Annotated in this window: 51 protein-coding genes, 1 tRNA gene and 1 pseudogene (2 of these 53 running past the window's edge); 25 read left to right on the forward strand and 28 right to left on the reverse strand. The window is 74.0% G+C overall.

Features of this window, described 5'->3' with window-relative positions; translation table 11 throughout:
• The 3 genes from ACFVS6_RS03295 to ACFVS6_RS03305 all read left to right on the forward strand — a co-directional run.
• A protein-coding gene (locus ACFVS6_RS03295) for a MarR family winged helix-turn-helix transcriptional regulator (protein WP_389700237.1) crosses the window boundary here: on the forward strand, positions 1–24 show its 3' end. Its footprint begins 456 nt before the window's first position; the window shows 24 of its 480 coding nt (coding positions 457–480); its start codon lies beyond the left edge, outside the window; the stop codon is at positions 22–24.
• 78 nt (positions 25–102) lie between these two features.
• Positions 103–702: a hydrolase gene (locus ACFVS6_RS03300; protein ID WP_389700238.1), complete on the forward strand. Its 600-nt coding sequence runs from the start codon at positions 103–105 to the stop codon at positions 700–702.
• Between the two features lie 148 nt (positions 703–850).
• Entirely contained in the window at positions 851–2,359 is a 1,509-nt protein-coding gene (locus tag ACFVS6_RS03305; protein ID WP_389700239.1) for a glutamate synthase subunit beta, read from the forward strand.
• Positions 2,360–2,434: 75 nt separating this feature from the next.
• Here ACFVS6_RS03305 and ACFVS6_RS03310 read toward each other — a convergent pair whose 3' ends face one another.
• A complete protein-coding gene (locus ACFVS6_RS03310; RefSeq protein ID WP_389700240.1) occupies positions 2,435–3,379 on the reverse strand; it encodes a nucleoside hydrolase in 945 nt (314 codons plus the stop codon).
• Between the two features lie 262 nt (positions 3,380–3,641).
• Between ACFVS6_RS03310 and ACFVS6_RS03315 the strand changes: the two genes are divergently transcribed.
• The 3 genes from ACFVS6_RS03315 (at position 3,642) to ACFVS6_RS03325 (ending at position 7,245) form a co-directional block, all read left to right on the forward strand.
• Positions 3,642–5,036 carry an MFS transporter gene (locus ACFVS6_RS03315; protein ID WP_389700241.1) on the forward strand — a complete coding sequence of 465 codons (1,395 nt, stop codon included), beginning with the start codon at positions 3,642–3,644 and terminating at the stop codon, positions 5,034–5,036.
• A 74-nt stretch (positions 5,037–5,110) separates the two neighbouring features.
• Positions 5,111–5,875, forward strand: a complete 765-nt coding sequence (locus ACFVS6_RS03320; RefSeq protein ID WP_389700242.1) for a response regulator transcription factor — start codon at positions 5,111–5,113, stop codon at positions 5,873–5,875.
• Positions 5,872–7,245: a sensor histidine kinase gene (locus ACFVS6_RS03325; protein WP_389700243.1), complete on the forward strand. Its 1,374-nt coding sequence runs from the start codon at positions 5,872–5,874 to the stop codon at positions 7,243–7,245. The genes ACFVS6_RS03320 and ACFVS6_RS03325 overlap by 4 nt, the downstream gene beginning before the upstream one ends.
• 25 nt (positions 7,246–7,270) lie before the next feature.
• On the opposite strand, the gene ACFVS6_RS03330 is transcribed toward ACFVS6_RS03325, so the two are convergent.
• A complete protein-coding gene (locus tag ACFVS6_RS03330) occupies positions 7,271–8,239 on the reverse strand; it encodes a TAXI family TRAP transporter solute-binding subunit (protein ID WP_389700244.1) in 969 nt (322 codons plus the stop codon).
• Positions 8,240–8,560: 321 nt separating this feature from the next.
• Here ACFVS6_RS03330 and ACFVS6_RS03335 point away from each other — a divergent pair, with 321 nt between their 5' ends.
• The gene (locus ACFVS6_RS03335) at positions 8,561–9,199 is read left to right on the forward strand and encodes a thiol:disulfide interchange protein DsbA/DsbL (RefSeq protein WP_389700245.1); all 639 of its coding nucleotides are present in this window, start codon (positions 8,561–8,563) and stop codon (positions 9,197–9,199) included.
• A gap of 83 nt (positions 9,200–9,282) precedes the next feature.
• On the opposite strand, the gene ACFVS6_RS03340 is transcribed toward ACFVS6_RS03335, so the two are convergent.
• Entirely contained in the window at positions 9,283–9,840 is a 558-nt protein-coding gene (locus ACFVS6_RS03340) for a hypothetical protein (RefSeq protein ID WP_389700246.1), read from the reverse strand.
• A 341-nt stretch (positions 9,841–10,181) separates the two neighbouring features.
• Here ACFVS6_RS03340 and ACFVS6_RS03345 point away from each other — a divergent pair, with 341 nt between their 5' ends.
• The 4 genes from ACFVS6_RS03345 to ACFVS6_RS03360 all read left to right on the forward strand — a co-directional run bounded on the left by ACFVS6_RS03345 (position 10,182) and on the right by ACFVS6_RS03360 (position 15,491).
• Entirely contained in the window at positions 10,182–11,537 is a 1,356-nt protein-coding gene (locus ACFVS6_RS03345) for a cytochrome P450 (RefSeq protein WP_389700247.1), read from the forward strand.
• 29 nt (positions 11,538–11,566) lie between these two features.
• Positions 11,567–12,631 (forward strand): amidohydrolase family protein, encoded by a 1,065-nt coding sequence (locus ACFVS6_RS03350; protein WP_389700248.1) that lies wholly within the window; start codon positions 11,567–11,569, stop codon positions 12,629–12,631.
• 40 nt (positions 12,632–12,671) lie between these two features.
• Positions 12,672–13,229, forward strand: a complete 558-nt coding sequence (locus ACFVS6_RS03355; protein ID WP_389700249.1) for a YceI family protein — start codon at positions 12,672–12,674, stop codon at positions 13,227–13,229.
• A gap of 177 nt (positions 13,230–13,406) precedes the next feature.
• Positions 13,407–15,491 carry a SpoIIE family protein phosphatase gene (locus ACFVS6_RS03360; RefSeq protein WP_389700250.1) on the forward strand — a complete coding sequence of 695 codons (2,085 nt, stop codon included), beginning with the start codon at positions 13,407–13,409 and terminating at the stop codon, positions 15,489–15,491.
• Positions 15,492–15,511: 20 nt separating this feature from the next.
• Here the strand turns inward: ACFVS6_RS03360 and ACFVS6_RS03365 are convergent, their stop codons facing one another.
• Positions 15,512–16,468: a class I SAM-dependent methyltransferase gene (locus tag ACFVS6_RS03365; protein ID WP_389700251.1), complete on the reverse strand. Its 957-nt coding sequence runs from the start codon at positions 16,466–16,468 to the stop codon at positions 15,512–15,514.
• 78 nt (positions 16,469–16,546) lie between these two features.
• Between ACFVS6_RS03365 and ACFVS6_RS03370 the strand changes: the two genes are divergently transcribed.
• Positions 16,547–17,131 (forward strand): helix-turn-helix domain-containing protein, encoded by a 585-nt coding sequence (locus ACFVS6_RS03370; RefSeq protein ID WP_389700252.1) that lies wholly within the window; start codon positions 16,547–16,549, stop codon positions 17,129–17,131.
• Positions 17,132–17,209: 78 nt separating this feature from the next.
• On the opposite strand, the gene ACFVS6_RS03375 is transcribed toward ACFVS6_RS03370, so the two are convergent.
• The 3 genes from ACFVS6_RS03375 to ACFVS6_RS03385 form a co-directional block, all read right to left on the reverse strand.
• Positions 17,210–18,418 (reverse strand): cytochrome P450, encoded by a 1,209-nt coding sequence (locus ACFVS6_RS03375; RefSeq protein ID WP_389700253.1) that lies wholly within the window; start codon positions 18,416–18,418, stop codon positions 17,210–17,212.
• Positions 18,419–18,564: 146 nt separating this feature from the next.
• The gene (locus ACFVS6_RS03380; protein WP_389700254.1) at positions 18,565–19,794 is read right to left on the reverse strand and encodes a hypothetical protein; all 1,230 of its coding nucleotides are present in this window, start codon (positions 19,792–19,794) and stop codon (positions 18,565–18,567) included.
• A gap of 62 nt (positions 19,795–19,856) precedes the next feature.
• On the reverse strand, positions 19,857–20,624 hold the full coding sequence (locus ACFVS6_RS03385) for a TetR/AcrR family transcriptional regulator (RefSeq protein WP_389700255.1): 768 nt from the start codon (positions 20,622–20,624) through the stop codon (positions 19,857–19,859).
• A 51-nt stretch (positions 20,625–20,675) separates the two neighbouring features.
• Here ACFVS6_RS03385 and ACFVS6_RS03390 point away from each other — a divergent pair, with 51 nt between their 5' ends.
• Together ACFVS6_RS03390 and ACFVS6_RS03395 are read left to right on the forward strand one after the other, a co-directional pair.
• Positions 20,676–22,427: a CocE/NonD family hydrolase gene (locus ACFVS6_RS03390; protein WP_389700256.1), complete on the forward strand. Its 1,752-nt coding sequence runs from the start codon at positions 20,676–20,678 to the stop codon at positions 22,425–22,427.
• A tRNA-Met gene (locus ACFVS6_RS03395) sits at positions 22,405–22,478 on the forward strand. The genes ACFVS6_RS03390 and ACFVS6_RS03395 overlap by 23 nt, the downstream gene beginning before the upstream one ends.
• Here the strand turns inward: ACFVS6_RS03395 and ACFVS6_RS03400 are convergent.
• The 10 genes and pseudogenes from ACFVS6_RS03400 to ACFVS6_RS03445 all read right to left on the reverse strand — a co-directional run bounded on the left by ACFVS6_RS03400 (position 22,460) and on the right by ACFVS6_RS03445 (position 32,656).
• Positions 22,460–23,104 (reverse strand): hypothetical protein, encoded by a 645-nt coding sequence (locus ACFVS6_RS03400; protein ID WP_389700257.1) that lies wholly within the window; start codon positions 23,102–23,104, stop codon positions 22,460–22,462. The two genes, ACFVS6_RS03395 and ACFVS6_RS03400, sit on opposite strands and share 19 nt — an antisense overlap.
• Positions 23,105–23,197: 93 nt before the next feature.
• Positions 23,198–24,229, reverse strand: coding sequence for a hypothetical protein (locus ACFVS6_RS03405; RefSeq protein ID WP_389700258.1), 1,032 nt, complete (start codon positions 24,227–24,229; stop codon positions 23,198–23,200).
• A 127-nt stretch (positions 24,230–24,356) separates the two neighbouring features.
• The gene (locus tag ACFVS6_RS03410; RefSeq protein WP_389700259.1) at positions 24,357–25,859 is read right to left on the reverse strand and encodes an alpha/beta hydrolase; all 1,503 of its coding nucleotides are present in this window, start codon (positions 25,857–25,859) and stop codon (positions 24,357–24,359) included.
• 259 nt (positions 25,860–26,118) lie between these two features.
• Positions 26,119–26,847 (reverse strand): annotated as a pseudogene (locus tag ACFVS6_RS03415) (IclR family transcriptional regulator); the annotation flags it as partial.
• A gap of 941 nt (positions 26,848–27,788) precedes the next feature.
• On the reverse strand, positions 27,789–28,367 hold the full coding sequence (locus ACFVS6_RS03420; protein ID WP_389700260.1) for a sigma-70 family RNA polymerase sigma factor: 579 nt from the start codon (positions 28,365–28,367) through the stop codon (positions 27,789–27,791).
• Positions 28,368–28,712: 345 nt separating this feature from the next.
• Entirely contained in the window at positions 28,713–29,117 is a 405-nt protein-coding gene (locus tag ACFVS6_RS03425) for a VOC family protein (protein ID WP_389700261.1), read from the reverse strand.
• Between the two features lie 80 nt (positions 29,118–29,197).
• Positions 29,198–29,599, reverse strand: coding sequence for a MerR family transcriptional regulator (locus tag ACFVS6_RS03430; protein ID WP_389700262.1), 402 nt, complete (start codon positions 29,597–29,599; stop codon positions 29,198–29,200).
• Positions 29,600–29,676: 77 nt separating this feature from the next.
• Entirely contained in the window at positions 29,677–30,705 is a 1,029-nt protein-coding gene (locus tag ACFVS6_RS03435; RefSeq protein ID WP_389700263.1) for an MDR family NADP-dependent oxidoreductase, read from the reverse strand.
• 134 nt (positions 30,706–30,839) lie between these two features.
• The gene (locus ACFVS6_RS03440; RefSeq protein ID WP_389700264.1) at positions 30,840–31,271 is read right to left on the reverse strand and encodes a VOC family protein; all 432 of its coding nucleotides are present in this window, start codon (positions 31,269–31,271) and stop codon (positions 30,840–30,842) included.
• 197 nt (positions 31,272–31,468) lie between these two features.
• Positions 31,469–32,656: an MFS transporter gene (locus ACFVS6_RS03445; RefSeq protein ID WP_389700265.1), complete on the reverse strand. Its 1,188-nt coding sequence runs from the start codon at positions 32,654–32,656 to the stop codon at positions 31,469–31,471.
• 617 nt (positions 32,657–33,273) lie between these two features.
• Between ACFVS6_RS03445 and fusA the strand changes: the two genes are divergently transcribed.
• Complete coding sequence (gene fusA, locus ACFVS6_RS03450; protein ID WP_389700266.1) at positions 33,274–35,352, forward strand: elongation factor G; 2,079 nt, start codon at positions 33,274–33,276, stop codon at positions 35,350–35,352.
• A gap of 96 nt (positions 35,353–35,448) precedes the next feature.
• Here the strand turns inward: fusA and ACFVS6_RS03455 are convergent, their stop codons facing one another.
• A complete protein-coding gene (locus tag ACFVS6_RS03455; protein ID WP_389700267.1) occupies positions 35,449–36,597 on the reverse strand; it encodes an alpha/beta hydrolase family protein in 1,149 nt (382 codons plus the stop codon).
• 329 nt (positions 36,598–36,926) lie between these two features.
• Here ACFVS6_RS03455 and ACFVS6_RS03460 point away from each other — a divergent pair, with 329 nt between their 5' ends.
• From ACFVS6_RS03460 to ACFVS6_RS03490, 7 genes are all read left to right on the forward strand, one after another.
• Positions 36,927–38,810, forward strand: a complete 1,884-nt coding sequence (locus ACFVS6_RS03460; protein ID WP_389700268.1) for a hypothetical protein — start codon at positions 36,927–36,929, stop codon at positions 38,808–38,810.
• A gap of 189 nt (positions 38,811–38,999) precedes the next feature.
• Entirely contained in the window at positions 39,000–39,947 is a 948-nt protein-coding gene (locus ACFVS6_RS03465) for an ABC transporter ATP-binding protein (protein WP_389700269.1), read from the forward strand.
• Positions 39,944–40,930, forward strand: coding sequence for an ABC transporter permease (locus tag ACFVS6_RS03470; RefSeq protein WP_389700270.1), 987 nt, complete (start codon positions 39,944–39,946; stop codon positions 40,928–40,930). The genes ACFVS6_RS03465 and ACFVS6_RS03470 overlap by 4 nt, the downstream gene beginning before the upstream one ends.
• A gap of 54 nt (positions 40,931–40,984) precedes the next feature.
• Positions 40,985–41,443, forward strand: a complete 459-nt coding sequence (locus ACFVS6_RS03475) for a GntR family transcriptional regulator (protein WP_389700271.1) — start codon at positions 40,985–40,987, stop codon at positions 41,441–41,443.
• Positions 41,444–41,556: 113 nt separating this feature from the next.
• Complete coding sequence (locus tag ACFVS6_RS03480) at positions 41,557–42,438, forward strand: MetQ/NlpA family ABC transporter substrate-binding protein (RefSeq protein WP_389700272.1); 882 nt, start codon at positions 41,557–41,559, stop codon at positions 42,436–42,438.
• Positions 42,435–43,472 (forward strand): methionine ABC transporter ATP-binding protein, encoded by a 1,038-nt coding sequence (locus ACFVS6_RS03485; RefSeq protein WP_389700273.1) that lies wholly within the window; start codon positions 42,435–42,437, stop codon positions 43,470–43,472. The genes ACFVS6_RS03480 and ACFVS6_RS03485 overlap by 4 nt, the downstream gene beginning before the upstream one ends.
• On the forward strand, positions 43,469–44,131 hold the full coding sequence (locus ACFVS6_RS03490) for a methionine ABC transporter permease (RefSeq protein ID WP_389700274.1): 663 nt from the start codon (positions 43,469–43,471) through the stop codon (positions 44,129–44,131). Before ACFVS6_RS03485 ends, ACFVS6_RS03490 begins: the two co-directional genes overlap by 4 nt.
• A gap of 66 nt (positions 44,132–44,197) precedes the next feature.
• On the opposite strand, the gene ACFVS6_RS03495 is transcribed toward ACFVS6_RS03490, so the two are convergent.
• The gene (locus tag ACFVS6_RS03495; RefSeq protein WP_389700275.1) at positions 44,198–44,734 is read right to left on the reverse strand and encodes a hypothetical protein; all 537 of its coding nucleotides are present in this window, start codon (positions 44,732–44,734) and stop codon (positions 44,198–44,200) included.
• A gap of 151 nt (positions 44,735–44,885) precedes the next feature.
• Here ACFVS6_RS03495 and ACFVS6_RS03500 point away from each other — a divergent pair, with 151 nt between their 5' ends.
• A complete protein-coding gene (locus ACFVS6_RS03500) occupies positions 44,886–45,671 on the forward strand; it encodes a 3-hydroxybutyrate dehydrogenase (RefSeq protein ID WP_389700276.1) in 786 nt (261 codons plus the stop codon).
• Between the two features lie 90 nt (positions 45,672–45,761).
• On the forward strand, positions 45,762–46,451 hold the full coding sequence (locus ACFVS6_RS03505) for a hypothetical protein (RefSeq protein ID WP_389700277.1): 690 nt from the start codon (positions 45,762–45,764) through the stop codon (positions 46,449–46,451).
• A 5-nt stretch (positions 46,452–46,456) separates the two neighbouring features.
• Here ACFVS6_RS03505 and ACFVS6_RS03510 read toward each other — a convergent pair whose 3' ends face one another.
• From ACFVS6_RS03510 to ACFVS6_RS03520, 3 genes are read right to left on the reverse strand one after another with little or no spacing between them, the layout of a single operon-like run.
• Positions 46,457–47,062 (reverse strand): GNAT family N-acetyltransferase, encoded by a 606-nt coding sequence (locus ACFVS6_RS03510; protein ID WP_389700278.1) that lies wholly within the window; start codon positions 47,060–47,062, stop codon positions 46,457–46,459.
• A complete protein-coding gene (locus ACFVS6_RS03515; protein WP_389700279.1) occupies positions 47,055–47,672 on the reverse strand; it encodes a hypothetical protein in 618 nt (205 codons plus the stop codon). Before ACFVS6_RS03515 ends, ACFVS6_RS03510 begins: the two co-directional genes overlap by 8 nt.
• The gene (locus tag ACFVS6_RS03520) at positions 47,662–48,273 is read right to left on the reverse strand and encodes a TetR/AcrR family transcriptional regulator (RefSeq protein WP_389700280.1); all 612 of its coding nucleotides are present in this window, start codon (positions 48,271–48,273) and stop codon (positions 47,662–47,664) included. The genes ACFVS6_RS03515 and ACFVS6_RS03520 overlap by 11 nt, the downstream gene beginning before the upstream one ends.
• Before the next feature lie 191 nt (positions 48,274–48,464).
• Here ACFVS6_RS03520 and ACFVS6_RS03525 point away from each other — a divergent pair, with 191 nt between their 5' ends.
• Complete coding sequence (locus ACFVS6_RS03525) at positions 48,465–49,631, forward strand: alpha/beta hydrolase (RefSeq protein WP_389700281.1); 1,167 nt, start codon at positions 48,465–48,467, stop codon at positions 49,629–49,631.
• A 6-nt stretch (positions 49,632–49,637) separates the two neighbouring features.
• Here ACFVS6_RS03525 and ACFVS6_RS03530 read toward each other — a convergent pair whose 3' ends face one another.
• The 6 genes from ACFVS6_RS03530 to ACFVS6_RS03555 form a co-directional block, all read right to left on the reverse strand.
• Positions 49,638–50,537 (reverse strand): ABC transporter permease, encoded by a 900-nt coding sequence (locus ACFVS6_RS03530; RefSeq protein ID WP_389700282.1) that lies wholly within the window; start codon positions 50,535–50,537, stop codon positions 49,638–49,640.
• Entirely contained in the window at positions 50,534–51,346 is an 813-nt protein-coding gene (locus ACFVS6_RS03535; protein WP_389700283.1) for an ABC transporter ATP-binding protein, read from the reverse strand. The genes ACFVS6_RS03530 and ACFVS6_RS03535 overlap by 4 nt, the downstream gene beginning before the upstream one ends.
• Entirely contained in the window at positions 51,340–52,092 is a 753-nt protein-coding gene (locus ACFVS6_RS03540; RefSeq protein ID WP_389700284.1) for a PIG-L deacetylase family protein, read from the reverse strand. Before ACFVS6_RS03540 ends, ACFVS6_RS03535 begins: the two co-directional genes overlap by 7 nt.
• A 13-nt stretch (positions 52,093–52,105) precedes the next feature.
• The gene (locus ACFVS6_RS03545; protein ID WP_389700285.1) at positions 52,106–52,774 is read right to left on the reverse strand and encodes a papain-like cysteine peptidase; all 669 of its coding nucleotides are present in this window, start codon (positions 52,772–52,774) and stop codon (positions 52,106–52,108) included.
• Between the two features lie 85 nt (positions 52,775–52,859).
• Entirely contained in the window at positions 52,860–54,368 is a 1,509-nt protein-coding gene (locus tag ACFVS6_RS03550) for a glycoside hydrolase family 3 protein (RefSeq protein WP_389700286.1), read from the reverse strand.
• A gap of 397 nt (positions 54,369–54,765) precedes the next feature.
• Positions 54,766–55,634, reverse strand: the 3' portion of a protein-coding gene (locus tag ACFVS6_RS03555; RefSeq protein ID WP_389700287.1) for a hypothetical protein. 286 nt of this gene lie beyond the right edge of the window; 869 of the gene's 1,155 nt are visible here — the last part of the coding sequence; the start codon falls outside the window, past its right edge — the gene reads right to left on this strand; its stop codon occupies positions 54,766–54,768.

Genomic DNA, 55,634 nt, shown 5'->3' on the forward strand with positions numbered 1-55,634 from the left:
CTGCGGCGGCTCGCCGAAGCCTGAGCCCGGGCCGGACCGGCCCACGCCCCCACCCGCACGCGTTCCCCGCCCGGACCCACGTCGGAAGGACACCCCGCAGCCATGAGCGATGCCCTGGCACTCAAGGACGACACCGCGCTGGTCCTCATCGACCTGCAGAACGGCATCCTGGCCCTGCCCACCACCAGGCCCTCGGAGGAAATCCTGCGCAAGGGCGTCCGGCTCGCCGAGGCCTTCCGGGCCCGCAGGCTTCCGGTGGTCCTGGTCAAGGTGGCGTGGTCGCCCGACGGCGGCGACCTGCCCACCCTCGAAGTGGACCGCCCCGGCCCCGCCGCCGCGCCGCCCGCGGCGTTCTCCGAGATCCCCGCCGAACTCGCCGCCCTGGCGGACGTCGTCGTCACCAAGCGGCACTGGGGCGCCTTCACCGGGACCGAGCTCGACCTGCAGCTGCGCCGCCGCGGCATCCACCGCATCGTGCTGGGCGGCATCTCGACCAGTATCGGCGTCGAATCCACCGCCCGCACGGCCTGGGAACACAGCTACCGCCTCGTCTTCGCCGAGGACGCCACCACCGACACCGACGCCGAGGCGCACGCCCACAGCTTCGGCCGGATCTTCCCCCGCATCGGCAAAGTCAGCACCACGGACGAGATCGTCGCCGCCCTGGGAAGCCAGGGCCTGTCGGAGCCCCGCCGTCGGTAGGGCCGCGCGCACCGAGCGGAAGCCTCGCGAGGTGCGGCGTACGCTGAATGGGACGCCGCACACCTCACGCCTCCGGGACCGGCCCGCCACGAGCACCTGGTACTCCGTGCGGTGCGCGCACGCCGCGCACGACCCAGGGAGGCGGCGCGTGACCGATCCGTTCGGCTTCCTCAGGATCCCCCGCGAGCCCGTCCAGGCGCGCCCCGTCGAGGAGCGGCTGCGCGATTGGCGCGAGGTCCACGCGGGACAGGCGCTGCTGCCGCTCGTCTCCCGCCAGGCCGATCGCTGCATGGACTGCGGGATCCCCTTCTGCCACGTCGGCTGCCCGCTGGGGAACCTCGTACCGGAGTGGAACGCCTTCGCCGCACACGGCGACTGGGCCGCCGCGTACGAGAGGTTGCACGCCACCAACAACTTCCCGGAGTTCACCGGCCGGCTCTGCCCGGCCCCCTGCGAGGACGCCTGCGTCCTGACCATCAACTCCGATCCGGTGACGATCAAGAACGTCGAGCAGGCGATAGCCGACGAGGGGCTGCGCCGCGGCCGGATGGCGCCCCGCCCGCCGGAGCGGCACAGCGGCCGGACGGTGGCCGTCGTGGGGTCCGGGCCGGCCGGACTGGCCGCCGCGCAGCAACTGACGCGGGCCGGTCACTCCGTCGTCGTCCACGAGCGGGCCGACCGGATCGGCGGGCTGCTGCGCTACGGCATCCCCGAGTTCAAGATGGAGAAGCGGCACCTGGACCGGCGGATCGAGCAGATGCGGGGCGAGGGCACGGCCTTCGTCACGGGATCGGACGTCGGCGGGGCGGTGTGCGCCGCCGACCTGCGGAGCGGGTACGAGGCGCTGGTCGTCGCCGTCGGGGCGGGCGAGCGCAGGGAGCTGCCGGTTCCGGGGCGGGAGCTGGACGGGATCCACCAGGCGATGGACTACCTGACCCTCGCCAACCGGGTCCGGGAGGGCGACCTGGCGGCATCGCGGGTCACCGCGGAGGGTCGGCACGTGGTGGTCGTCGGTGGTGGAGACACGGCCTCGGACTGCCTGGGCACGGCGCTGCGGCAGGGCGCACTCTCCGTGGTCCAGTTGGACATCAATCCGGAACCCGGGCCCGCCCGTGCGGACGGCGAGCCCTGGCCGATGTACCCGAGGGTGTACCGGATCTCCCACGCGCACGCCGAGGCGCGCGGGCTGGCCGGGTACGATCCCCGGCTCTTCGCCAGCGCCACCCTGTGCTTCGAGGGGGACGCCTCGGGTCGGGTACGGTCCCTGCACCTGAGCTCCGTGGAACCGGAGGGCCGCACGCCCGTGACCGGCACGGAGCGGGTGCTGCCCGCCGGGCTGGTCCTGCTGGCGCTGGGCTTCTCCGGTCCGGAGCGGGCGGGCGCCCTGCGGGAGCAGTTGGGGCTGGAGTGGGACGCGAGCGGCAACTTCGCCCGCGACGCCGGTTTCGCGGCCGCCGGCGGGCGGGCCCCCGGAGTGTTCGTCGCGGGCGACGCGGGCCGGGGGCAGTCCCTGGTGGTGTGGGCCATCGCGGAGGGCCGGGCGGCGGCCGCGGCGGTCGACCGTTACCTGACCGGCTCCACCTGTCTTCCGGCGCCGGTCGCCGCCCACGACCGACCGATGACCGCCCTGGGGCGGATGCGCTACGGGACCGAATAGGCCGATGGGCGGGGCGGTTGCCGGGAGCACCCGCCGGGGGCCCGGACAACCGTCGGGCTCCCCCGGCGCGCCCGGTCAGGTCCGGCGGGAGCCGAGGGTCTCGACGGCGCCGACCATCCGGTCCCAGAAGCGTTCGGTGTCCAGGGCCACCGCGACCCGGGCGTTGACGGGACGGCCCAGGTAGTGGTGGAGGTCCACGACCGTGGCCCCGCGGGTGTGACGGCCGTGCAGTTCGACGGCGACGTTCGCCTCGACGCACTCCACGATCGACGGATCGATGACGCGGGCCACCGCGACGGGGTCGTGGAGCGGCGGGTGCGGCATGCCCCACAGGCGGTTGTAGGCCGACGCGAAGTAGGTGAGCAGCTCGGCGCAGGTGCGTCCCAACTCGGTGCCGAGCGCCTCGAAGCGGGCCAGCACCTCGGGGGTGGCCAGGGCCTGGTGGGTGACGTTCAGGCCGCACATCGTGACGGGCACCCCGCTGCCGAGGACGACGGCCGCGGCCTCCGGGTCGGTGTGGATGTTGAACTCGGCGGCCGGGGTGCGGTTGCCGCGCTCGGTGGAGCCGCCCATCAGCACGATCTCCCGGATCCGGGAGGCGCTGTCGGGGTGGCGGGTCAGCAGCAGGGCGATGTTCGTCAGCGGGGCGGTCGGCACGAGCGTGACGGGCTCGGGATGTTCCAGCAGGATGCGGTGGATGAGGTCCACGGCGTGCTCGGGGACCGCGTCGACCGTGGGCGGCGGGAACCGCGGTCCGTCCAGGCCCGATTCGCCGTGCACGTCGGCGGCGACGGCCAGCGGCTGGACGAGCGGCCGGGCGCAGCCCGCGGCCACGGGAACGTCGGTGATCCCGGCGAGGGTGCACACGCGACGGGCGTTGAGGGTCGTCTTGTCCAGGGTCTGGTTGCCGGCCACGGTGGTGATGGCGAGGAGGTCGACCGCGGGGTCGGCGGCCGCCAGCATGATGGCGAGGGCGTCGTCGTGGCCGGGGTCGCAGTCGATGATCATCGGTACGGGCACGGGCGGGTCCTCCTCTTCGGGGGCAGCTGACGCGCCCAGTCTGCCGCGCACCGGGCTCCACGGCCCGCGCGACGCCGGGGACCTGGCCGAATGTGGCCGCCGTCGGACGGCGGGGGGCCCGTTCGCGTGCGCCTTCCTTAGCGGAACGTTAGATCTGCGCGGCGGACCTTGTCCGTGGGCGACGGCAACCGCATGCTCTGGGCACTCCCCCACCGCCGGGGCGTTCCCCCTCCCCCTCAGGGACTTCCCCCTTGGAGCCGCCATGTCCGCGTCCGCCGTCGTGCCCGAACCGCCCTCGTCCGCGGACGAGCGCAAGAAGCGCCGTCTCGCCCTGATCGGCGGGTCCCTGGGCAACCTCGTCGAGTGGTACGACTGGTTCGTCTACGCGAGTTTCGCGATCTACTTCGCCGACTCCTTCTTCCCCAACGACAATCCGACCACGCAGTTGATGAACACGGCCGGGATCTTCGCCGTCGGATTCCTGATGCGTCCCGTCGGCGGGTGGGTCCTCGGCCGCGCGGCCGACCGGCACGGCCGCAAGAGCGCCCTCACCCTCACGGTCACGATGATGTCGGTGGCCGCCCTGCTGATCGCCGTGGCCCCGACCTACGGCCAGGCGGGCTACTTCGGCGCCCTGGTGCTGCTGCTCGCCCGGCTGCTCCAGGGGATGAGCATCGGCGGCGAGTACGCGGCCAGCGCCACCTACCTGACGGAGGCGTCGGCCCGGAACCGGCGCGGGCTGGGTTCGTCGTTCCAGTACGTGTCGATGACGTGCGGCCAGCTCCTCGGCCTGGGCATCCTGATCACGATGCAGCACACCCTCACCACGGCCCAGTTGGAGAGCTGGGGCTGGCGGATCCCGTTCCTGCTCGGGGCCCTGTTCGCCGTGGTCGTCTTCTGGTTGCGGCGGCGGCTCCAGGAGACCGACGCGTTCAAGGAGGAGTCGTCGGGCGACGCCGACCACGACGACAGCACCCGCGGGACGCTGAAGGTCCTGTGGCAGCACCGGCGGCAGGCGGGCCTCGTCATGGCGCTCACCCTCGGCGGGACCGTCGCCTACTACACGTACACCACGTACCTCACCAAGTACCTCGTGGGCAGCGCCGGCATGCCGAAGACCACCGCGACCCTGGTCAGCTTCACCGCCCTCGCCCTCTTCGCGGTGCTGCAACCCTTCGCCGGCATGCTGTCGGACCGGATCGGCCGCCGGCCGCTGCTGATCACCTTCGCGGTGGGCTGCACCGTGGGCACCTACCCGATCATGACCGCCCTGGGGTCGGCGTCCTCGTACTGGTCCGCGCTGGGGCTGTCCCTGCTGGCCCTGGTGATCGTCACCGGCTACACCTCGATCAACGCGGCGGTCAAGGCGGAGCTGTTCCCCACCCGGGTGCGCGCCCTGGGCGTGGCGCTGCCGTACGCGATCGCCAACGCGCTGTTCGGCGGCACCGCGGAGTACGTGGCCCTGTGGTTCAAGAGCAGTGGCCACGAGAGCATGTTCTTCTGGTACGTCTCCGGGTGCGCGCTGGTCTCCCTCGTCACCTACGTGCTGATGCCGGACACCCGCAACACCGCGCTCAGCCGCGCCGAGGCCGAGGCGGACGCGGCCGCCGAGGGCGCGGCCCGACCGGCGGCGGACCCGGCCGCGGCCGCGCGCTGAACCGGCCCCGGTGACCGGGGGCGGCCGCTCCCGTAGGCTGCTGCCCCCGGTCACGCGTCACGAGGGAACTGTCCATGCACGCTCTGCTCGTCGAGGACGACGACCGCATGGCCCACGCCCTCGGCACCGCCCTCGCCCAGCGCGGACACAGCGTCCGCCGGGTGGGTCGGGCCCTGGACGCCCTGCGGCACGTGCACGAGGCCGAGTTCGTCCTCCTCGACCTGGGGCTGCCCGACCTCGACGGGCTGGAACTCCTGCGCCGGCTGCGGACGGTCTGCGACGCCCCGCTGATCGTGGTCACAGCGCGCTGCGAGGAGCGGGACATCGTGCAGGGGCTCCGGGCGGGCGCCGACGACTACGTCGTCAAGCCGTTCCGGATGGCCGAGCTGATGGCCCGCGTCGACAGCGTCCGCCGCCGTTCGGCCGCCCGTTCCGGCTTCTCCGGTCCCGCCGGTGGGGCCGCCGTCGCGGGCGGCGACCGGATCGTCCACAGCGGGGACGTGGCGGTCGACCTGGCGCGACGCACGGTCACCGTGGCGGGCGCCGAGGTCCGACTGACGCGCAGGGAGTTCGACGTCCTCGCCTTCCTGGCCGAGCGCCCCGACGAGGTCCATCCCCGCGAGGAGATCCTGGACCGGATCTGGGGCGACGCCTTCCTCGGGGTCTCCCGTTCCCTCGACGTCCACGTGGCGGGGATCCGGGCCAAGACCGGCCGCTCCCGACTGGTCCGCACCGTGCGCGGCTTCGGCTACCAGCTCGGCACCCCGCCCGCCGGGGGCGGACCCCGGATCGATGCCCCCCTGCCCGACGTCGCCGGTCCGGGCGGCGGCGCCCGATGAGGCGGCGGCTCCTCGCGGTGCTGATGGTCCTCATGGGCGCCGCGGCGCTGCTGCTGTGCGTGCCACTGGCCGACGCCTACGCCCGGGGCCGGACCGAGCACCTGCTCCTTCAGCGGCGCTCCGAGGCGGTGCGGTTCGCCGATCTCGCCGAGCGGATGCGGACGGACGCCGACCGGGCGGAGCTGTCGGCCGAGATCGGCCGGTACGCCCAGCTGTACGGTGCCGGGGTCGTCGTGGTCGACACGACGGGGACGCCGGTCGCCCGGGCCGGGGCCCGGGCCGACGCCGCCGCCGGGGCGGTGGAAGACCGTGACCGTGCGCTCACCGGCCGGTCCACCGACCGGCTCCCCACGCTGCGTCCCTGGGGACCGGGCGGGGTCGTGCTGGCCGAGCCGGTGGGTAGGGACGAGCGGGTCAGCGGCGCCGTCCTGATGGCGTTGCCCACGGACACGGCCAGGCGGGACGTCGCCGTCCGCTGGGCGCTGATCGGCGCCGGGGCACTGGCCGCCTTCACCGCCGCGGCCCTCGTCGCGGCCGGGATCACGCGGTGGTTGCTGCGGCCGGTCCTCGACCTGGACCGGGCCGTGGAGGGGCTCGCGGCGGGAAGCCTGCGCGCCCGGGCGGTGTCCGCGGCGGGGCCGCCGGAACTCCGCCGGCTGCGGCTGCACTTCAACGCGATGGCGGAGGCGATGGCCGACTCGATCGGCCGGCAGCGCGACTTCGTGGCCGACGCCTCGCACCAACTGCGCAATCCGTTGGCCACCCTGGTGCTCCAGTTGGAGAACGTGGAACCGTACGTCGCGCCGGGCCCCGGTCTGGCCGAACACGCGCGGGCCCTGGACGAGGCGGAGCGCCTGGAGGAACTCCTCGACGGGCTGCTGGCCCTCGCCCGGGTGGAGTCCGGCACGGCGGAGCTGCGCGAGCAGGACGTGGCCGCGGCGGTGCGCGACCGGGTGCGGGCCTGGGCGCCGGTGTTCACGGGGGCCGGGCTGGAACTGGGGTGCGCCTGCCCTCCGGAGGGGCTGCGGGCCCGCGCGCTGCCCGATGCCGCCGGCCGGGTCCTGGACGCGCTCCTCGACAACGCCGTGAAGTTCGTACCGGCCGGCGGCCGCGTCGAGGTGGACGTCACGCGGGAGGACGACGACACGGTCCTCGTCCGGGTCCGCGACGACGGCCCGGGGGTGCCGCCCGAGCAACAGGACGTGCTGCTGCGGCGTTTCGGCCGGTCCCCCGACCACCAGAACGTCCGGGGCAGCGGGCTGGGGCTGGCCATCGCCGAGGAGATCGCCCGTATCAGCGGAGGCCGGCTCGACGTGGCCGGCAACCAGCCGCGCGGGCTGCTGACCGAGCTCCGACTACCGCCCGCGTGAACCGCCCGGACGGGCCCGGGCCGGCTCAGCCGTACACCGAGCGGTAGTAGGACGCCGCGCCGGGATGGAGGGGAACCGCTCCGGTCGAAATCGCGAACCGGGGTTCCAACCGCGCCCCGGCCGTCACCTCCCGCAGCAGGTCCCGCCACCGGTCGAACACCACCCGCAGCACGTCCCGCACCGCGCCGGCCGGCAGGTCGGCGCGGGCCAGGAGGTAGTTGCCGACGCCGATGGTCCCGACCGGCCCCGTCAGTCCGTACGCCCCGGACGGAAGGGTGACCGCCGTGTACACGGGGCCGTGGCGCTCCCGCAAAGCGTCGACGTGGCCGTCCAGCGGCAGGAAGCGGACGGGGCGTTCCCGGGTCAGTTCCGACAGGGCCGGGGTGGGCACGCCACCGGACCAGAACAGCGCGTCGACCGTGCCCTCGCGCAGCGCCGCCACCGATTCGCCGAGGCCCAGTTCCCGTTCCCGCGCCCCGGGGACGTCCGTGCCCACCCCGGCCGCCCGGAGCACCCGGCCCGCGACCACCCGCACCCCCGACCCGGCGGCGCCGGCCGCGACCGGGCGTCCCGCGAGCTGCTCCACCGAGCGGACCGGCCCGTCGCCGGGGACGAGGAGGTGCGTGTAGTTCACGTAGACCCGGGCGAGCGCGGTCACCGGGACGGGCCGGGCGAACGGCTCCCGCCCCAGGACCGCGTCCTCGGAGGCATCGGCCATGGCCAGCGCCAGATCGACGGTGCCGTCCTCCAGCTTCCGCAGGTTGTCGACGCTGGCGGCGGTGCTCACGGGCGCGATCCGCGTCCCTGCTCCGCTCGCGGCGACGGCCCGGGCCAGTGCCTCGCCGAAGGCGTTGTACGGGCCGCCCGGCGGGCCCGTCGCGAGCCGCAGCCGCTGCTCCGGTCCGGAGCCGGCCGTGCATCCGGCCAGCGCGGCGGCGACCGCCCCGACGCCCGCGCCCAGTACCTGCCGGCGGCCGGGCTGTGCTCTGTTCACGGCGCCAGCGTAGGCGCTGCCGGCGGGCCCGCGGCGGCCCCCGGGGAGGGGGCGGCGGGCCCCGCGCGAGGAGACGTACCGGAAGTAACGCGCGGGATCCGAACGAACCGCCCCCGCCCGTGGGCGGTTTCCGGCCCCGGGGTGGCCTGGATCGGCGTTTCGCGACCGCTGGGCGGACACATACGTTCCGTTCTGGGCGCTCCCGGCGGGGGACGTCACGGGACCGTCCCGCCACGGCGTGCGCTCCCGAGGACACCCTGCCGTGCGACCGCGGCGTCGGATCGGTGGGGGTCCGGCACGAACGAGACGGAGGAGCCTCCCATGGCTGTCGAAGGCCAGGACCACACCCGCGTGAGCGGCCCCGCGCCGGCGGGTGCGGGTACGGGCCCGGTCACCGTCGAGGCCTTCTTCTGGTACGCGGACTCGCATTCGTTCGAGCTCCAGCCGGCCCTCGACGCCTGGCGGCGCGCGAACGCCGACCGCATCGCGTTCCGGTGGATCCCCGCGGACTTCGACCGCACGGCGGGCAGCCGCCAGAACTTCAAGCCGCAGCAGCGCCTGTACTTCGCCCTGGAGGCCCTGGGCGCCCCCGGCTGGCACGAACGCGCCTTCACCGCCATCCATCGGGAGCGCGAGTACCTCAACACCGACGAGGCGATCCTCGTCTGGGCGTCGGAACAGGGCGTGGACCCGGCCGCCTTCGCCGCCGCGTTCGCCTCGGCCGAGGTGGACTCGCGGACCCGGCAGGCCGACGAGGCGCTCCGGGCGTACGGCATCCAGGGCGTGCCGGCGCTGGTGGTCGACGGCCGTTTCCTGACCGGGCCGGGGATGCTCCGGGAGACCTCGGCGGGGTTCCCGGAGACGCTGGCCGTCCTCGACCGGCTGGTGGCGCGGGCGCGGACCGGGCGCGGCGGGGCCGCCGGGCGGGCCCATCCGGTCGGACCTCGTTCAGGGGCCTGAAGCGGGCGGGCGGCGCCGCGGCCCCGGTCGGCCGCGCCCCCGTCCCCGCCCCCGTGCGTCGCGCCCGGGGCCGCCCGCCCGGTTCAGGCGGCGGGCTTGGGGCGGGTGGTGCCGGGAAGGCAGGTGACCGCCCGGTTGAAGGTCTCGAAAGTGCCGGCGGGGTTCTTCTTCCACAGCCACAGGTGCAGCGCGTAGTGGACCGGCTGGCCGGGGAAGTTCCCGCGCTGGGGGCCCTTGAAGGGGGTGCCGAACAGCGTCGGGCGGTCGTCGTCCGTCGTCACGTCCTGATCCCGGTCGAAGACCGTCCACTGGACCCCGATGAGGCGCTTGCCTCCGCGCCCGTCGTCCTCGTAGAACAGCGCGGCGGGCTTCGCCGGGTCGATGGAGTTGTCGTGGCCGTGGTTGAAGTGCGGGTAGCCGAGGGCTCCGGCTCCGGCGCGTTCCACGCAGTACTTGTCCGGTACGTAGCCGGCCTTCACCGCGCTCGCGTGCCGCTGGAACGGTGCGGTGGCCCGGTAGGTGGTGGCCCGGTCGGCCGCCGCCCTGGCGGTGTCCACGCCGGTGGCGGCGGGTGCGGCGAAGGCGGCCAGGGTGGCGAACGAGGCGGCCGAGGCGAGGGCGAGGGTGAGGGTTCGGGGCATGTGGGAACTCCTGGGGGCGTCGTCCGAGGAGCGCCGTCCGGTCGGGGCCGTGACGGCGCGCCCCTGCGGCGGGCGGCTGCACGAGCAGCCTTTCCCCGGTCCGGGCGTCCGCCACAGGTTCCGATCGGACGGCTGACGGCCGGTCGGCCGACGCCGGCCGCGGCGGCGCGCCCCGGCAGGCCGGGCCCCCTGCCGCGTCCGCGCGGGGCGGGCCCGGTCCCCGACGGCCCCGTGTGCGGGCGCGGCGGGCTCACTCGAACGAGCCACGGCCCGTTTCGCGGCGGGGCGCCGCAGGGAACCCGTGAGTCGCCGAACGCGAGCAGCACGGAGGGTGATCGGAAATGGCGCAGGAGAATGCGGCACCGAACGGCGGCGAATCGCTGCGCGACATCGTGGCGTCCGTGTCCAGGGGCGCGCCGGAGTACCGGACGTGCCCGCACGCCGTCTACGCGGCCCTGCGCGAGCAGGCCCCGGTGTGCCGTCTGACGCCGCCCCACGGCGTCGACACGTATCTGATCACCCGGTACGACGACGCCCGCGACGCGCTGTCCGACCCCCGCTTCAGCAAGGACCTGCGCGGGGCCCTCGACACCTACCACGCGGTGTACGGCAGCTTCTTCGACGACCTCGACGACAACGTCCTCAACTCGGACCCGCCGCGCCACACGCGGCTGCGCCGCGCCCTGAGGACCGCCTTCAGTCCGCGGCGGGTGGAGGGGATGCGGCCGAGGATCACCGAGATCGCGGAGGGGCTGCTCCGCGCGTGCCCGAAAACGGATCCGGTCGACCTGATCCCCGCGTTCGCGTTCCCGTTCCCCATCACGGTGCTGTGCGAACTGATGGGCATCGCGGAGGAGGACCGTCCGGAGATCCTCGGGCAGTTCGCGGTGGTGACCCGGGCCCGCTTCGATCCCCGGATGGAAGCGGAACTGAGGGCTGCCGAGCAGTGGCTCCAGGCGCGGCTCAACCGACTCATCGCGCACACCCGGGCCCACCCCTCGGACTCCTTCCTCAGCGACCTCATCCGGGCGGAGGACGGGCTGGACGACGCGGAGCTGGTCTCCTCCCTGTGGGTGCTGTTCTTCGCGGGGCACAAGACCACCGCCTTCCAGATCGGGAACTCCGTCCTCGACCTGCTGCTGCGTCCCGACCAGTTGGAGAGGCTGCGGCTGAACCCCGCGCTGATTCCCGGCGCGGTGGAGGAACTCGTCCGCTTCGAGGGTTCCGTGGAGACGTCCACCTTCCGGTACGCGACCGAGGACGCGGAGATCCGGGGCACCGTCATCCCCAAGGGATCCCTCGTGCAGATCGCCATCTCCTCGGCGAACCGGGACCCGGAGCAGTTCGGCGCCCCCGACGTCCTGGACGTGACCCGCGAGGGGATCCAGGGCATGCACCTGGGCTTCGGACACGGCACGCACTACTGCCTGGGCGCGCCCCTGGCGCGGCTCGAACTCGACATCGCGTTGTCCTGCCTCCTGCGGGAGTTCCCGGAGATGGAGCTGGCCGAGTCCGAGGAGGAGGCGCGGGCGGCCCGGTTGAAGGGTCCGGTGGCGGCGTTCCGCGGGCTGGAGAGGCTGCGGCTCGTCCTGGAGCCCGCACCGTCCCCGGCGGACCGTGCGGCCGGGACGCCACCGCGGGTGGCCGGCACGCCGATCGCGCCGGTCGCGCCGGCCGTCGTCGTACCCGGCAACTGACCAGACCCCTCAACGGATGGTGAATCGGCATGCCTGAAACCGCGAGCACCACCGGGCCGGTCCTGCTGGGAGCAGCCCCGGACCTGCGCCCCGGCCCCGGTGGCGAAGTCGCCGCGCCGGGTACGGGAACGCCCCACGCGAACCGGTCGAAGATCGACATGCACCACCACTTCTGCGCGCCGGAGTGGCTCGACTGGGCGGTGCGCCACGAGCTGGTCGACCCGAAGCGGCTCCCGCCGTGGACGCGGCTCGACACCGACGCCGCCGTCGCCTTCATGGACCGCGCGGGGATCGTGACGGCCGTCCTCAAGCCCATGCTGCCCGCCCGCTACCACTCGTCGGCACAGCTGCGCGAGGCCATCAACATCACGCTCCGGTCGATGATCGAGGTGGCGACCTCCCACCCGGGACGGTTCTCCTTCTACGTCCCGCTCTTCCTCGACGACCAGGACGCGTCCTCGTGGGCGATCCGGCGCGGACTCGGGCAGCTCGGCGCCGTCGGCGTGAACGTGACGGCGAACTACGGGGGCGTCTACCTCGGGGACCCGTCCTACGACCGGGTGTTCTCCGAGCTGAACGAGTTCGGGGCGGTGGTCGACACCCACCCGCACAACCTGCCGGACGGCCCGCCCGGGCCGTCGACCGTTCCGGGGATCCCCAACTTCATGTGCGACTTCCTGCTGGACACCACCCGGGCGGCAGTGAACATGATCAGCAAGCGGACCCTGGACCGGTTCCCGGACATCTCGGTGATCCTGCCCCACGCGGGCGGCTTCCTGCCGTACATCGCGACGCGGCTCCAGGCGCTCGGACGGTTCTGCGACCCGCCCGTCGACCCGGGTGCCGTGCGCGACTACCTGGGCCGCTTCCACTACGACACCGCGGGGCCCATGGCGAGTGCGGCGACCCTCCTCGCGCACGTGCCCCCCGAGCGGATCCTGTTCGGCACCGACTGGCCGGCCGCGCCCGCGGACACCGTCACGGACCTGGCGTTGCCCGCCCTCGACGCCGATCCGGCGTTCACCCCGGAGCAGCTCCGGGGGATCTACCACGACAACGCGCTGCGCCTGATCCCGCAGCTCGCCACGGTCTGACGTCCGCCCACCCTTCGCCCCCCACCTCCGGAGCCGGTTCATGAGCACCGCCACCTCCCTCACGTCCCTGACGGGCGACTACGCGTTGGACCCGGTCCACAGCCGGATCGGGTTCGTCGCCCGGCACGCCATGGTCACCAAGGTCCGCGGCTCGTTCGACGAGTTCGAGGGCAAGGCCCACCTCGACGGCGGGGACCCCTCCAGGTCCTCGGTGTCCGTGACCATCAGTACGGCGAGCGTCGACACCCGCAACGAGCAGCGCGACGGCCACCTGCGCACCAACGACTTCCTCGACGCGCCGACCTTCCCGCACATCACCTTCGTGTCGACCGCGGTGGAACAGCTCGACGACACCACCTTCCGCGTCACCGGCGACCTCACCATCAAGGACGTCACCCGGTCGATCGACATCGACTTCGAGTTCCAGGGCAGTGCGACCGACCCGCAGGGCAACCTGCGCGTCGGTCTGGAGGGTTCCGTACCGATCAGCCGCAAGGACTACGGGATCACCTGGAACGCGGCGCTCGAAGGCGGCGGCGTCCTCGTCGGCGACAAGGTCGTGCTGGAGTTCGACGTATCGGCCGTCCGGCAGGCCTGACCGCCGCGCCGACGGCCGAGGGGCGTTCCCCGGCCGTCGGCGCGACCATGGGGGGTGTGGAGGAAGACGCGGCCTGCGGACCGGACCCGGCGACCGGCCGGGCGGTCGGGTGCGGCACGCCGTTGAAGGGGGTCGGTGCGACACGGGGCTGAGGCTGCCCGAGAGGGCGGGTACGGAATGCACGAGGAGCCACTGGCGGATCTGATCAGCCACGCCGCCCAGGACGCGGGCGGATGGCTCGGCGCCCTGCAGGTGGCCCTGCTGGCGACCAGCGGCGACGGGACGATCGTGCGCTGGAACCAGGGGGCGCAGCACTTGCTGGGCTACTTGCCGCCCCAGGTGCTGGGCCGGCACATCGCCGATCTGCTGCATCCGGGGGCCGACCGCAGCCTGGGCCGTTCCCTGTGGGAGACGGCGGCCGGCGGGCACGGGGTGATGGGGACCGTCACCGCGTGGCACCGTGACGGTCATCCGTTGGAGCTGGAGATCTGGGCCTGTCCCGTGCCCGACCGGCGGGACGGCGCCTCGGCGGTCCTCGTGTTCGCGGCCGACGCGCACGCCGCGCGCCGCATCAGGGGGTCGTCGGCCGTCTGGGACGGGCTCTTCGCGCGCTCGCCCGTCGGCATCGCCGTCCTCGACACCCAGCTGCGGTTCCTCCAGGTCAACCCGGCCCTGGAGGCGATGAACGGGTTGGCCGAGTCCGCACACGTGGGCCGGCGCCTCGCCGAGGTGCTGCCCGAGGTGAACGCGGGCGACATGGAGGACGCGATGCGCCGGGTCCTGGCGACGGGCGAACCCGTGCTGGACCGTCGCCGCACGGGCCGTACGCCGGCCGACCCGGAGCACGACCACGTGTGGTCGTGCTCGTACGTGCGCGTGGAGGATCCCGGTGGTCGGCCGATCGGCGTCATCGCGTCCCTCCTCGACATCACCGAGCAGCAGCGCGACCACACCGAGGCGGAGGCCGGGCGGCGCAGGCTCGCCCTGCTCAGTGAGGCCAGCGCCCGGATCGGCGCCAGCCTGGACCTGGAGCGCACGACCCAGGAGCTGGCCGATCTGGCCGTCCCGCACCTGGCCGACGCGGTCACCGTCGACGTGCTGGACGTACTGGCGAGGGGCCACGAGCCGGGCATGGGGCTGACCGGGGGCGTCGGCCTGCGGCGCCTGGGCAAGGCGCCGCTGACCGGGTCCGCGATCACCAACATCCTGGCCCCGCTCGGCAGGACCCTCACCTTCCCGGCGGCCGCCCCGTACACGCAGGCCCTCGGGGCCCGGCAGCCGTTCCTGGTGGCCCGGTTCGACGAGCGGTCCATCGCCCCCGCCGCGCGGCACTCCCCCAAGCCCGAGCAGCTGCTCAAGGCGGGCGTGCACTCCTTCATGATGGTGCCGCTGACGGCCCGGGACGTGGTCCTCGGGCTCGCCACCTTCTACCGCACCCGGCCGGTGGGGCCCTTCGGGTCGGACGACGTCACCCTCGCGGGTGAGCTCGCCGCCCGGACCGCCATCAGCATCGACAACGCGCGGCTGTACCGGCACGAGCACGAGACGGCGGTGGTCCTGCAACGCAGCATGCTGCCGCAGCACGTCTCCCCGCCCCTGGGCATCGAGACGGCCCACCGCTACCTCGCGGCCAGCGACGTCAACGAGGTGGGCGGGGACTGGTACGACGTCCTGCCGCTGAGCGGCGGGAGGGCCGCGCTCCTCATCGGTGACGTCATGGGCCACGGCATCGCCGCCGCGGCCGTCATGGGGCGGCTGTCGGCCACGGTCCGTGCGCTGGCGCGGCTCGACATGCAGCCGACGGCCCTGCTGCACCAGCTGGAGGCGACGCTCGCGGACCTCGCGGAGCCGATGCTGGCCACGTTCCTGTACCTGGTGTGCGATCCGGCCACCGGTCGTTGCAGCGTCACCCGGGCCGGGCACCCGCCACCGGCGGTGGCGGAGCCCGACGGCACCGTGTACCTGGTCGAGACCCCGCCCGGGGTGCCCCTGGGCGTGGGTGGCGTCGGCTTCACGACGACCGACTTCACCGTGCCGCTGGGCAGCCTCCTCGTCCTGTACACGGACGGCCTGGTCGAGGCCCGCAACCACGACATCGACGAGCGGCTGGGCGAGCTGACGCGGCTGCTCACCGAACCGGAGCAGCCGCTGGACCACCTGTGCGACACGCTGATCACCCATCTGGTGCCGGCCTCCGCCGACGACGACATCGCCCTCCTCGCCGCCCGCATCGGCACGGTCCCGCGGTCCACTCCGGGCTGACCGGCGGCCGGGCGGCGCGGTCAGCGGGTCGGGCGCACGCCGGTGAAGACGGTGCCGGCGGACAGCAGGAAGGCGTCGGGACGGCGCAGGATGCCGGCCTCCGACCCGGGGTCGGTCAGGACGCCGAGGGTCTTGCCGTCCTCGGGGTCCAGGGAGTCCGCCATCTTCTCCCGCAGTCGGCTCAGGTGGTCCTGCAGGAAGGCGCGGGCCGGCTCCGCCAGCGGGGCCGGGAGGTCGAGGAGCGTGGTGAAGGCGCCCACCGGGCCGAGGCCGGCGCGGCGGAGCATCGCCGGCCAGTCCTCGATCAGGGAGGCGCTGCCGGGCAGTTCGGCCCGCATGACGGAGAACCAGTACTCCAGGGCGGCGTCGAGGCGGGCCTGGAGACCCGGTGTGCCGAGGCCGATGTCGCGGGGCAGGAAGCGCATCGGCAGCCCGGCCTCCGCGACGGCGAGCACGCCGCCGGGCCGCAGCAGGGCCGCGAGCCCGTCGAGTGCCGCCTGCTGGTCACCGAGGTGGTGGACGGCCTTGCTGCTCCAGATGAGGTCGGCGGCGCCGAGGCCGTCGAGGCCTTCGGGCAGTTCCGCGTGGCGGACGGTGACCCGCCCGCCGAGCCCGAGCCGCTCGGCGCGGACCAGCGTGTGGTCGAGCAGTGCGGGGGTGGCGTCCACGGCGACGACCTCGGCCTCCGGGAAGGCCTCCGCGAGGACGCAGGTCATCACTCCGGGGCCGCTGCCGACGTCCAGGACGCGCCGGACCCGGGTCCCCGAGTCGGCGAGCAGCTCCCCGAGGCGGGCCGCCGTGCCGCGCAGGACCGGGAGCTGGATCTCCCCGTTGGTCTCCAGTTGGGCGGCCATGGCCGCCCAGTCGATGTCGGTGCCGTGGTCGTGACCGTGGGCATGGCCGTGGCCCCGGTCGGGGGCGTGGCCGGCGCCGTGGCCGTGCTGGTGGGTGGGTCCGGAAGCGCTGTGGGTGCTCATGTGCCGGAGCCTGCACCCAACTGGATCCCGACGGCAAATGTTGTTGCCGTTTCCGGGACGGAGGAGTGAAATGCCCTCATGGACACCCCAGCCCCCTACCGTGCGGTCCTCGACGAGGTCGCCCCCAGGCTCCGCCGGCTGCGCACCCAGCGCGGCCTCACCCTGGCCGCCCTCTCCGAGGAGACGGGCATCTCCAAGAGCACGCTGTCCCGGCTGGAGTCCGGGCAGCGCCGGCCGAGTCTGGAGCTGCTGCTCCCGCTCGCCTCCGCCTATCACGTACCGCTGGACGATCTGGTCGGCGCCCCGGAGGTCGGTGACCCGCGGGTGCGGTTGACGCCCCGCCCGCTGGCCAACGGCGGGACGGTCGTTCCGCTGACCCGCACCCCGGGCCCGCTCCAGGCCTACAAGATGCTCATCCCCGACCGGGGAAGCGAACCGGATCTGCGTACGCACGAGGGCTACGAGTGGCTGTACGTGCTCGACGGTCGGCTGCGGCTCGTCCTCGCCGAGCACGACCTGATCCTCGGGCCCGGCGAGGCCGCCGAATTCGACACCCGGCTCCCCCACTGGTTCAGCAGCGCGGACGGGAGGCCCGTGGAGGTCCTCAGCCTGTTCGGCCGGCAGGGGGAACGCATGCACGTGCGCGCGAAGCCGAGCGGCTGACGCCGGCGCCGGCGCCGGCCGGTCACGGGCCGACAGGCGGACCCGCCCGGGCCGACCGGCCGCCGCGGGACGCGCGGTTCACCAGCGCACGGGCAGCTCCCGCACTCCCCTGAGCAGCATGCCGGGCAGCCAGTCCGGCTCGGTCGCCGCGGTGTCTCGGGTGAGTCCGGGGAAGCGTGCCAGCAGGGAGCGCAGCGCGATGCGGCCCTCCATCCGGGCCAGCGGGGCGCCCAGACAGTGGTGCAGTCCGTGCCCGAAGGCGATGTGGCCGCGGGCGTCGCGGCGGATGTCGAACCGGTCCGGCTCGCGGAAGCGCGCGGGGTCGCGGTCGGCGTCGGCCATGGCGATGAGGACGGCCGAGCCGGCGGGGATCACCACCCCGCCCATCTCCACGTCCTCCAGGGCGAGTCGTTCGGTGCACGTCTCGACCGGGCCGTCGTAGCGGAGCATCTCCTCGATCGCCCCGTCCAACAGGCCCGGGTCGGCCCGGAGGTCGGCGAGCTGGTCGGGGTGCGCGAACAGGGCCCGCATGCCGTTGCCGATCATGTGGACCGTGGTCTCGTGGCCGGCGATCAGCAGGAGCAGGCTCATCCCGATGAGCTCGTCCGGCGAGAGCCTGTCCCCGCCCTCGTCGACGGTGTGGATGAGCCCGCTGAGCAGGTCGTCCCCGGGTGCGGCGCGTTTGGCTTCGATGAGGGAGACCAGGTAGCGGGGCATCTCCTCGTAGGCGGCGGCCTCGGCCTCGGGGCTGGTGCGGGCGACCATTTCGTTGGACCACGCGCCGAACGCGCCGCGGTCCAGTTCGGGGACGCCGAGCAGCTCGCACATGACGGTCATCGGCAGCGGGAAGGCGAAGGACGCCACCAGGTCGGCGCCGCGGCGCTCGTTCGCCTCCATGGCGTCGAGCAGTTCGTCGGCGATCTGCTGGATGCGCGGCGCGAGGGCCTCGATGCGGCGCGTCGTGAACTCCCGCGCCACCAGGCGGCGCAGCCGGGTGTGGTCCGGCGGGTCGGACATCAGCATGTGGGCGAGGCCCGGCTGGTCCTGGCCGGTGTTGATGATCTGGCTGATGTTCCCGGACCTGCGCCAGTCGCGGCTCAACCGCGGGTCGGTGAAGGCGGTGCGACAGGCATCGTGTCCGACGACCAGCCACATGTCCCTGCGGTCGGGCGTGTTGACGTGGTGGACCGGCCCGCGTCGGCGCAGGCGCGCGTAGACCGGGTAGGGGTCGCGGACGAAGTCCGGACTGAGATCCAGCAGGTCGACGACCGTGGGCTGGGATGACATTCCATTCCCCCTGAATCGAATGCGTGCCGATACCTGCGCGACTGCGCGGCATTCCCACAGTAGCCACGGCGTCGTTGCGCCTGTCGATCACCCCGTTGGCGTCGTCGCCCCCTCCCCGACGGGTGCGGGCTTCGTTCCCGTCGGGGTCAACCGCCCGCCCCGGTACGGCTCGGCGCCCGGTTGAGGAGCTCCATGCGCTGCTCCGCGAGGAGCAGGTGGTCGGGGTTCGGGTGGGGCAGGGAGCGCAGGAGGTCGAGGAGTTCGAGTCCGGCTCCGGTGGCCGTGTCCGGATCCTTGAGGCGGGTCCAGCAGTGGAGCGCCCCGGTGGCGGCGGCCCGGACCTCGGGTGCGTCGGCGGGCTGTCGGGCCAGGCGGGTGCGGCCCGCGGTGATCCACAGTCGGGTGGCGAGCGGGAAGTCGTCCGCCATCCGGGCGAGGTCGGCGCGGATCTCCAGCCATTCGAGTGCCTCGTCGGAGGTCGATCCGCGGGTCCGCAGGACGTGTTGTTCCCACTCCCGGGCGAGGTCGGCCGCCTCGGGGTGCCGGCCGGAGGTGGCCAGGGCGTGGATGCGGGCGCGCGGATCCCGCTCGGGGACGGGGAGGTCGGCCGCCGGTGACGGTTGCCTGCCCGGTACGGGGATGGCCGCCACCGGGCCGGTGGCGCGCGCCTCCGCCGCGGGCGGTCCGGCCGGCCGGGGGTGCGCGCCCAACGCGCGGGCGGTCGGCAGGACGAGGGAACCCGGCGGGAGGGCGGCGGCGCCCACCGCGAGGGCGTGCAGGCGGAGGTGGTCCGGCCGGGTGGGGTTGTTGTGGAGCTGGTCGATCCAGTTCCGTGTGTAGCCGCTCACCGTGTTGCCGCCGCCGACGGTTCCGGGCGGGCGGACCACGCCGTACACGTCGGCGGTGGGCGTCCCGGGCGGGCCGCCGTGCTCCTGGAGCAGCGGCCAGGCCACCTTGTCCGCCACGAGGTCGAGCAGCAGGGTCGTCGACCCGGGCGGCCGGTCGCGCAGTTCGCCACCGAGCCATTCCCAGGGCAGGGCGGTCCAGCGGACGGAGGCGTTGGTCGTGCCCGCCAGCGCGAGGTGGAGCCGGTGGGCGCGACGATCGACGGTCAACCGGCCGGACAGGTAGACGAACAGCGGGCCGGGGGTGGCCGCGGCCGTGCGCAGTCGCATCAGGACGGTGTTCGGATCCCGTACCCCGTCGAGGTAGGTGGTGTCCGCGGGGGCGTCGCTGTTCAGCAGGCCGGCGACGGGGACCACTCCCAGCGCCGCCAGGTTGGCGCTCGGCGCGACCTGGACGGCCCGTCGGCGCACGGCGGCGTCGCCCGCCACGAGAAGCACGTGTCCCCGCTGCCGCGGACCCTCGATCTGCATGCACGAAAGGTACTCGCGCCGCGGGCCGCACGGCGCCGCCGGGATGTCCCCCGGGTGGCGGATCAGTCGGTGTCGAGGCCGTCGACCAGTCGGTTCAGGAACCGTTCGAACGTGGCTCCGGGGGTGACGGGCCGGGCGGGCGCGTTCAGGACCTCGGCCAGTTCCGGGTGGTGGCCGTCGGCCGCGACGGCGGCCAGATAGCGGGCCTCCGCCGCCATCCGGTCGGGTGAGCCCGCCGCGGCCTCCTGCGCGAGTTCGTGCGCGACGTGCCCGGACACGAAACCGGTGAGCTGGGCGAAGACTTCCAGTCGCGCCGCCGCGTCGAGCCCGGTGGGGCGCAGCGCGGCGAGTGCGTGTTCCAGGAAGGCGAGGGCGTGGGGGCCGAGCGAGCGGCGGCCGTGCAGGGCCGCGGGCAGCCAGGGATGACGGAGCATCAGTGCGCGCTGGAGGTGGGCGATGGCCTTCAGGTCGGCGCGCCAGTCGCCGCTGGGCGGCCCCGGGGCGGGTAGTTCCGCGTTGACCCGGTCGGCCATCAGGTCGAGCAGGGTCTCCTTGTCCGGGGCGTAGCTGTACAGCGACATGACGCCGGCGCCGACCTCGGCCGCGACGCGGCGCATGGTGACGGCGTCGATGCCCTCGGCGTCCGCCAGGGTGACGGCCGCCTCTGTGATCGCCTCGCGGGTGAAGGCGGGCCTGCGTCCCCTGCGGGGCTTCTCGGGGCTCAGCCAGAGCTGTCCGGGGTCGACTCGGTCGGCGCCGCCGGGTGCGTCCTTCGCGGTCACGGTGCTGGTGTTCCTTCCTTCCGCGCCGGGGCTCCTGTCGCTTCCCATCCAAGCATCCTCTATTCTCGTACCACGTACGAGAATGATGGAGGGGAACTGATGACACCTGCCCACGACACCCCGCCCAGGACGACCTGGACGCCGCCCGCCGGCAAGCCGCCGCTGTCCGCACGCCTGATGAGGGCCGGCTGGCGCCGGCTCCCGGACCCCCTCCACGAGGTCGGCCTGGAGCGGGGGCTCGCCGTCCCGGCCGCCGACGGCAGCCCGCTCGTCACGGACCACTACTTCCCGCGCACCCAGGGCGACTTCCCGACCCTCCTCGTCCGTTCGCCCTACGGCAGGGGTCTGCCGTGGGGCCCCCAGTACGGCATGCTCTTCGCCGAACAGGGCTTCCACGTGGTCCTGCAGAGCTGTCGGGGGACGGGCGGCTCGGGCGGCTCGTTCGACCTCTGGCGCAACGAGGCCGCCGACGGCCGGGCTGCCGTCGCGTGGCTGCGGGAGCAACCCTGGTTCGACGGGACCCTCGGCACCATCGGCCCCAGCTACCTCGGCTACACGCAGTGGGCACTGGCCGTGGAACCGCCGCCGGAGCTGAAGGCGATGGTCGTACAGCTCGGCCTGCACGACCCCCGGGCCCTGTTCCACGCGGGCGGCGTCCTCCACCTGGAGCACGCCCTCCTCGTCGGCACCGCCATCACCCACCAGCACCGGGGCACGATGCCGTTCCTGAGGGCGACGCTGCGCCTACGGCGCCTCCTGCGCGGCCTCACCCCCACCGCCCCGCCGCCGGACTCGTACGCGGTCGCGCTCGGCGACGCACCCGCCTGGCTGGACGAGGCCATCGCGCACCCGGACCCGGACGACGCCTACTGGAGCGGCGCGTCCACCGCGGCCGCCGCCGCGCCGGCGGGCGTGCCCACCGCGCTGATCACCGGCTGGTACGACACCCTCGCCGACCAGACCTTCGAGCAGTACGCCCGGCTACGACGCGCGGGCGGCCCCGACAGCTCGCTCCTCGTCGGACCCTGGACCCACGCCTCCGCCCTCGGGAAGGGCTGGCCCGAGGTGTTCGCGGAGAGCCTCGCCTGGCTGCGCGCCCACCTGTGCTCCGACCCCTCCGGCCTGCGGCCCACAGCGGTACGGGTCCACGTGGGGGGCCGGGACACCTGGCGCGACCTCGCCGACTGGCCGCCGCCCCGCACCGCCCGCCCCTGGTTCCCCGCGCCGGACGGTCACCTGATCCGGCAGGCCCCCGACGGCGGCGCGCCGCTCGCCTCCTTCACGTACGACCCCGCGGATCCGACCCCGTCCGTCGGCGGCCCGCTGCTGTCCCTCGGCGCCGGGCCGCGCGACAACACCGCCCTGGAGGCCCGCGGCGACGTCCTGACGTTCACCGGGCCGCCGCTCGCGGAGCCCCTCGACGTACTGGGCCCGGTCCTCGCCCGGCTGAGCCTCTCCGTCGACGGCGGACGCGCGGAGGTCTTCACGCGCCTGTGCGACGTGGACCCCCGGGGTCGCTCCACGAACGTCTGCGACGGACCCGCCGCGCCGAGGAGCGACGGGGCGGCGCCCGCACGGGTCACCGCCGCGATGGGCCACACCGCGTACCGCTTCGCCGCCGGTCACCGCATCCGCTGGCAGATCAGCGCCGCCCCCCACCCCCGCTTCGCCCCCGCCCCGGACCCGGCGGACGGGCCCGCCGGCGGCGTCGCGGCCGGGCCGGTGCGGATCACCGTCCACGCCGACTCGGCGCTGGTGCTCCCCGACGGCCCTCCCGGCGACGTGGTCACCGACACCCCCCGGGGTGCCGTAGGGTTGGGTTCACCGACGCGGGGTGGAGCAGCTCGGTAGCTCGCTGGGCTCATAACCCAGAGGTCGCAGGTTCAAATCCTGTCCCCGCTACTGCCCGGGAGGGGCTCGGATCCGTTCGGATCCGGGCCCCTCCCGTTTTTCGTGGCCGGTGCGGTGCTCCTGGCGGCGATCAGGCCGGCCGCCCCCAGCATGAGGACGGCCCACACCGCGGGCGTCCACGGCGACGTACTGCCCGCGAGTTCCGGGGACACCCGGCGCCGGGGGTCGTGGGCGACCTCGATCTCCGCGCCCCGTGCCGGTGGGGTCCCGTCACCCTTCAGTTCGTCGGGGTAGCCCCCGGGGCAGTCCAGGTCGAGGCGATGGACGGTCTTGGCGGGCGGCGCGCCCTCTCCGTACGCCCCCTGCACCCGACTGTGGACCTCCCGCACGACGCAGACGGCGATCTCCGCCCGGGCGGCGGCCCGGTCGGCCGTCGTCACGGTCAGCAGCAGGCCCACCGCCAGGAACAGCGCCCCGAAGAGCGCCCCGCCGCCCCGGACCCGTACGAAGTAGCACGCGCAGGCCGCTCCGCACAGCACCGCCCCGACGGCGACGGCCACCGCGGGCGACGGCGAGCCGGGTCCCGCGAAGCACCAATGCGCCCAGCCGTACAGCGCCGCCGCGGCGACGACCGGCAGCGCCGCCGTCGGCCGCCACCACCCGTTCCCCTCCCCCACCCGCACCACCCCCGGCAGTGGGGACGCCGTCCGGCCCCCGGTGGTTGCCGTACTCCCGTGCGTCCCCGGCGCCGACCCGACGGCTGTGACGGGCTACTGGATGCCCCAGCGGTGCGGGTGGTCGGGATCGGCGGGGCAGGCGAAGACGTTGAGTTCGCCCGTGCGGCCCACGGTGACCTCGGTCGGCAGGGCGAAGGGGTGCGGGGGCAGGCCCTCCTCCTCCAGGGGTCTCCAACTGCCGCTTCCGCCGTCCCACTCCGTGCTGTCGACCGTCAGTAGCAGGCGCATCGGCGTGGCGCAGGTCGGGCAGTCCATCGGGTACGGGTCGGTGGCGTGCCAGGAGGCGAAGCCGCCGACCCGCCAGCCCGGTGGGATCGACAGGTCGTACTGGTAACCCACCGGCGCCGCGGCGTCCTCGTCCGCCGATTCCTGGGCCTCGTCCTCCCGGGCCTCCTCCCAGGCGTCGATCCGGTCGGACAGGCCCTCGGGAAGGAGACCGATGTACTGGTACGTGGCCACCTGCTCCGGATGGAGTACGCACGGCTCCGGCACGTACCCGTCATGGCCGACGACCTGCGGCCGCGGCGGCGCCGTCAGCACGTCGGTGACCTCCCACGACCGGCGCCGGCGAAGGTCGAGCAGCATGCCGGAACCGGTCGGGCCGTGTGTGTCGAACGGGCACCAGAACACCTGGAGCAGATCGCTGTCGTCCGGCCAGGCCGGCAGGTCCGGGACGTCCCTCCGGTACAGCTGGGCGAGGGCGATCAGCGGCAACGGACCGGCTTCCGCGTCCTTCTCGACGCGATGCCGTCGGCCGAGTTCCGCGAGCAGCGGCCGTTCCTCGTCCGTGGGGCCGGGGTTCGGTTCCCGGCTCCACGCGGCGGCCAGTAGGTGCCGTCGCCGGTGGATGTCCGCCGGGCGCCAACCGGACGCATGGCGGTGGGGCTCGGTGCAGACCGGCCAGGGTTCGTCCGCGGGCCACAGCAGCGGACCGCCCACGGAACTCTCCGTCACGTCCGGTCGCCCCTGGCGTGGGTGGAGCCGGGTGGTGGTGCCCCGGTGGGCCTTCAGCTCGGGGAAGAGCGCCTCGACATCGAGCGGGCGCGGCGGTGTGGTCCTGGACATGCCCGTCACTGTAGGCAGCCCCACGGGCGCACTCGCCGTCGGCCCTCGATCCGGTCGTGGACCGGAGCTCCGGTCCGGTTCGGCGTCACGTTCGAGCTGCGTTCACGGAAGCCGGGGCGCGGTCCGCCTACTTGCCGTTCGCGTCCACCTCCTCGGCGGGGCAGACGGTGTTCCCGCCCTTGCCCGCGTTCCCCGCGGGCAGTTGCCCCGTCAGCATGAACCGGTCGACGTGCTGCCTCACGCAGGCGGAGTGGGGGTAGCCGGTGTGGCCGTGGCCCCGGTAGTCGACGATGACGGCCGAGCCGAGCCGGCGGGCCATCTCCTCGGTCCAGGAGTACGGGGTCGCGGGGTCGTTGCGGACTCCGACGAGGAGCATCGGCGGGGCTCCGGGGTGGTCGATGTCCGCGACGAACCGGTCCGCCGGGGGTTGGCCGTGGCAGAGTTCGGTCTCCCGGAGCTCGCCGCGTCCGAAGATCGGGGAGGCCTTCCGGAACACGGGCAGCAGGGTGTCGAACTTGTGCTGGACCGCTTCGGCGTCGCCGGCTCCGCGGTCGGTGTAGTCGGCGCAGTTCACCACCGTCAGTGCGGCGCCCTCGTTGTCCGGCTCGGGCTCGGCGAATTCCGCCGGGACCGTGAGGTCCCCGGTCCGCTCCAGCATGCCCAGGCCGCGCGCCAGGTCGGGCCAGTCACCGGTCCCGTACAGCCCGTTCTCGATGGCCAGGGCCAGCGACTGCCCGGTGAACTCCTTGCCGGCCGCTGTCCGCAGTGGGGTCCCGTCCAACCGGTCCACCAGCCGTTCGGTCTTCTCCACGGCCTTTCCCGGGTCCATGCCCGCGAATACGCAGCCGGGTTGGCCGGTGCACCAGGTGACGAACCCCTCGAAGGCGAGCTGCTGGCCCTTCGTGACCTCCAGGGCCTGTTCGGTCAGCGGTTCGGAGAGCGTGTCGACCCCGTCGAGCGTCATCCGACCGACGTGCCGAGGGAACAGCGCCGCGTAGACGGCGCCGATCCGCGTGCCGTACGACGCCCCCACGTAGTTGAGTTTCGGCTCGCCCAGCGCCGCACGCAGGACGTCCATGTCGCGGGCGACGTCCACCGTGCCGACGTGGCGCAGGATCGGACCGGTACGGCTCTCGCAGGCGCGGTTCGCGGCCTCGGTGGCGTTCAGCAGTTCGGTGGCGGCCATGTACTCGATTCCCACGAGCGGCAGGGCGCCGCCGCAGCTGATGGGGGAGCTCCGGGCGATGCCCCGGGGGTCGAAGCCGACCATGTCGTAGGACCGGGCGAGGTCCTTCCAGCGGGCGAAACGCACGGCCGTGCCCTCGGCGCCGCTCACACCCGGACCGCCGTAGTTGAGCACCACCGAGCCCAGCCGGTGCGGTCCGGTGGCCGGTATGCGGGACAGGGCGAGTTCGATGGTGCCCCGGGCGGGGTTCGCGTGGTCGAGGGGAACCGTGAGGTTCCCGCACCGCATGACGGCCGGGTAGGAGGCCGGGCACGGACCCCAGACGATCGTCTGCTGGTGGGACGCGGCGAGCCGGGGATCGTCCGGGGCCGTTGCGGGCGCGGTGACGCCCAGCGTGGACACGGCGGTCAGGGCTGCGGCACGGAGGAGGGTCGTGCATCGCATGGCACGCTCCGAGGGATGTGCCCCTCTTCCACCATAGGTGGAAGAGGCGGAGCCGGCGCGTCCGGGACGGGGACGGGATCCCCGCCGGGGCGGGCCGCCGGTTGCGGCCGGGCGAACGAAACGCCGGTCGGCCGGCGTTTCGTCGGGTGGGGGATCAGGCTGTCGGTGACAGCAGCGTGCTCTCCCGTCCCGCTGAACCCGAGTGGGGTGCACTGCCGTCGGGGCCCTCCGCGGGGGGCGCCGGGGCGGTGCTGCCCGCGACGATGAGGGCGAGCAGGACCGCGGCGGCCTCGCTCTGCAGGATCCGGGCCGCCTGCCCCAGGCGCAGCGGGTCCGGTACCGGAATGGACAGGGCCACGCACTCCGCGTTGGGGCCGGCCGTGATGGGGACGGCCGCGCACACGGTGCCGAGCGCGTACTCCTGGAGGTCGAGGAGGGGGGCGTTGGGCGGACGGGCGTCGAGCTGGTGGAAGAGGGCCTCCGGACCGGTGAGGGTGTGCGCGGTGAAGCGGGCCATCCGGTGGCGGGCCAGGTGGTCCCTGCGGTCGGCCTCGCCGAGCTGGGCGAGGAGCGCCTTGCCGACCGCCGAGGCGTGCGCGGCGGCACGGAAGTCGACCCACTCCTCCACCAGGGGTGCGGCCGGGCCGTCGGCGTACTGGACGATGGAGACCTCGCCGTCGGCGTAGCGGGCGACGTAGACGGCGGCGCCGACGGCGTCCCGGACCCAGGCGAGGGTTTCCCGCAGGCGTCCCCTGCCTTCCCCGGGCGTGGCGCCGCTGACCGTGCCGGTCAGCAGCAGGGCGTCACCGGCGGCGTAGGCGTCCGGTCCGACCTCGGTGGCCAGGTCGGCCCTGATCAGCTGCTCCATCGCGCGGGCCAGGAGCAGTTGGGGCAGTTGCGTCGCCCGGGCGATCTGGGTGAGGCCGACGCCGCCCGAGTGACGGTTGATCACTTCCAGCACGCGCAGGGCCTGGTGGACGGATTCCAGCGGGGCCGACGAAGCGGACCGGGCCGCCTCGGTGACCGTACGGGCGACGGTCGCGACCGCGGTCCCCGGCCGGCCGGCGGGCTCCCGGGAGCGGGCGCGCGCCTGCTCGCTCAGGTGCCGGGGGTCGAGCCGGGCGTACTGGGCGACGGCCACGGCGATGTGCCGGCCGGGGGTGAACACGTCCCCGAGGTCGGGGTGTTCCTCGGCGGCCCGCGCCGTGACGGCTTGGCGCAGCCGGCCGGGGAGCCGGTAGGGGGGCCGTCCGCAACGGCCGGGACCGCGGGCGAGGCCGGTGAGGTCCTGGGTGGTGATGGGCGGTGAGGTCCAGATGACGGAGGCGCCGAGGGCTTCTTCGAGGTCCTCCGGGACCGGGGGCAGCGGGGGCAGGTGCTCGTCGGGGGGTAGGGCCTGGGCCTGTTGTTTCCAGTGGCGGGCGGTACGGACCTCGGCGCGGGCCAGGTGGTGCAGGTGGAGGCAACGCGCGGCGGTCCGCGAGCCCGCTCCGGCCGCGTACTGGAACCAGAACCGGGCACCCTCCGACCGGTCGGCGAGGTGCAGGAGGCTGCCGAACAGCAGCGCGGAGTCCTCTCCGTGGGGCCAGGAATCGGCGGCCAGGGCGAGTTCGGCGAAGTCCCGGCTCTCGACGAGGGCCCAGGTGAGGTCGTCCAGGGCGCGGGCCGCCCTGACGTGGCAGGCGGCGTCCAGGACCAGGTCGTCCAGCGCGGTCTGCGCGGCGGGGCGGCGGGGAGGTGGTGCGGCAGTGCCGCAGACCGTACCGGCGGGCGGCCGGGAGCGGTCGGCGGCCACCCGGCGGGCGATGCGGCGCCGGGCGGCGCCCTCGTCGTATCCCGCGTACTCCTCCACGAGCACCAACGCGTCCTTCAGGGCCGCGTCCAGCTCGCACAGCGCCATGTCACGGTCACGGTCACGGGGCATGTCGCTCACTGCACCTTCTCCTCTCCGGGGATCCAGTCCACCCCGAGCTTGCGGGACAGGGTTCGTCGGGCGCCGCGGATATGCGAACGGACCGTCGCCGGCGAGATCCCCATCATCCGGGCGACCGTGTCGGATTCGTTGCCCAGCAGGAAGGACAGCAGGACCACGTCGTACTCCCGCTCGGACAGTTCGGCGATCGCCGCGTACAGGCCGAGCTTGGACTCCAGCAGTTCCAGGCGTTCGCGTGAGGTCCTGCGCAGCGCGGCGAACCAGGCCGTCTCCACCATCGCCACCGGGCGGGCGAGGACGGCCAGCCGGCGTTCAACGTGTTCGCGAAGGACCGCCCAGGCGAAGCCGTGGAGGCCGGCCTCGCGCAGCGCCTGGTCCCACACCTTCAGCAGGAAGGTGAACACGTCGTCGACGACCTCTTCGGCCATCTTCGCGTTGCCCAGTTGCAGGTGGGCGTAGCGCAGGTAGGTGCGGTGCTGCTGGGAGTGGAAGGCGGTGAACTCCACGGGCAGGACGCCCGCCAACTCGCTGGAGACCGCCTGGTCCCCCGACGGGTCGAACTCTCCTTCGCTCATGCGCTCCCCCACGGTTGCAGTCCCGCTCCCGGCGCGGGCCTGGGCGCCGGGAGCGGATCGGTTGTGCGAACACGGACCGCGGTGGCGACTATCGGGGCGAGGGCGACCATCTCGACGACATTCACGTGACGTGAAACCTCCCAAGTGGTGTGTGCGCGACGGCGTGCCCGCCCCCTGCTCGGCAGCCGCGGGGGCGCGGTGCGCCCTCAACACCCACCTCATCGAAGAACGGGCCCGATCGTGCAGGCCGGTCCCCCGAAATCTGCGGGAAGTGGCGCACACGCCTCCTTCCGCGCCCCTCACCCTCCCGCGCACGCCCCCTCTTACGAGCCCGGGGAGGTGCCGTCAGAGGGTGGGTGCCTCGGGGGCGGCGGGCCGGCCTGCGAGGGTGAACGAGTGACCGGCGGGGTCGCTGAACAGGCGGGTGTCGTGCGGGCCGTCCTCGACGTCGGTGGCGATCGGGCGGGCGCCGAGGGACACCGCCTCGCGTTCGGCCTCGTCGAGGTCGGCGGGGTCCACCAGGATCCTCAGGTGTGCCTGCTGAGAGTCCTCGGGTCGCGGCCAGCTCGGCGGGGCGTAACCGTGGTCCCGGCGCACGGCGAGCCGCACCCCGGCGGCGCCGATGACCTCGACGATGTCGGGGGTGTCACCCATCCGTACGTCGGCGTCGAGGAGTTGGGCGTAGAAGAGCGCCAGGGCCTGGGGCTCGGCGCAGTCCAGTACGAGAACGCTCGTCTTCTTGACCGTCATGGGCCGCGCCTACCCGCCGCGCCCGCCGGCATGCGGTACGGGGCGGGTGGCGGACGATCGCCTCGATCGGTGATGAACCGTCAATGTGGTTCGACGGCAACGTTGTTGAGGGAGGGGACGTCGGCGGCGCCCTGTGCCAGGCTCTCGCGCAGCCGGGTGAGGCGCTCGATCTCGGCGTCCAGGACCGCGAGCCGCCGGGCGACGACCGTGGAGTTCCCGGTGTCGGGTTCGGTGGCGCCGCATGACGGCTGCGGGTCGGCGTCGAGCAGGTGGAGGCGGTGGGCGCGGTCGCGCAGGTCCTCGACGGTGAGGCCGAGAGCCAGCAGGCGCCGTACGACGCGGACCCGCGCGACCTCGGCCGGGCCGTACTCCCGCTGCCCGGCGGCCGTCCGTGCCGGGGGCGGGAGCAGCCCCCGCTGTTCGTAGAACCGCAGCGCCCTCGGCGTCGTCCCGGCCGCCGCGGCCGCCTCGCCGATCCGCATTCCGTACCGTCCTCCCGCGTCGTGGCGTCGAAGTCCGTCGGGTCGGAAGCCCTTCGGGGTCGGTGCGACGCCACCGCCTAGGGTTCCACCACGACGGCGCCGAAGTGCCGGCCTTCGATCAACTCCTGCAACGCCCGGGGAGCCCGTTCGATGCCCGGGATCCGGGTGTGGGGGAAGGAGATCTCGCCGGAGCGCAGCCAGTCGCCGAAGCGGCTGTTCCATTCCCGTTGCACGTCGGGGTGGTCGGCCCCGCTGTAGCCCTGGAGCGAGATGCCCTTGACGACCATGCGGAAGGTGTCGATCTCGGCCGGTGCGCTGCCCCCCGCCCGTCGCGGCGACAGCTGCCCCGAGAGTGTGCCGACGAGGGCGACGCGCGCGCCGTGCCGGGCGGCGCCGAGCGCCGCGGTGAGCTGCTCGCCGCCGACGGTGTCCAGTACGGCGTCGATGCCGTCGGGGGCGGCCTCGGCCAGTTGCGCGTCGAAGGGACGGGCGCCCCGGAGCAGGACGGCGTCGTAGCCCAGTTCGGAGACGAGGCGCTCGGCCTTGGCGGGCGACCCGGTGGTGCCGATCACCTTGGCGGCGCCCAGCAGCCGTGCGATCCGGCCCGCGAGGGAGCCGACGGCTCCGGCGGCCCCGGTCACGAGGACGACGTCGCCGGGGCGGATCCGGGCGAGGCGGGTCAGGGCGCCGTAGGCGACGGAGCCCTGGGCCAGGTGCGCGACCGGTTGGGGCAGTTCGTCGCCCAGCGGGGTGCACGCGGTGTCGGGAACCAGGGCGTGGTCCCGCCAGCCGAACATGTGGCTGACGGCGGTGCCCGGAGCCAAGGCGCTGCCGGGCGGAGCTGCGACGACCTCGCCGACGGCGGGTCCGAACAGGGCGTCGCCGGGGCGCAGCAGCGGGAGCGGCAGGCCGTCGGTTTCGCCACCGATGAGGGTGCGCAGGCCGGGGAAGACCAGGAAGTGGCTGTTCCTGACGACCACTTGCCCCTCTACGGGGTGGGGCAGCGGGATCTGTGCCAGGGCGAAGTGCTTCTGCTCCGGCAGCCCTTCGGGGATGGCGGCGAGGCGGACCTCGCGGCCGGTGCGGGGCAGGACGGTGGCGGGCATGCGGTCTCCCGGACGGGTTCGGGGCGGTGGCCGGGCGGTGGCGCGGCCTGGGTGCGGTGACGCTAACCCCTGACCCGCGGGTCAGGGTCAAGGCGCCGCACCCAGGACGCGCCCGGGAGAACCCCCGTGACCGGTCAGCGTTCGGACAGCTCCGAGGGGGCTTCCTGGACCACCCAGCCGTTGCCGTCGGGGTCCTCGAAGGTCAGGAAGGAGTTCCAGGTCGCGCCCCTGCCGTCCTCCCAGCCCGTCTCCCCGACGTGGCGGACCGGGGAGACGACGACGCCGCGGGCGACCAGTTCCGCACGGGCCGCTTCGATGTCGGTGACGCACACCTGAAGCCCGTGCAGGGTGCCGGGGGCCATCTGTCGGGTACCGGGGGCCGCGGGCATGCCTTGCAGCATGGCGATCGAACAGCGCGATCCGGGCGGTGTCAGCTGGATGATGCGCATGCCGGGCGCGACCTCGTCGTCGAGGTCGACCTTGAACCCGACCTTGTCCGCGTAGAACTCCTTCGCTCGGTCCATGTCGGTGACGGGGATCGGTACGACTTCGAGCGTCCAGTTCATGGAGGGTCTCCTCGGGAAACGCCGGCGGGTCGGTCCGGGCCGGTGGCCCGGGTGCCGGGGGCGGTTCCACGGTGTCCCACGATCGCCCCGCGCGCACGCCGCAACGCCGCCGGCGCGGCCGGTGTTCTCCCTGCGGGAGCGGAAGGGACGGATCGTGGTGAACGCCTGTCGCAGGAGCAGGCGTTGCGCCCAACGGCTCAGCTCGCGGGGACCGGTCGGCGGAGCAGGTAGACACCGGCGGTGGCGACCAGGACCGCCATGCAGGCGATGAACACCAGCCCAGCGCCCTCCAGGCCCATCGGACCCGTGAGGAGGCCCACGCCGATCACCGGGACGGAGATGCCCGTGTACGCCACCACGAACAGGGTCGAGATCACCGCCGCGCGCCGGTCCGCGGGGGACGCCGCGGCCACGGCGGACAGGGCCCCGCGGAAGGCCAGGCCCTGCCCGGCCCCGCCGACGAGCGCGCTGAGCACCACGAGGGACAACTGGTCCCACCACAGCGCGCCCGCGAGGAGCGCGAGCCCGGCGAGCAGGCCGGCGCAGCCCAGCGGCAGGGAACGCCCCACGCCGACCCGGCCGACCGCGAGCTGTCCGGCGGTCGAGGCGAAGAAGGCCAGGGCGACGACGAGCCCGCTGACGGCGCGGTTGTGGACGTCCAGGGATTCCGCGAGGAACGCCGGACTGACCGAGGTGAACACCCCGAACAGGGCGAACCCCACGAACGCGGCGATGGCGGCGGGCCCGAAGACCGCCCGCACCCCTGAGGGCAGGGCGGGTCGTTGGGGACGTACGGTGCTCAGCGGGCGCCGCTCCCGCACGGTCTCCGGGAGCCGCAGCAGGACGGCCGCGGACACCGCCACCAGGGCGAGGTGGACGACGAAGGGCAGTTGGAGGGGCCGGGGCGCGTACTGCGCGAGGATCCCCGCGAGGAGCGGACCGCAGCCCAGGCCGCCCATGTTGGCGGCGGTCGCGACGAGCGTGGCCCGGGAGGAGCCGTCCCCGGGGGACAGCTCCATCACGTACGCGGTCGCGGCCCCGGTGAACAGGCCCGCGGACAGGCCCGACAGCAGCCGTCCGGCGTACAGCCAGCCCATCGCGTCGGCGCACAGGAAGCAGACGGCGCTCGCGGCGGCGAAGCCGAGGCCCGCCAGCAGGACCGGACGTCTGCCGACCGCGTCGGAGGCGTTGCCCGCGAGCAGCAGGACGCCGATGACGCCGAAGGCGTAGACGGCGTAGACGACGGTCACCACCAGCTCGGAGAAGCCGAACTTCTCCTGGTAGAGGCCGTAGAGGGGGGTCGGCAGCGTGGTGCCGGCCATGCACACGGCGAACACCGCCCCGGCGAGCACGCACTGACGCCATCTCCGACGATCACCGTCCATGCCGCCGACGGTATCCCCGGCCCGCCGTCCCGGCCGGGCACGTCGCGCCCGGCGCGTCGGGAGGTGCGCTGCGGCGGCCCGACGGGGCACCAGGACGGACCGCACCGGCGCCCGGACGGCGCGGTCGTGCGGGCTCCGTGCGGGGTGCCGGTACCGCGGCGATCGAGGTGGCGGCGTTCGGGGCGTCCGCGTTCGGGGGTAGCGGCCTTCGGGGTGGCGGCGTTCGGGGCGCCGCGGAAAATGCCGTGCCGGGTGGGCGTCCGGGTGCCTACACTCGCCGTGCGCGCCGCCGATTCGGGCATGGCGCGCCCGACGCCGAACGAAGAGAAGGGGAACCGGGCCATGTGCACGTACCGCACCGCCGCCTTCGTTCCCCCGTCCCGTTACGACGTGATCCCGGTGTCTCGCACCGTGCGGTGCCGGCCGCGCGGCCGGCACCGTATGCCCGTGACACACCTCTAGGCTCCGACCTCCGTCCTTCCCGTTCCTCCCGCTCCGCCCTGCCGGGTTCCGTCCCGGCCCGGGCCGGGGCGCCGGGGACGGGGCACGCGGGTGGGTCCGCAGATGTCCGGGAATCGCGCCGATCCCTCATCTCCTCGTTCGAAAGGCCTCGGGCCATGCGCACCGACCGGCGTTCCACCGTCCCCTTCTCCCCCGCCCTCACGACCCTGCGCAACCTCGGGATCCTCGCCCACGTCGACGCGGGCAAGACCACCGTCACCGAGCGGATCCTGTTCAGGACCGGCGCGGTCCACAAGCAGGGCGAGGTCCACCGGGGCACCACCGTCACCGACTACGACCCCCAGGAACGCGACCGCGGCATCACCATCTTCGCCGCGGCCGTGAGCTGCGCCTGGGAGGGGCACCGCATCAACCTGATCGACACGCCCGGTCACGTCGACTTCGCCGACGAGGTCGAGCGGTCCCTGCGGGTCCTGGACGGGGCGGTCGCCGTGTTCGACGCCGTCGCGGGCGTCGAACCGCAGAGCGAGTCGGTGTGGCGGCAGGCCGACCGTCACGGTGTGCCCCGGATCGCGTTCGTCAACAAGCTGGACCGGGCGGGCGCCGACCTCGACGCGGCGGTCGCCTCGATCCGTGACCGGCTCGGCGCGGTACCGCTCGTGGTCCAGCTGCCCGTCGGGCGGGAGGACGGTTTCCGGGGCGTCGTGGACCTCGTCCGGATGCGGGCCCTGATCTGGCACGAGGGCGACGACACGTACCGCACCGAGCCCGTGCTCGAACCGCTGCGGGAGGAGGCGCTGCGGCGCCGCCGGCTCCTGGAGGAGACGGTCGCCGAACTGGATCCGCAGGCCTTGGAGGAGTTCTGCGCGGAATCCGCGCTGAGCGCGACGACCCTGGTCCGCGCCCTGCGGGGACTGACGCTGCGGCGCGAGGCCGTGGTGGTGCTCTGCGGTTCGGCGTACCGCAACCGCGGGATCGAACCGCTGCTGGACGCGGTCGTGGCCTATCTGCCGTCCCCGGCGGACATGCCGCCGGTGCGCGGCACGGCGGACGGGGGCGGGGTGGAGCGGGCGCCGGATCCGGCGGCGCCGTTCGCGGCCCTCGCCTTCAAGGTGACGGCCACGGCGACGGGGCGGCTCACCTACCTGCGGGTCTACGCGGGGACCCTGCGCAAGGGCGCGTCCGTACTGGATCCCGGTACGGGCCGCATGGAACGCGTCGGGCGGATCCTGCGGGTGCAGGCCGACCGGCACGAGGAGAAGGAGGAGGCGGTGGCCGGTGACATCGTCGCCGTGATCGGTCCGAAGACGGCCCGCGCGGGTACGACCCTGTGCGCGCCGAACGCGCCCGTACTCCTGGAACCGCCCACGGTGGCGGATCCGGTGGTGTCGGTGGCGGTGGAGGCGCGGCGCGCCGTCGACACGGGGCGGCTCGCCGTGGCGCTGGCGCGGCTGGCGGAGGAGGATCCTTCGCTGGTGGTGCGGTCGGACGCGGAAACCGGTCAGACGGTGCTGTCGGGGTTGGGCGAGCTGCACCTGGAGGTCGCGGTGGAGAAGCTCCGCAGCGGGCACGGGGTGGAGGTGGCCGTCGGTCAACCGCAGGTCTCCTACCGGGAGACCGTCGTGCGCGGGGTGGCCGGTCTGGTCCACCGGCACGTCAAACAGGACGGTGGCGCGGGCCAGTTCGCGCACGTCGTCATCGACGTGGAGCCGTTGGGGGAACCCGGTTTCGAGTTCCGGTCGACGGTCGTCGGTGGCCGTGTGCCGCAGGAGTACGCGCGCGCCGTGGAGGCGGGCTGCCGGGACGCCCTCACCGAGGGTCCGTTGGGCGGTTTCCCTGTGACGGGGCTGCGGGTCACCCTCACCGACGGGGCGACCCATTCCAAGGACTCCTCGGAGATGGCGTTCCGGGCCGCGGGTCGCTTCGCCCTGCGCGAGGCGCTGCGGGCGAGCACCGTGGAACTGTTGGAGCCGGTCGTGGAGGTGACGGTGACCGTTCCGGAGGAGGGTGTCGGCGGCGTCCTCGGTGACCTCGCGGCCCGGCGTGGCCGGGTCAGCGGGTCCACGGCCGGCGCGGGGACCGCGGTGATCACGGCGACGGTGCCGTTGGCCGAGCTCTTCGGGTACTCGTCCCGCTTGCGGGGCCGGACCCAGGGCCGGGGCACCTTCACCACCCGGCCCACGGGGCTCGCGCCGGTCCCGTCGTCGGTCGCGGGCACGCTCCTGAGCCGCTAGCGGCGGGCGCCGGAGCCCCGTCCCCCCAGGTCCGGGGGTGGCGGGGCTCCGGTTTCCGGGCGCCCGGCGCCGGTCCTCGGGCGCCCGGCGCCGGTTTCAGACCACGCCACGATCGTGGAACACGACCTCGGGCCGGCTCGTCGAGGGGCCGTCCAGCAGGGTGGCCGGGCGGCCCTTGAGGTGGGTGTCGGCGAAGGCGGTGACGTACGTGCGCAGGAGGGCGTCGCAGCGGTCGCCGTCGAGGGGCTGGAGCCGGATGCCGAGCTGCTTGCCGATGGACGCCATGTCACCGAAGGAGGTGTGCTCGGTGCCGTCGATGGTCAGCCAGCGCTTCCAGCCCGTCAGTTCGGTCCAGGTCTCGTCCCAGGTGCGGTCGGGGCCGCCTGGCACGTGGCTGGGCTTGCCGAGCATCAGGAACGGGCGGTCCAGGGGGACGTCGTTGGGGAAGCGGAAGTTTCCGTCCATGTTGACGCCCGCCTTGACGCGCGGGTCGTCCAGCATGGTCGGGATCGCGCTGAAGCCCCCGGCGGAGTGCCCGACCATGGCGATCCGACCGGTGTCGATGAGCCGGCCGCCCTTCCACTTCGGGTGTCGGCCGGTGAGCTCGTCCAGTACGAAGGAGACGTCCTGCGCGCGGACGGCGCCGACGCGCGGGTAGTCCGGGTTGCCGCAGGTCGTGCAGGAGGTGGTGCGGCCGTCGGGGAAGGTGGTTCCGGCGGCTTCGTGGTTGTGGCCGATGCCCGCGACGACGTAACCGCGGGAGGCGAGTTCCTCCGCGAGGCCCGTGAGGGTGGCGCGCGGCATGCCGAAGCCGGGTGACAGGACGACCAGCGGCAGTGCGCCGCGCGCGGTGACGGGTTGGGCGTCGACCGTCGCGTGGGTGACCACGGTGGTCAGCACCTCGGAGGCCACTTCCTCGGGTACGGCGGCCCGGTTGGCCTCGACGTACTTCCGGGATTCCTCGGCCGTCATGTAAGGGGCGGGCGTGCGCGAGGGCTTCTTCGCCGGATACCAGACCGACACCATCAGTTCCCGACGTTCCTGCGGCACCCAGGGGTCGGCCCGGTCCTCGTCCGTCAGGTGGACGGTGGTCATGCCCACCGGTTGTCCGCCGGTCGGCGCGTTGAGCGCCGGAGCGGCCGGCGGGACGGTCGCGGGGGTGGTTCCGGCCTGCGCCGAATCCGCCCGCGCCGTACCGGTCATCAGCAGGGTGGCCGCAGCAACGGCCAGTAGGGCGCGCCTCATTGGTGTTCTCACTGTCCTCATGGGTGTCCTCGTCACGACGTGCCGCCGCGGGCGGGTGGCCGCGGTCGGCGATCCGATGACCCCGATGCTAGGAACGGATCGCGCCCCGGCCATCGGCCCACGGAGGTACGCCCGTACACCTCCTGCATCCGTGGGATGACGTCCGCGGTGAAACCGCGTGCACGCGGTTCGTCCAGACGGGGCCGGTTCCGGCGCGGCCGGGCGATCTTCCGATGGTCCGATGGTCGTTCGAGGCACTCTCTGAAAGGAGCGCGCCACCACCCATGCCCGTCTCTCGTTTGACGTCCGGATCACCCGAAGGGAGAAGCATGGTGCGTACGAGGTCCACCGCGTTGGCCACTGCCCTGCTGTCGACACTGTTGTGCGCCGCCGGCGGGCCGGCGAGCGCACGCGACGGAGTTCCACCGGACGGGCAGGCCCAGCACGACGCCGCCCTGCTCGGCATCGCGACGGCCGGTGGAGCGGCCGCGCAGGAGTTCAGAACGTCCGACGCCCGCCTGTCGCGGGTGAGTCTCTACCTGAGCAGCGGCGCCGCAACCGGTCGGGTGCGGATCGAGGTCCGCGGTGCTCGCGAGGACGGCGGGTCCACGATCGCCGCGCGCACGGTCGACGTGGCGAAGCTGGGCGGCGCCGGCGCCGGCTGGCTGGAGGTGCCCCTGGACGCCACCCTGACGCCGGGCACCCCCTACTACCTGTTCGCCCAGGCCACCACCCCGGACGGCAAGCCGGTCGTCTGGCACGGAACCCGCCGGGCGGAGGTCGGGGCGCCGATCAGTTGGCGGCACGACGGGGCGACGGACAGCTGGGAGCCCGTCGAGGAGCGGCTGGCGTTCCACGTGAACCCGACCGGTGAGGAGCGGTGCGGCGAGACGGAGACCTGTTACGTTCCCGCTTCGGACCGGATCGCGCGGACCTCGGGCCTGCTCTCCAACGGCACCGCCGTGGAGGCGGTCACTCCGGAGTTCGCCGTGGGCGCCGGATACGTGGAGGGCAGCAACGTCCTGCGGCTGCCGTCCGGGCGGTGGCGCTACCTGCCGGCGGGTGCCACGGCGTCCGTCGTCGTCGAGGCGGACGACGCGGGCGCGCTGGAGCAGATCGCCGAGTCCCGGGCCTGGTTGGCCTCGGGCCGGATCCCGGGTACCGCGGGAACGCGGCGGGCCGGTGCGGAGCGGGCCCTGTTGTCGATGCGGGCGCTGCTGCGGCCGAACGGTGCGTTCGCGGCGGCGTGGTCGCCGTTCTGGGACTTCTCGTGGCCGCGCGACTCCAGCTTCGCGGCGGCGGCGTTCGCGCACACCGGGTACGACGAGGAGGCGTACCGGATCCTGCGCCACAACGCGCAGACGCAGCGGTCGGACGGCACCTGGGAGGCCCGTACGCTGCTGGACGGTTCCGGGCCGCCGGACGACCGGCCGTGGCAGCTCGACGGGAACGGCTGGGTGCCGTGGGCCACCTGGCAGTGGTACCGGACGGCCCCGCAGGACGGTCGCGCCGCACGGTTGGAGGCCCTCTACCCGATGGTCCGCAAGGCGGCTGACCACTCGGCGGGCAGCCTCGACGCCGACGGCCTGCCCCCGGCCTCCCCCGACTACTGGGAGCTGGAGACCGACAGCACGAACATCGGGACGGCCGCGCCGCTGCTGGCGGGGCTGAACGCCGCCGCCGACCTGGCCCGCGGCCTCGGCCGGACCGAGGACGCCACCCGCTGGGCGGACGCGGCGAAGCGCCTGTCCGAGGGCATCGCCGCCCGGTTCGCGCCGCTCGGGTACCCGCGGACGGCCGACGGGCTCAATGGCCGGGACAGCGCCGTCGGGTTCATGGCCCCGCCGTTCAACAACGCTCCGGCGGACCTGCCCCGGGCCCTCGACGACACGTACGCGGCGCTGCTGCGGCCCAACGGGGGCGTGGTGCCCGGCGACGACCCGGACGCTCCCTGGGGCAACATCACCTGGACGGCGAGCACCTCCTTCTTCGCCCTCGCCTGGGCGGGTACCGGGCAGCGGGAGAAGGCCGACGCGGTGGTGGACTGGGTGCTCTCCAAGCGCAACGCGCTCGGCGAACTGCCCGAGACCGTCAGTGTCGACGGCCGCCCGAAGGCGGTCGTACCGCTCGGCTGGACCGACGCGATCGTCCTCCTCGCGCTCCTCGGCACGGACGGCACCCCGCTGCCGACGCCGCCCGCCGCCCGTCCCTGATCGGACGGCGCGCACCCCACCCCTTCACCCGTCCTTCGACAGTCATGCACCCGGATCCGGTGGCGCCGGCCCGCGCGGGACCCTTCCCGCGCGGTGCGGTCGCCGCCGGATCCGCTCGTTTGACACGACCCGACCCCGAGTCCATTATTCCACTACTCATCTAGTGGATTTACGGAAAGGGGGGACGCCGTGCGCCATACGACCGATTCCGACGCGGCCGACTACCCGTGGGCCGTCGAGGCACACGGGCTGGGCAAGAGGTACCGCCGGGGATGGGCCCTGCGGGAGTGCAGCTTCCGGATTCCCGCCGGCCGCATCGCCGCCCTGGTCGGACCCAACGGCGCCGGCAAGAGCACCCTGCTCGGCCTCGCGACCCGGCTCGTCGAGCCGACGGCCGGCGAGCTGAAGATCTTCGGCCTCCCCGTCGGCTCCCCCGGGACCAGGACCCGCTGGGCGTACCTCGGCCAGGACAAGCCGCTCTTCAAGCGGTTCACCGTGGCCCGGACCCTGCGCATGGGGCAGGAACTCAATCCCGGCTGGGACCGTGAGGTAGCGGAACGGATCGTGCGGGCCGGCAACGTTCCGATGGAGGCGCGGATCGCGGACCTCTCGGGCGGCCAGCACACCCGCGTGGCCCTCGCGCTCGCCTTCGGAAAGCGGCCCGAACTACTGCTCCTGGACGAGCCGATGGCCGATCTCGACCCGGTCGCCCGTGACGAGATCGGTTCGCTGCTCCTCGCCGAGGCCGCCGAGAACGGAACCACCGTCCTGCTCTCCTCGCACCTGCTGAGCGAGATCGAGGACATGTGCGACCACCTGCTGGTCCTCGCCGACGGGCGCGTGCGCATGGCGGGCGACACCGACGAGCTGGTCCCCATGCACACGGTGGTGACGGGCGTGACCGACGAGAGCGGCGCACTGCCCGCCGCCCTGGGCGCCCACACCCTCATCGAGGCCCGGACGTCCGGACGCCACTTCACCGCCCTGGTGCGTCGTCAGGGGTGGATCGGCGGCGAATGGCAGCCGTCCGAGCCGAGCCTGGAGGAAGTGCTGCTGGCCTACCTCCGCTCGCCGCAGGCTCCCGCCCTGCTGTCCCCCACCTCCGTCCCCGGCCACCGAGAGGACCACGCCGCATGAGCACGCTCGCCCAGGGCCCCGCGATCCGCAGCCACAAGCCGTCCGGTCCCCGCGCGCTGCGCGGACTGGCCTGGCTCATGGTCCACCAGCACCGCGCCGCGCTCCTGTTCTGCCTCGCGGTCACCCTCCTCGGGGCGGCCTGGATCGTCTACCAGCGCGGCGCGATGCTGGACTCCCTGCACGCCGCCGGCTGGCCCGGCAAGTCGGTCGACTCCCTCCCCGGGGACCTGACCAACCGGATAACCAACGACCTCAACTCCGCGGGGGCCACGCTGGGCTTCCTCCCGATCCTGCTCGGCGCCTTCCTCGGCGCACCGCTGATCGCCGCGGACCACGAGAACGGGACGGGACGGCTCGTCGCCACCCAGTCGGTTTCGCGGCTCCAGTGGCTGCTGGCCAAGGTGTCCTTCGCCCTGATCGTGGTGACCGTACCGGCTGCGGTACTGAGCCTGCTCTACGGCTGGTGGTGGAGGTCCCTCGGGGCCGTCGCCCCCAACGACTGGCTGACCGGCGCGCTGTTCGACACCACGGGTCCGGTCCTGGTGGCCACCACCCTGTGCACCACCGCGCTCGGCATGGCGGTCGGAACCGTGACGCGGCGGGCCACGCCCGCCACGGTCGCGACCTTCCTGATCGCGGCCATCGGCCTGACCGCGGGCTCCGCCTACCGGGACGAACTCGCCACGCCCCGGCGGCTCGCCTGGCCCCTGGAGGGCGCCCATCCGGCCGCGCTCAACGGCGGGGTCGAGGTCGACCAGTGGGTCGGCACCGCGTCGGGCAAGCTCTACGGGTGGTCCACCTGCGTCAGCGACCCGTCGACCGAGAAGTGCCGGAGCGACCTCGGCATCGTCAACACCGTCCGGGACTACTTCGGCCGCGATCAGATGGCGGGCATGCAATGGACCGCCACGGCGCTTCTGCTGGCGCTGACCGTGCTGTTCCTGGGGGTGTGCGTGGTGCGGACCCGCAAGGGCCGGCTGTAGACCGGCGAGCACCTAGGCTGAGCGAACACTACGAGGATCAAGGAGGCGGGCACCGTGGTCGTGTTCCGCATCGAACGACGCAGCGGCCTGCCCGCCTACCTCCAGATCGTCCACCAGGTGGAGCAGGCGCTCCACATGGGGGCGTTGGCCGAGGGCGACAAGCTGCCCACCGCGGCGCAGGTCGCCGCAACCACGAAGGTGAACCCGAACACCACCCTCAAGGCATACCGGGAACTGGAGCGCTCCGGACTCGTCGAAGTCCGGCAGGGATCCGGCACCTTCATCACGCGGACCCTGGCAACACCCCGAACCGCACCGGAGTCCCCCGTACGGGCCCGGTTGGGCGAGTGGATGCGCGAGGCGCGCGAGCAGGGCCTGACCGCGCAGGAGGTCACCAGCCTGTTCGACACGGTGCTGGGCGAGGAGTATCCGGCGGGCGCACCGAGACCCTCGCACACTCCCCCGGCCCCGGCCACTACCCAGGCCACTGCCCCGGCCGCACCCATCACCTGAGATTCATTGCAGGATCGTGAAGACGATCTTTCAAACCAAGCCAATCGCGGGATCCATGCCTACTGTTCGTAGGTACCTCGCTCGACGCGTTTCGTCTACCACTGGATCCCACGATGCTTGCTGAATCCCCGCGCCGCCGCACCCTCCTCGCCCTCGCGACGTCCGCCACCGCACTCGCGCTCCTCGTCACCGGCTGCGGAGCCGGTGACTCCGACGAACGGCGCATCCGGGTGGGCGTGGCGGGCGACTCCCCCGAGTGGGACGTCCTCGCCAAGGAGGCGAAGAAGGAGGGGCTCACGGTCGAGACCGTCGTCTTCGACGACTACTCGCTGCCCAACAAGGCCCTCGGCGCGGGTGACATCGAGCTCAACGCCTTCCAGCACCTGGTCTTCCTCGCGCAGTCGAACACCGAGAACAAGACCGACATCGCACCGATCGCCGCGACCACCGTCGTACCCCTCGGCCTCTACTCCGAGAAGCACAAGGCGCTCGCGGACCTCCCCGAACAGGCGGAGATAGCACTGCCCAACGACCCGGCGAACCAGGGCCGCGGCCTGCGGGTGTTGGAGCAGGCGAAGCTGATCGAGCTCAAGAAGGACGCCGGGCTGTTCGCCACCCCCGACGACATCACCGCAAACCCCAAGCGCATCAAGCTCACACCGGTCAACGCCCAGCAGACTCCCCGCACGCTCAAGGACACCGACGCCGCGATCATCAACGACGGGGTCGCCGAGCTCGCGGGCATCAAAGCCGGGACCGCCCTGTTCAAGGACGATCCGGCCGGCCCGCAGGCCGTTCCCTACCTGAACGTCATCGCCGCCCGCGCGAACGAGAAGGACGACGCGGACTACGCGAGGATCGTGAAGCTGTACGCGTCGAAGCCCGTTCAGGACGAGGTCCGCCGCACCAGCAACGGCACGGCCCACCACATCGAGCTGCCCGCCGTCGAGCTCAGGGCCGAGCTGGACCGCGTCGCGAAGCAGCTGGGACGGTGACCGCCGCCGTCGAACTGCGCGACGTCCACAAGGAGTTCCCGGGCGGCGCCCGCGCCGTCGACGGCGTGAGCCTGTCCGTCGCGGCGGGCACCGTCCACGGCGTCGTCGGCCACAGCGGCGCCGGCAAGTCGACCCTCCTGCGGCTGGTCAACGGCCTGGAGGAGCCGACGTCGGGCAGCGTCCTCGTCGACGGCCAGGACCTCGCGGCGCTCGGCGAGCGCGCGCTGCGTCCGATCCGCCGCGATATCGGCATGATCTTCCAGCAGTTCAACCTCTTCCGCTCGCGCACGGTCCTCGGCAACGTGCTCTACCCGCTGCGCCTCGCCGGAACGGATCGCGCCGCCGCCCGGGCGCGCGCCGAGGAGACGCTGGACTTCGTCGGCCTGTCCGGCTACGGCAAGCGCCATCCCGAGCAGTTGTCCGGCGGGCAGCGCCAACGCGTCGGCATCGCCCGCGCCCTGGCCAACCGTCCCAAGGTGCTGCTGTGCGACGAGGCCACCTCGGCCCTGGACCCGCAGACCACCCAGGAGGTACTGGCCCTGTTGCGCCGGGTCAACCGCGAGCTGGGCGTCACCATCGTCCTGATCACCCACGAGATGGAGGTCGTCCGTTCCCTGTGCGACCGGGTCTCCGTGATGGAGGACGGCCGGGTCGTGGAGAGCGGCGAGGTCTACGAGCTGTTCGCGCGGCCGCGCCACCGCACCACCGCCGCGTTCGTCCGCTCGGCGCTGCACGGCGAACCGGACGGCCCGCTCCTGGACCGGTTGCGCGCCCGCCACCCGGGGCGGCTGGTCACGGTGCCGGTGGTCGACGGGGCTCCGCTGTTGGAAGGCCTCTCACCGCTACTGCGCGCGCACGGCGTGGACTTCTCCCTCGTCCACGGTGGTGTCGGCGAGGTCCGCGGCAGACCCCTGGGCAGCGTGACCATCGCGCTGCGGGGTGAGGAGGCGGCCGTGGAGGCGGTGGCCGCCGGACTCGCGGCGGGCACGGCAGGCACGGCGGCCGGCGCGGGCCGGGAGGCGGGTGTCGCGTGAAGGCCGACTGGAGCACCTTCTGGCCCAAGGTCGTCGAGGCGACCGGCGAGACCGTCTACATGGTGCTGATCACACTGGCCCTGTCCACCGTCGGCGGCCTCGTCGTCGGGCTCTCGCTGTACGCCACCCGCAAGGGAGGTGTCCTGCCGAACCGGATCGTGCACGCGGTCCTGGGCACGTTCATCAACGTCATCCGCCCCGTCCCGTTCATCATCGCGATCGTGGCCCTGGCACCGGTGACCCGGGCGGTGGTCGGCACGATGATCGGAACCGATGCGGCGATCTTCCCGATGACGATCGTGGCGACGTTCGGGATAGCCCGGATCGTCGAGTCGAACCTGCTGTCCGTCGAACCCGGCGTCATCGAGGCGGCCCGCTCGATGGGGGCCGGCCCGCTGCGCATCCTGCTCACGGTCCTGGTGCCCGAGGCCCTCGGGCCGCTCGTGCTCGGGCTGACCTTCATGCTCGTCGCGCTCATCGACTTCTCCGCGGTGGCCGGGACGGTCGGCGGCGGCGGGGTCGGCAACCTGGCCATGACCTACGGCTACCTGCGGTTCGACACCTCGGTCATGGTGGTGACGGTGTTGGTCCTCATCGGGCTGGTGCAGTGCGCCCAGTTCCTCGGGAACCGGCTCGCACGCCGGATCCTCAGGCGCTGAGCGCGACCGCCCCCACCACCCGCGGTCCGCCCCCGGCAGGGCCCTGTCGTCGATCGACGACGGGGCCTACCAGCAGTCCATGCGCGATCCGTCGGTCGACGCCTCGGCGAAGAGGTGGATCCAGACCCGGGACGCGGAGCCGGCCGGCGCCGGGCCGGGGTCCACGCCGTAGAACTCACGGAGGTCGGCGGGTGTCTCGAAGGCGACGGTGACGCTCGGCCGGTCCGGGGACTCGTAGCAGGTGAGGGGGATCCGGCCCGCCACCGCCGCCCCGGCCCGCCTGGGCGGGTCCCAGCCGGCCGCCGGCAGTTCCCTCGCGTAGTACGCCCGCACGTCCTCGGCGCTCCCGTCGTACACGTACAGCCGGTCCGCGCTCAGCCAGGCGTCCCCGCTGTCGTCGGTGCAGGTGGCGCTGTCCGCCGAGCCGCCACCGACGGGCGTGGCCCCCGGTGGGTGCAGGTCCAGGGCCGACAGCTCGTCGAGGGCCGCCACCTCGGGACCGGTGCCCTCGCAGGTGGTGAAGGGCGAGAGGAAGGAGCATCCGCTCAGCGCGGCCCCGACGAGCACGGTCGCGAGCGACAGTCGCAGTCCCATCATGTTCATGGCGGAATTATGACCCCCGTCGACCGCGCGCCAACGGCCGCGGCGGGACCGGAACGCGGACACCTGTGGTGGTGACGGCCATGTCCAGGACCCCGACTGTGGCGGCGTCGCACATCGGCGGCACCGGGCACCCGTCCCTAACGTTCGGGTCATGACGAGCGGATTCGGTGGAACGGCGCCCGGGCCCCCCGCGGGCGGACCGAGCGGGCGTACGGCCCTGGTGACCGGCGGCGGCAGCGGCATCGGGCGCGCCTGCGTCGAAGCCCTGGCGGCCGCGGGGGCCTTCGTCCACGTCGTGGACGTCGACGCGCGGGCCGCCGCCGAGGTGGCCCGGCAGGTGGACGGGCGGGCCCACGCGGTGGACCTGGCAGATCCCGCCGCGGTCGCGTCCCTGCCCGCGGATCTCGACATCCTGGTGAACAACGCCGGACTGCAACACGTCGCGGCCATCGAGGACTTCCCTCCGGAGCTGTTCGACCGACTCCAGAAGGTGATGGTCACCGCCCCGTTCCTGTTGCTGCGCCGCACCCTGCCGCACATGTACCGGCGCGGCTGGGGCCGGGTCGTCAACATCTCCAGCGTGCACGGCCTGCGGGCGAGCCCCTTCAAGTCCGGTTACGTCACCGCCAAGCACGCCCTGGAGGGCCTCAGCAAGGTCACCGCCCTGGAGGGCGCTCCGCACGGTGTGACGAGCAACTGCGTGAACCCCGGCTACGTGCGCACGCCGCTCGTCGAACGACAGATCGCCGCCCAGGCGGAGGCCCACGGGATCCCGCCGGAGCAGGTCGTCGGCGAGGTGCTGCTCCGCGGCTCGGCCATCAAGCGGCTGATCGAACCGGAGGAGGTCGCGGCCGTCGCCGTGTGGCTCTGCGGCCCGCACACCGGCCACGTCACGGGCGCCTCCCTGCCCCTGGACGGCGGTTGGACCGCGGCCTGACGCACGCCCTGCCGGCCGTGGGCGATCCCCCGAACTCCCCCACCCCTCACGGCCCTTAGGTTAGGCTTGCCTAATCATTGGGGGTACGGAATGGTGGACGACCCGGCACATCAGGCCCGACAGGACGAGTGGGCCGACCGAATACTGGCGTGGATCACCTCGCAGGAGCAGATCGACCGGGCCCTGCGCGAAGTCCTGCGCCGCACGCCCAGCCAGCGCGAGGAAACCGTCGCGCACATGGCGGAGGCCGTACGGGGCGCGGCCCAGGGACTGACCATCCCCGGGTGCGCCGCGGCGGCGGGCATACCCGAACACATGCTGCGCGATTGGCTGGACCTCGACACGAGCTTCGCGGAGGCGATCCGCTCCGCGCAGGCCCTGGCGGCGGCGCACGGCCTCGGACCGGGCGCGTCGCCGACGCCTGCGGCCCTCCGGTTGGTGCTGAACGCGATCCGCAAGGGGGCGACCTGGCCGGTGGCGGCGGGTCTGGTGGGGATCTCGGTCCGCCGCTTCAACCGCCTGCGCGCCGAGGCCCCGCCCGTGGCGGCCCTGATCGCCGCGGCGCAACGGGCGCGGTCGCCTCGCGGGAACGGCTCGGGTCCGCGCCGTGGCCCCGCGCGGAGCAGGGGCCGCCGTACGGGATACCGGTTGGTGCTCCTCGACGACCCCCTCCTGTCCTCCGGCCGCCCACCCCTCGGGGGAGCCGCGCCCGCGCCGAACGGCGCCCGGCGCGAGCGCGGTTCGGCCGGGCACGCCGACGGCGCGACGGCACCGGACTGATCCGGTCAGGTCGGGCCGGTGGCGGCAGGGCGGTGCATGGACGTCACCCGCAGCGGGCCGACGGGCAGGTGCCGCAGCACCGTGAAGCCGAAGTGCCGGTACAGGCCGACGTTGGCCGGGTCCGCCGTGGTGAGGAAGATCCCCGCCGTTCCCGGGGTCCCGGCGAGGACGTGGTCCAGGAGCAGCCGTCCCCAGCCTCGCCCGGCGGCCGCCGGGATCACCCCGATGAACTCCAACGTCCATGCCTCCGCAGGGACTTCGGTCTCGGCGGCCTCCAGGTAGCGCAGCGTCCGCCGCAGCGCGTCGGGGCCGCCGCGCAGCAGCGTGCGGGTGGCCCAGCCGGCCCGGGCGCCGACCCCCGGCGTCGCCCCGGGCGGGGTGAGTACCGCGGCGGCGACGGGCCGGCCGTCCGGCGTGACCAGGATGTGGCGGCGGGCTCCGGGGAGGGTGGACTGGGTGCGCAGGGTGGCCGCGAACCAGTGCGCCCGGACGGAGTCGGAGGTACCGCAGATCCAGGAGGTCGCGGGCTCGCGGGCGAAGGCGTCGGCCAGCACTGCGGCGCAGCGGTCCACGGGCGGGCGGTCGTCGATCACGGGAGCGGGCTCAGGCATCGCGGCGCCGTTGCAGCGGGGCCTCGGGCACGAGGTGGCAGACGAGCAGCTTCAGGAAGAAGAGGGGGGCGAACCAGGCCAGCACGGCGGGCACCGTCGACCAGAAGAGGTTGACGAGGACGGCGACCATGAACACGGCCATCGCCATCGGGCGTTTGACCTCCACGGGGGTGAACTCCACGGCGGCGGCGCCGGTGAGCAGCAGGGCGGCGTTGGTGAGGGTCCAGGCCCAGTCGCCGGACAGCACGACCAGCCCCACGGCGGCCAGGTGCAGCAGGTGGGCACCGACGAAGAGGAGGCGGGCGCGCCTGGTCCCGTCCCCCTGCCGGTGGTACCAGCGTTTGGCGGCATTGGTGGAGTTGGTGAGCACGCCCCCGATGAGGTCGAGGCCGGCCAGCGCCACGACGGCCCACTGCACGCCGGACCAGTCGGCGTGGCCGCCGGTGGCCCACACGCCGGCGGCCAGTACGGCTGCGCACACGATGCCGCCCGCGGCTTCCACGGCCGATTCGGCGCGCGTCCTGCCCGGCCCCATGAACCGTTCCAGCGCGCCGGCGCGGCCGGGCGGGGTGGGGGGTATCTCCCAGTCGACGCCCAGGTCAGTGCGCACGGCCGGTCACCTCGTCCCCGGGCGTGCTCCACAGTCCGCGCAGCAGGCCGCGCAGTTGCCGCTCCCCGTCGCCGGTGTCCGGTGCCCCGCTCCGCAGGGCGGCCAGCGCCCAGGCGTCGACGGCCTGGAAGACGGCGGCGGTCGCGGACACCAGCAGGTCGCGGTCGATGTCGGTCCGGACGACGCCGAGCCGCTGCCCGTCGCCGACGACGGCGTCGAACCAGCGCGGCCACTCACCGTCCGGGGTCCGTGCCACGACCGCGCCGGCGAGTGCCAGGTCGTCGGCGTTCGCGTGGAGGTGGGACACCAGCGCCCGGGAACCCGCCGCCAGCCCGGCCCAGAAGCCCTCGGGGTCCTCGGCGGGCACCCAGGGGCCCAGGGCGTCGAGCAGTCGCTCGCGCACTCCGTCGAGGACGGCCGCCAGCAGGTCCTCACGGCCGTCGAAGTACTGGTAGGCGGCGGTCTTCGAGACGCCCGTCGCTTCGATGATCCTGTTGTAGGAGGCGGCTTCGGGTCCGTGTTCGGCGAAGTGCCCTCGGGCGACGGCCAGGATGTGCTCCTGGCGTTCGGCCGGCAGTCGGTGGAAACGCGGCAGTGGCATGAACCCATAGTACGCACCAATGGGGTGTACCACCAGTACACCCCGCGACGGGCAGCGATCGCTCGCGGTCGACCCGGACCGGGGCGCCCGATGCCGAAGCCCTATCGGGCGGCTGGAGACCTCTGGGCAAATTGGTCCAGACCAACTACGTTGGGGCGTCGTCAGGTTCGCCGTTTCCCCGAGGGTGGATGATGATCACGCGTCGTTCCGTTCTGCTGCTCGCCGGCTCGGCCGCCGGTGGCGCGCTGCTGCCCGCCACCGCCGCCCAGGCGGCCGCCGCGCTTCCGCTGCCCGCCCCCACCGCACCCCGGCCCGTCGGCACCCGCACCCTCCACCTCGTCGACACCGCGCGCGAGGACCCGTTCGCCCCGGACCGCCGCCCGCGCGAACTGATGGTGCAGCTCTGGTACCCCGCCCTCGGCAGGGCGGGACGCCCCCGCGCCCCGTACACCACCGCCGCGGTCGCCGCCGACCTGGAGTCCGGGCTCCCCCTCACGGCCGGGACCCTGGCCGCCGTCCGCCCCCACGCCCGGGACGCGGCCCCGGCGGCGCACGGTCCGCTGCCGCTCCTGCTGCTCGGCCACGGACGCGCGGGAGGCCGGGCCAACTGCACCGCACTGGCCGAGGACCTGGCCTCGCACGGCTACCTCGTCGCCTCCGTCGACCACACCTTCGACGCCGCGGTCGTCGAGTTCCCCGGCGGCCGGATCGTACGGGGCGTCCTGCCCGAGGAGCCCGCCGACTGGGACGCCCAGGAACGCCTGGAGGTCCGGGCCCGGGTCGACGACCTGCGTTTCCTGGCCGGCGAACTCCCGCGACCTCGGGGCGGCGCGGCCGGTTGGGAGTGGCCGCGGGCCGACCCCGCGCGGATCGGGGTCCTCGGCCACTCCATGGGCGGGGCGGCCGCCGCCGAGGCACTGCGCGTGGACCGCCGCTTCCGGGCCGGACTCGGCCTGGACGGCGCCCTCTTCGGCTCGCCGGTGGCCGAACAGGGCCTGGACCGGCCCTACATGCTCCTCACCGCGTTGGAGGACCACGACACCTGGCGGCGGTGGCGCGACCACCGGCGCGGCTGGGCCCGCCAGGTGCGGATCGCCGGCGCCGGACACCTGACCTTCACCGACCTGCCGCACTTCGCGGCGGCGGGCGGCCTGCCGGGGGCCTGGCCGGCCGACCTGTACTCGGAACTCCTCGGCACCCTCGCACCGGCCAGGTCCGCCCGGCTGGTCCGCGCCTACACGCGGGCCTTCTTCGACCGCTTCCTGCGGAACCTGCCCTCCCCGCTGCTGGACGGGCCCTCACCACGGTTCCCGGAGGCGGAGTTCCGCTGGAGCCACCCGGGGGCGGTCGGCCGCTGACCCCCGTCAGGAATACCGCGTCACCAGTCCCCGCCTGCGGAAGGAGCGCATCATGCGGCTCAGCGCGAACAGGCTGAGCAGCACCAGGACGAGCGTCCCGGCGGTGGCCGTACCCAGCTCCCGCCAGGGCATCGCCCCTCCCCCGGTCAGCGCCCGCCCGGCGGCGAACACGTGCGTGGTGGGCAGGATCTCGGCGAGCGGTCGCAGCGCGGCCGGCAGCGTGGAGACGGGGTAGAAGACCCCCGACAGCGGCATCACCACGGACAGGGCGCCCCAGACGAGGGCCTCGGCCCCGCTGCCGTAGCGCAGCACCAGGCCGACCACCAGCAGGGCCACCGACCAACCGCAGGCCAACAGCAGGGCCGCCACCGGGATCAACCCGAAGCCCAGCGCCGTGACGTCGAAGGCGTAGGCGGCGAAGGCCAGTCCGGCGACCGCGATCGTACTGACGGCGGTGCGCAGCAGGGCGAAGAGGCCGACGCCGGCGAGGTACTCCCATTCCCTCATGGGGGTGGCGAGGAGGCCCAGGAGGTTGCGGGACCAGGTCTCCTCCAGAAATCCGGTGGCGAGCGAGATCTGCGTCTGGTGGACCAGGTGCCACAGGACCGTTCCGCTGAGCAGGTACACGGCGACGGCGGTCGCGGCTCCCGGGTCGGTGCCCGCCGCCTGGGCGGCGAACAGGCCGATGGACCCGTAGAGCAGGGTGTCGACGAGCGGCCAGACCAGCACGTCGAAGAAGCGGTGCGGGCTGCGCTTGAGCACCAGCCAGTGTCGGCGGGCGACGGCCCGCACCCGGTGCGCCGACGCGGCGGCCGGGGAGCGCAGGGCCGGAGGGGCGGTGCCCGGTGCGGGGTCGTCCGGTGCCGGGTCGTCCGGTGCCGCGGGGGGACGGAGCGGGGTCTTCATCGGGCGGTGGCCCTTTCGCGGTCGCGTTCTTCGGCCAGGTGCAGGAAGACGCCCTCCAGGTCGGCCCGGCCGAAGCGGTGCGCCACCTCGGCGGGCGTTCCGTCGGCGGCGATCCGGCCGCCGTGCAGGAACATCACCCGCTCGCAGAGCCGTTCCACCTCCACCATGTCGTGGCTGGTGACCAGCAGCGCGGTGCCCTGTTCCGCCGAGAGGGCGAGCAGCGCCGTGCGGACGCGCAGCGCGATGTCGGGGTCGAGGGAGGCCGTCGGTTCGTCCAGGATCATCAGCCGCGGCTCGTGGAGGGCGGCCTTGGCGATGCCGACCAGGGTGCGCTGCCCGCTGGACAGTTCGGTGCCGATGGCGACGCCCAGGTGTTCGATGCCGAACCGGGTCAGGACCCGGTCCACGGCGGCGCCGGGGGCGCGCAGCCCGTACAGGTCGGCGTACAGCCGCAGGTACTCGCGCACCCTGACCCGGTCGGGCAGGGGCAGGTAGCCGGCGACGAAGCCGACGCCCTGCATGGCCCTGGCCCGGTTGCCGTGGAGGTTCCTGCCGAGGATCTCGACCCGGCCCGCGTCCGGCTCGACGGCTCCGAGGCACATCAGGAGCGTCGTGGTCTTGCCCGCGCCGTTCGGCCCGAGCAGGCCGAGGCGTTCGCCCGCGCGGACGGTGAAGCCGACGCCGTCGACGGCCCGGCCGCGCCGGTACTCCTTGACCAGGCCGGTGGCCGCCATCACGACGGGGCGCCGGTCCTCGACGGAGCCGTCCGGCGGGAGGGCGGGCGCGGTGGCGCGGTCCGGGGTCAGCACGGCGGGTCCAGGGGCGTCAGTTCCCAGATCACTTCGGCCCTCAGGGGGCCCGTGCGGGCGAGGAAGGTGCCGTGGTCGGGGACGAGCGCGGTGAGCTGGGAGGCGTAGCACAGCACGGCCTCGTGTTTGGCCTGCCACTGCTCGTCGCTCAGCCGCAGTTCGTGGCGGACGGTGGTGCGGTGGCTCCGCAGGAGTTCCTGGTACGCGAGCCCGCACATCGGGCTCCGGGCCAGTGCGGTGCTCGCCTCGTCGGTGCCCCATTCGGGCAGGTGTCCGGTGTAGGGGAGGTCGGCGTAGACCCACGGGGCGGGTGCGTCGAGGGCGGCGAGGACCTTCGTGGCGCGCAGCCGCACGCTCTCGTGGTCGGGTTGGTTGCTGCCGAGCGGGGCGAGGACGAGGGTGCCGGGGGCGAGGCCCTCCAGGAAGGCGTCGAGGAGGTACGGTTCGCCGCCGTCGCCGTACGGACCGTCGGGGTGGTCGAGGACGACCTGTTCGACCCCGAGCCGGGCCAGGGCCCGGGCGTCCTCGGCGCGGCGGGTCCGGTGGGCCTGCGCGGCGGAGGCGAAGCCGCAGGTGCCGTCCCACCACGAGGTCGGGGCTCCGGGCGCCGGGGCGCCGCCGAACACGGTGACGACGGCGACGGGCCCCGGCAGTGCGGGCAGCAGCCCGGCGAGCGACAGGACGGCGTCGTCGAAGTGCGGGGAGAGGACGACGGTGCGCCACGGGGGCGGTGCGGGAGCGGGCATGGGTTCCTCCGGATCAGGTGCGGGTGGCGGGGCGGGAGGCGGGACCGGATCGCGGGCGGGCGGGACCGGGCCCCGCCGCCGGGGGGGCGAGCGCGGCGAAGGCGGCGTCCCACTGGGCGTCGTCGCCCTCCCAGCGGCCGGGCAGGGCGGCGACGGTGCCCCACCGGACGCCGGGCGGCAGGTCTGCCGTATCGCCGGGAGGCGTGCGTCGCAGCCACAGCAGGGAGAAGCGGTGGCCGGGGTGGCGTTCGCGGAGCAGCGCGTGCAGGCGGGCCAGGTCGGCGGCCTCCAACTCGTCGAAGGCGTCGTGGTGGACGTACAGGACGTGGGCGCGCGATGCGGTGAGGTCACGCCAACGGGCCGCGAGGTGCTCGAACTTGGCCCGTACGGCGGCGAACTGGCCGGCGATGTCCTCGGCCGTCAGCGGTCCGCCGGCCGTGGCGTGGAAGTCGTGGAAGAAGCGGATCCGTGAGCCCCTGTCGAGTGCGCAGGTGCCGTTGCCGAAGGGTTCGGTCAGGCCGGGGCGCAGGACTTCTCGGAAGTCGGTCGCGAGGGTGTCGAGCACGGACGTGAAGTCGAGGTCGAGCCAGTCGAAGAAGTGGGCCCGGTCGTCGCCGGTGATCCGCCGGATCTGGTGGGTCGATTCGCAGTGGTAGCCGAGGCCGACGCAGACGTCGTACACCTGGTCCTCCGGGGTGGCAGGGGATGGGCGGTCCGGGGGGCGTGGGGTCGGGGGCGGTCCCCTCCGGGTGGTCGGGGGCGGGTGGTCAGGTGCGCAACGGGCCGGTGCGGGTGCGGCCGGTGAGGAGTTCGGCGGCCGCGACCGCGTTGACCAGGCCGGCGCCCCGGGTGAGGATCTGCGGGCCGCCCGGTTGCGGGGTGCGCGGTCCGAGGCCCATGTCGACGGTGACCAGGTCCGGCCTGCGGGCGCGCAGCGCGCGCAGCGTGGTGTCCTGCCAGGGGTCGAGGGCCGCGTCGCGCACGACGACGGCGACGGGGCCGGTGTCGGGCAGTGCGATCTCCCGCGGGTCGGCGCCCGGTTCCACGTCGGTGGCCGAAGCCAGCGCGTCGAGCAGTTTCAGCGCTGGCGCCAGGCCCCAGGGGGCGGTGCCGACCGCCATGTTGCCGCCGGTGAGGAGCCGTACGGTGTGGACCGCCCGCACCGGCTCCTCGGGGGCGGCCGGCAGGCCGGTGGCGACGAGGGCGCGCCGGGCCGCGACGAGCCCGATGCCGGAACCGCCCGCGGCGCCGTCGGCGGCCGCGCCGGCCGGGTGCGGGCCGGCCGGTGGCGCCGCCCAGGCGCGGAGCGCGGTGACCCGGGCGGCAGCTTCCTCCAGGCGTTCGACGGTGAGGTCCCCCGTGCGCAGGGCGTCCTCCACCGCCCGGTGGACCTCGGGCAGGATCTGCTCGCCGTCGGTGGCGCCGAGCAGGACGAGGTCCACGCCCGCGGCCCAGGCGAGGACGGCCGCGCCGCCGAATCCCCAGTGGTCGCGCACGGGGGCCATCTCCAGGGCGTCGCTGATCACCACGCCGTCGTAGCCGAGTTCCTCGCGCAGCAGCCCGGTCACGATGCGGCGGCTCAGGGTGGCCGGCAGGTCGCACAGGTGCGGGAGCCGGATGTGGCCGGTCATGACGGCCTTGGCGCCGGCGGCGATGCCTCCGGTGAACGGGGGCAGGTCCAGGGCGCGCAGGGCGTCGAGGCCGCGGTGGATGTCGGGCAGCGCCGAGTGCGAGTCGGTCCCTGTGTCCCCGTGCCCGGGGAAGTGCTTCAGGGTGGCGGCCACTCCGCGTTCCTGGAGGCCCTGTACGAAGGCCCGGGTGTGGCGGGCCACCGGTCCCGGTCGGGAGCCGAAGGAACGCACCCCGATGATCGGGTTGGTGGCGCGGGAGTTGACGTCGGCGCAGGGGCCCAGGCAGAGGTTGATCCCGGCCTCGCGGAGGTCGGAGCCGATCGCCAGGGCGACCTGTCGGGTGAGTTCGGGGTCGTCGACGGTGCCGAGGGCGTGGTTGCCGGGGTAGACGCTGCCGCGGTGGTAGTCGAGCCGGGTGACGTCGCCCCCTTCCTCGTCCAGGGCGATCAGTGCGTCGGGCCGTACCGCGCGGATCGGGTCGACGATGTCCTCGCGCAGCGAGCGCCCGGTGGACCGGAGGTTGGTGCCGAACAGGCCGACCCCGGCGAGCCCCTGGTCCAGGGCGCGCAGGATCCAATCGGGCGGTACCCGCCCGTCGTAGGCGGGCAGCAGGCAGGCGTTGACCAGGTTCGTGGCAGTGCTCACGGGCGTTCAACCTTCGGGAACGGGACGGAGGAGGAGGGACGGGGCCCGGGGCGGTGGCGGCGGCCGAGCCGACGGGCCGGGTCGGCCTCTGCGGCTGCGGGAGAGGCCCGGCCACGGGCGTACGGGGCGCTCCCCGCGGGGCGGCCGACCGGGCCGGGTCGGGCCGACGGCTTGGACGGGGCTCGGCGGGTGCGGCGGGGTTCGGCGGAGTTCGGCGGGTGCGGCGCGGACGGCGCGGGCACGGGCGCGGCGGCTTCGGCGCGGCGGGGCCTGCGGGGTGCCGGCGGGCGAATCGGCTGGCACGGGTGGAACGGGTGGCGCGTTTCGACCGGGGTGCTACGGCGGAACTGCCGCCCGGGCACCGGCGGCAAGAACCGTCGGCGAGGGGTGGGATCGGTCAGCGGGTGGTGCGGCGGTGCAGCAGGACGCCCGTGCTCCCGCGCTTGCTCAGGTAGGCGCGACCGCCGCAGACGGCTTCCAGCGCGGGGTGTACGAGGACCTCCTCCTCGACGGCGTCCCAGTGCGCGGCGGTCGCCAACCAGGGTGCGAGCCGGGTGGCGAGCGCCTCGGGCTCCAGGGCGACGAAGACCCGGTCGGTCGGCAGGGTGTCGAGCAGGTCGAGGTCCTGGCCGTAGTAGAGCATCTCGATCAGGAGGTACGCGGTTCCGGGCAACCGGGGCCTGGCGGCGAGCTCTTCGAGGCCGTCGGGGTGCACTCGGGCCGAGCCGCCGACGCGGGCGGCCAGGCGGTCGCGGAACAGCGTGTTGGGCTCGGTGGCCTCCACCGCGAACCCCTTGGCGCCGAGCCGTGCGGTGAGCGCGCCCTCGCAGGCACCGACCTCGATCAGCGGTCCGTCCGCCGGGGCCAGCCGGCCGGCGATCCAGGTGGTCGTCGCGTCCAGCCGCTCCTCCTCGTAGGGGGAGCTCTCGAACTCCCACGGGTCCGCCACGGAGGCGGCCCCGTCGTCGAGGCTGGACAGCAGGGCGAACAGCCGGTCGCGTTCGCCCGGTTGGGCCTCGAAGAACCGCTCGGTGGCGGGGACGCGGGCGGTGTACAGCATCTGTTCCGGCGAGGCGGACCGCAGGAGGTGGCCGCAGTGCCGGTTGACGAAGTCGAGTTTGGCGCCGACCTGCGAACCGTCGAGGGGACGGTCCAGGTCGCTGATGAACTGCAGGAACGGCGAGTAGCCGACGGCGTGCCGCACGGGCATGCCCTCCCCCGCTCGGGCCGCGTCGCGGCCGAGCACGCCGCGGCCGCGGCGGTTGT

The organism is Streptomyces sp. NPDC057939 (genome assembly GCF_042887545.1).
Taxonomy (GTDB): Bacteria; Actinomycetota; Actinomycetes; order Streptomycetales; family Streptomycetaceae; genus Streptomyces.

Excerpts from the sequence above, each read along its gene's own strand:
- ACFVS6_RS03300 (WP_389700238.1), top strand. The coding sequence starts at position 103 with ATGAGCGATGCCCTGGCACTCAAGGACGACACCGCGCTGGTCCTCATC.
- ACFVS6_RS03315 (WP_389700241.1), top strand. The coding sequence starts at position 3,642 with ATGTCCGCGTCCGCCGTCGTGCCCGAACCGCCCTCGTCCGCGGACGAG.
- ACFVS6_RS03320 (WP_389700242.1), top strand. The coding sequence starts at position 5,111 with ATGCACGCTCTGCTCGTCGAGGACGACGACCGCATGGCCCACGCCCTC.
- ACFVS6_RS03325 (WP_389700243.1), top strand. The coding sequence starts at position 5,872 with ATGAGGCGGCGGCTCCTCGCGGTGCTGATGGTCCTCATGGGCGCCGCG.
- ACFVS6_RS03335 (WP_389700245.1), top strand. The coding sequence starts at position 8,561 with ATGGCTGTCGAAGGCCAGGACCACACCCGCGTGAGCGGCCCCGCGCCG.
- ACFVS6_RS03340 (WP_389700246.1), bottom strand. The coding sequence starts at position 9,840 with ATGCCCCGAACCCTCACCCTCGCCCTCGCCTCGGCCGCCTCGTTCGCC.
- ACFVS6_RS03345 (WP_389700247.1), top strand. The coding sequence starts at position 10,182 with ATGGCGCAGGAGAATGCGGCACCGAACGGCGGCGAATCGCTGCGCGAC.
- ACFVS6_RS03350 (WP_389700248.1), top strand. The coding sequence starts at position 11,567 with ATGCCTGAAACCGCGAGCACCACCGGGCCGGTCCTGCTGGGAGCAGCC.
- ACFVS6_RS03355 (WP_389700249.1), top strand. The coding sequence starts at position 12,672 with ATGAGCACCGCCACCTCCCTCACGTCCCTGACGGGCGACTACGCGTTG.
- ACFVS6_RS03360 (WP_389700250.1), top strand. The coding sequence starts at position 13,407 with ATGCACGAGGAGCCACTGGCGGATCTGATCAGCCACGCCGCCCAGGAC.
- ACFVS6_RS03365 (WP_389700251.1), bottom strand. The coding sequence starts at position 16,468 with ATGAGCACCCACAGCGCTTCCGGACCCACCCACCAGCACGGCCACGGC.
- ACFVS6_RS03370 (WP_389700252.1), top strand. The coding sequence starts at position 16,547 with ATGGACACCCCAGCCCCCTACCGTGCGGTCCTCGACGAGGTCGCCCCC.
- ACFVS6_RS03375 (WP_389700253.1), bottom strand. The coding sequence starts at position 18,418 with ATGTCATCCCAGCCCACGGTCGTCGACCTGCTGGATCTCAGTCCGGAC.
- ACFVS6_RS03380 (WP_389700254.1), bottom strand. The coding sequence starts at position 19,794 with ATGCAGATCGAGGGTCCGCGGCAGCGGGGACACGTGCTTCTCGTGGCG.
- ACFVS6_RS03385 (WP_389700255.1), bottom strand. The coding sequence starts at position 20,624 with ATGGGAAGCGACAGGAGCCCCGGCGCGGAAGGAAGGAACACCAGCACC.
- ACFVS6_RS03390 (WP_389700256.1), top strand. The coding sequence starts at position 20,676 with ATGACACCTGCCCACGACACCCCGCCCAGGACGACCTGGACGCCGCCC.
- ACFVS6_RS03405 (WP_389700258.1), bottom strand. The coding sequence starts at position 24,229 with ATGTCCAGGACCACACCGCCGCGCCCGCTCGATGTCGAGGCGCTCTTC.
- ACFVS6_RS03410 (WP_389700259.1), bottom strand. The coding sequence starts at position 25,859 with ATGCGATGCACGACCCTCCTCCGTGCCGCAGCCCTGACCGCCGTGTCC.
- ACFVS6_RS03420 (WP_389700260.1), bottom strand. The coding sequence starts at position 28,367 with ATGAGCGAAGGAGAGTTCGACCCGTCGGGGGACCAGGCGGTCTCCAGC.
- ACFVS6_RS03425 (WP_389700261.1), bottom strand. The coding sequence starts at position 29,117 with ATGACGGTCAAGAAGACGAGCGTTCTCGTACTGGACTGCGCCGAGCCC.
- ACFVS6_RS03430 (WP_389700262.1), bottom strand. The coding sequence starts at position 29,599 with ATGCGGATCGGCGAGGCGGCCGCGGCGGCCGGGACGACGCCGAGGGCG.
- ACFVS6_RS03435 (WP_389700263.1), bottom strand. The coding sequence starts at position 30,705 with ATGCCCGCCACCGTCCTGCCCCGCACCGGCCGCGAGGTCCGCCTCGCC.
- ACFVS6_RS03440 (WP_389700264.1), bottom strand. The coding sequence starts at position 31,271 with ATGAACTGGACGCTCGAAGTCGTACCGATCCCCGTCACCGACATGGAC.
- ACFVS6_RS03445 (WP_389700265.1), bottom strand. The coding sequence starts at position 32,656 with ATGGACGGTGATCGTCGGAGATGGCGTCAGTGCGTGCTCGCCGGGGCG.
- fusA (WP_389700266.1), top strand. The coding sequence starts at position 33,274 with ATGCGCACCGACCGGCGTTCCACCGTCCCCTTCTCCCCCGCCCTCACG.
- ACFVS6_RS03455 (WP_389700267.1), bottom strand. The coding sequence starts at position 36,597 with ATGAGGCGCGCCCTACTGGCCGTTGCTGCGGCCACCCTGCTGATGACC.
- ACFVS6_RS03460 (WP_389700268.1), top strand. The coding sequence starts at position 36,927 with ATGGTGCGTACGAGGTCCACCGCGTTGGCCACTGCCCTGCTGTCGACA.
- ACFVS6_RS03470 (WP_389700270.1), top strand. The coding sequence starts at position 39,944 with ATGAGCACGCTCGCCCAGGGCCCCGCGATCCGCAGCCACAAGCCGTCC.
- ACFVS6_RS03480 (WP_389700272.1), top strand. The coding sequence starts at position 41,557 with ATGCTTGCTGAATCCCCGCGCCGCCGCACCCTCCTCGCCCTCGCGACG.
- ACFVS6_RS03495 (WP_389700275.1), bottom strand. The coding sequence starts at position 44,734 with ATGAACATGATGGGACTGCGACTGTCGCTCGCGACCGTGCTCGTCGGG.
- ACFVS6_RS03500 (WP_389700276.1), top strand. The coding sequence starts at position 44,886 with ATGACGAGCGGATTCGGTGGAACGGCGCCCGGGCCCCCCGCGGGCGGA.
- ACFVS6_RS03505 (WP_389700277.1), top strand. The coding sequence starts at position 45,762 with ATGGTGGACGACCCGGCACATCAGGCCCGACAGGACGAGTGGGCCGAC.
- ACFVS6_RS03510 (WP_389700278.1), bottom strand. The coding sequence starts at position 47,062 with ATGCCTGAGCCCGCTCCCGTGATCGACGACCGCCCGCCCGTGGACCGC.
- ACFVS6_RS03520 (WP_389700280.1), bottom strand. The coding sequence starts at position 48,273 with ATGCCACTGCCGCGTTTCCACCGACTGCCGGCCGAACGCCAGGAGCAC.
- ACFVS6_RS03525 (WP_389700281.1), top strand. The coding sequence starts at position 48,465 with ATGATCACGCGTCGTTCCGTTCTGCTGCTCGCCGGCTCGGCCGCCGGT.
- ACFVS6_RS03530 (WP_389700282.1), bottom strand. The coding sequence starts at position 50,537 with ATGAAGACCCCGCTCCGTCCCCCCGCGGCACCGGACGACCCGGCACCG.
- ACFVS6_RS03540 (WP_389700284.1), bottom strand. The coding sequence starts at position 52,092 with ATGCCCGCTCCCGCACCGCCCCCGTGGCGCACCGTCGTCCTCTCCCCG.